Genomic DNA, 57,671 nt, shown 5'->3' with positions numbered 1-57,671 from the left:
CAAGCGATCACCGGGGTCATATTCCATCGACAGATCGAAAGGTGCACCATCGACGTGGATGTCGCCATCAACCATCTCGATGTCATGGACCGCCGCGCCGATAGTAACCTGCCAGCGCGCTGGCGGATCAAGCGTATCGCCCAATTGACCATCGACATGCCGCGCACGGTCAGCTTCTGCTGTCGCCACAAAACCAGCGATTGCGGCGAGTGACTTAACCAGTTCGGGTGTTGATGCCGCGCCTTGGAAACCATCAGGATATTCTTCGGCGATGAAGCCCGTCGTGAGTTCGCCTGATCGGAAACGTGGGTGCTGCATAATCGCGCTAACGAAATCGATATTATGGCCCAAGCCCTCAATTTCAAAGCGGTCAAGCGCAGCGATTTGCAGATCGGCGGCTTCATCCCTGGTTTTACCCCACGTGATGAGCTTGGCGATCATGGGATCGTAGAACATCGAAACTTCACCGCCATCATAGACGCCGTCGTCTACACGGACGCCCTCAACACCGCGACGGCCGTTGGCATCTTCGTCCTCGGTCCAACCCGCCACTGGCGGACGATAGCGCGTCAACCGTCCTGTGCTCGGCAAAAATCCGCGATAGGGATCTTCGGCATAAACGCGGTTTTCGATCGCCCAACCATCGATTTTGATGTCATCTTGCGTCATCGCAAGCTTCTCACCCGCAGCCACGCGGATCATCTGTTCGACAAGGTCAATGCCCGTGATGCATTCGGTCACCGGATGTTCGACCTGCAACCGCGTGTTCATTTCGAGGAAGTAGAAGCTCTCCCCGCTTGGGTCTGCGCCGGATACGATAAGTTCCACGGTTCCCGCAGAATAATAGCCGACCGCACGCGATAGCGCCACGCATTGTTCGCCCATCGCTTTGCGCATTTTGGGCGTGACAAAGGGTGACGGCGCTTCCTCGACAACCTTTTGATGCCGCCGCTGGATCGAACATTCGCGTTCGTTCAAATAAAGGATATTGCCGTGTTGATCGCCCAATATCTGGATTTCGATATGGCGCGGGTTGAGAATGAATTTCTCGATAAACACGCGGTCATCACCGAATGAGTTCAGGCCTTCGCGCTTTGTCGCTTCAAAGCCTTCGCGGACATCCTGCTCATTATACGCAAGCCGCATCCCCTTGCCGCCGCCGCCCGCGCTGGCTTTCATCATGACGGGATAACCGATTTCTTCCGAAATCCGCACCGCATGCTCTGTGTCGTCAATCTCACCCACAAAGCCTGGGACAACATTGACCCCTGCCGACATCGCCAGTTTTTTGGATTCAATCTTGTCGCCCATCGCGGCAATTGCGTTCACGGGCGGGCCAATAAAGGCGATGTTTTCCTTGGCCAATGCCTCGGCAAAGCTGGTGCGTTCGGACAGAAAACCATAGCCCGGATGTACGGCCTCTGCGCCCGTTTGCTTGCACGCGGCAATGATCTTGTCGACGATCAAATAAGACTGCGCAGCCGGTGAAGGCCCAATATGCACCGCCTCATCCGCCATCTGCACAAAGGGCGCACGCGCGTCGGCATCGGAATAGACCGCGACAGTGGCGATCCCCATACGACGCGCGGTTTTGATGATCCGGCAAGCAATCTCGCCACGGTTGGCGATCAGGATTTTTTTGAACATTAAGGAATGACCCCTTCAACAATCATAATGCGGGATACGGCATTTTTATGCCTAATATCGGCGATAGGGCGATATTCGTCGGATATCAAAAATGCTTGAGCTGCTGACATATTTGCAAATGCAATGATAACCAATCGGCCTTTGGGGGCTTCGCCTTCAAAAGATGCCGTTTGCCCGCCACGAACAATATATTCTCCGCCATATTGGGCGACAATTGGAACGACTGCCGACGTATAAATTTCGTACGCCGCGTGATCCGTTACCTCAACTTCGGCAATAAGATATGCCTTTGGCCGTGGCAACGGGTGCTCGCTTTCGGAATTCGTCTGTGAAACAGCGATGTCCTGACAAGTTGTTTTCAACATGATATCGTCAAACTCACTCTGCCGCCTCAAGCGCCTTGCATGCGCGCAGCGGCTCTTCCGCCTCCATAGCGCGCAAGCCTAATTTTGCCATTAGCGCAGCGTCCTTATCGTCGCCTGCATTGGCTGCGGTCAGCAATTTGTCGCCTGTAAAGATACTGTTCGCGCCAGCCATGAAGCACAAAGCTTGCGTCGCTTCCGACATGCTTTCACGCCCCGCGCTTAGGCGCACCATGCTCATTGGCATGGTGATACGCGCCACCGCAATCGTGCGGACAAATTCAATGTCGTCGATTTTCGCCAGCGGTGTATCGGCCAGCATGTCGCCCAGCACCGTGCCCTTCACAGGGACCAAGGCGTTTACCGGTACGCTTTCGGGATGCTGTGGCAAAGTCGCCAGCGTATGAATGAAGCCAACCCGGTCGGCGCGCGTTTCGCCCATGCCGAGTATGCCGCCGCTGCATACGTTGATGCCCGCACGGCGGACCTCGGCCAGCGTATCGAGCCGGTCCTCCATCGTGCGCGTGGTAATGATCTCATTATACCGCTCTGGCGAGGTATCGATGTTATGGTTATAATAATCCAAGCCAGCATCGGCCAGCATGTCTGCTTGGCTGGGTGTCAACATGCCCAAGGTCATGCAGGTTTCCATGCCCATGGCGCGCACGCCCTGAACAATTTGCACAATCGCTGGCATGTCGCGATCCTTGGGGTTGCGCCACGCAGCGCCCATGCAGAACCTGCGCGATCCCGCATCGGCAGCTTCAGCCGCCTTTTGCAACACGGCTTGGACGTCCATCAACTTCGTTGCCTCAACGCCGCTGTCGGCCTTCACGGATTGCGAACAATATCCGCAGTCTTCGGGGCAGCCGCCCGTTTTGATCGAAAGCAAAGTGCAAAGCTGAATCTGCCCCGCCGCGTGATGCGCGCGGTGCACGGTTTGCGCCTGATATACCAATTCGTCGAACGACAGGTCGAACAAAGTGCCGATTTCTGCGCGCGTCCAGTCGGTGCGGACTTCAGTCAATTTAACACTCCCATCAATATTCGTCATGCTGAACTTGGTTCAGCATCCATCGCGCAGCCAAAACAGTCCGTTTGTGAGGCAAAATGGACCCTGAAACAAGTTCAGGGTGACGGTGCTGTTTAGCATCATGTAGCATCGTGCAAAGGCGGCATATTATGGCCCAATAAAGTCAAAACATCTGCGGCACATTCCACGACATTGCTGCCTGGGCCGTAAATGCCCTGCACCCCTGCCTCCCGCAGAAAATCATAATCCTGTGGTGGAATAACACCTCCAGCAATCACCTTGATGTCGCCGCGTCCTGCCGCGCGCAAACCTTTTACCAATTCGGGTATGAGCGTCTTGTGTCCAGCGGCAAGGCTGGATGCGCCAACGGCATCAACGTCATGTTGCAATGCCAATACGACGGTTTCTTCAGGGGTTTGGAATAATGGCCCGCTGATAACGTCAAAGCCCATGTCGGAGAAAGCCGACGCGATGACATTTGCACCGCGATCATGCCCGTCCTGACCCATTTTCGCGACCAACAGCTTGGGCTTACGGCCCAAGCGGCGGCCAACCGAAGCAACGCCATCCAAGACTTGCGCCCAGCGCTTATCGAATTCATGCGCGCTACCGTAAATCCCTTGTACGGGCACTGGCGTCGTTGCGTAACGACCGAATACAGCCTCCATTGCGTCCGAAATTTCGCCCAAAGTTGCGCGGGCGCGGGCTGCCTCGACCGCGAGTGCCAAGAGGTTTGCGTTGCCTTTTGCACCTTCGGTTAGGGCCATCAACGCTGCCTGACACGCGGCCTCATCACGTGCCGCGCGCGTGGCCGCAAGGCGGGCAATTTGCCCCTGACGGACGAAGTCATTGTCGACCTCCAATGTGTCGAGCTGGTCTTCTGTGGCGAGCTTATATTTGTTCACGCCAACGATGACGTCTTCGCCTTTGTCCACACGCGCTTGTCGTGCGGCGGCCGCTTCCTCGATAAGGCGCTTTGGCATGCCGGACGCAACCGCCTTGGTCATGCCGCCAAGCGCGTCAACCTCACCGATGATTTTCCATGCTTGGTCGACCAATTCAGCCGTCAACGCCTCGACATAATAAGAGCCGCCCAAAGGATCGACGACTTTGGTAATGCCGCTTTCTTCGGCCAACACGATTTGCGTGTTGCGGGCAATGCGCGCTGAAAAATCGGTCGGTAGTGCTATCGCCTCATCGAGCGCATTGGTGTGCAGCGACTGCGTACCACCTAAGGTAGCGGCCATCGCCTCAATCGTCGTGCGGATGACATTGTTGTATGGATCCTGCTCCTGCAACGACACGCCCGATGTCTGACAATGGGTGCGTAGCATTTTGGAGCGTTCATCTTTTGCGCCGAGTTCGTCCATGACACGGTGCCACAAGGTCCGCGCGGCGCGCAGCTTTGACACTTCCATGAAGAAATTCATGCCAATGCCGAAGAAGAAGGACAACCGTCCCGCAAAGGCGTCGATATCCAAGCCTGACGCCATGGCGCGCTGCACATATTCCTTGCCATCGGCAATGGTGAAGGCCAGTTCCTGCACCGCGGTCGCGCCCGCCTCATGCATGTGATAGCCGGAAATCGAGATGCTGTTGAACTTGGGCATGTGCGCGCTGGTATAAGCGATAATGTCCGACACAATCCGCATCGATGGTTCGGGCGGATAGATATAGGTGTTGCGGACCATGAATTCTTTAAGAATATCGTTCTGGATTGTGCCATCGAGTTGCGCTTGGTCGACGCCTTGTTCCTCACCAGCCACAATGAAAAACGCTAAGATGGGGATGACCGCGCCGTTCATGGTCATCGACACGGACATTTGATCGAGCGGAATGCCGTCGAACAAGATTTTCATATCCTCGACGCTATCAATCGCAACGCCAGCCTTGCCAACATCGCCGACAACGCGTGGATGGTCGCTGTCATAGCCCCGATGGGTTGCAAGGTCGAAAGCGACGGAAAGCCCCTTTTGCCCAGCGGCCAAGTTACGACGGTAAAATGCGTTGGATTCCTCAGCGGTCGAGAAACCCGCATATTGGCGGATCGTCCATGGGCGACCCGCATACATCGACGCCCGCACACCGCGCGTAAAAGGCGCAAAGCCGGGAAGGCCAGGATCGCCCGCATCTTGCGCGGTATAGAGCGGCTTTACAGCGATGCCCTCTGGCGTATTCCAGGTCAGGTCCTTGCCCTTAACCTCTTTTTCCGCCGCTTTTTTCCACTGGTCGATATTCGTCATAAAAACTTCCATTTATTAACACGTCACCCTGAACTTGTTCAGGGTCCATTTTACCACTCACTTCTTCGGTCAAAGTGGCATGATGGATGCTGAAACAAGTTCAGCATGACGATTGGGGGTTAATGCGCGGTCAGTGCGCCGTAACACCCACCTCCATAATCTCGGTCAAAACACCTTGCATATCCTTGGGATGCACAAAGAATATCAACGTCCCGTGCGCGCCAATGCGTGGCTCGCCCAGCACGCGTTTGCCCATCGCTTCGAACGCGGCCTTTGCCGCATGGATATCGGGCACCTCGTAACAGACATGATGCTGCCCACCCGCCGGATTTTTCTCCAGAAACGCCGCGATGGATGCATTGCCGGGCAGCGGCTCAATCAACTCAATTTGCGTGCCATTCATCGCGCCATCTGCACCGGGCGTATCAACAAAGCAGACCTTCACCCCCTGATCCGGCAGATCGAACGGTTCATGGATTTTGGTCGCGCCCATCACGTCGCGGTAAAAGACGATGCTGTCCGCGATGGAGGGCGTCGCAACGCCGATATGATTCAGACGTCCGAGTTTCATATTAGATCCTCACAACGGAATATTATCATGCTTCTTCCAAGGGTTTTCCAACGCCTTGTTCCGCAATTTCCGTAAGCCCAAGGCAATCCGCCTCCGCGTGGAATGCGGGTAGATAACCTCATCGATAAAGCCCTTGCTTGCCGCCACGAAGGGGTTGGCGAAACGGTCTTCATATTCCGCGGTTTTCACCGCTTGCTCTTCGGCTGATAGCCCGCGGAAGATAATCTCGACCGCGCCCTTTGCCCCCATCACCGCAATTTCAGCGGTTGGCCATGCGTAATTGAGGTCGCCGCGCAGATGCTTGGACGCCATCACGTCATACGCGCCGCCATAAGCCTTGCGCGTGATGATGGTGATTTTAGGCACCGTCGCCTCGGCATAAGCGAAGAGTAATTTCGCGCCATGCTTGATGATCCCGCCATATTCCTGCGCGGTTCCAGGCAAAAAGCCCGGAACGTCAACGAAGCTGACGATCGGAATGTCGAAAGCATCGCAGAAGCGCACAAAGCGCGCGGCCTTTTTGGAACTGTTGATATCGAGCACGCCTGCCAACACCATCGGCTGATTGGCGACGATGCCTACCGTGCGGCCTTCAATCCGTCCAAAGCCGATGATGATGTTCGCCGCATGGCTGGGCTGGACCTCAAAGAAATCGGCTTCATCGACTGTTTTGCGGATCAGCTCATGCATGTCATAAGGCTGGTTCGCGCTGGGTGGGATCAAGGTGTCGAGACTGGATTCAATCCGGTCCCATGGGTCCTCAGTCGGTCGCTCAGGCACGCCCGTGCGGTTATTCTCAGGCAGATAGTCAAAGAAATCGCGGACCGACAACAAGGCATCTATATCATTTTCAAACGCATTGTCCGCCACGCCAGATTTGGTTGTATGCGACACCGCGCCCCCCAATTCCTCTTGCGTCACGACCTCATTGGTCACTGTTTTTACAACATCGGGACCCGTGACGAACATGTACGACGAATCCTTCACCATGAAGATGAAGTCGGTGATCGCGGGCGAATATACCGCGCCGCCCGCACATGGGCCCATGATCAGCGAAATTTGCGGGACAACGCCGCTGGCTAAGACATTGCGTTGGAACACTTCGGCATAGCCGCCAAGTGAAGCCACGCCCTCTTGTATGCGTGCGCCGCCGCTGTCGTTCAGGCCGATAACCGGCGCGCCGACTTTCATTGCATTGTCCATGACTTTGCAGATTTTCATGGCATGGGCTTCGGACAATGACCCACCGAATACAGTAAAATCCTGACTGTAGACATAGACCAGACGGCCATTGATTGTACCGCTACCCGTGACAACGCCATCGCCCGGTATTTTTTGCTCCGCCATGCCGAAATCGGTGCAATTATGTGTGACATAGGCGTCGAGTTCTTCGAAGCTGCCTTCATCCAGCAAGATATCCAAGCGTTCGCGGGCCGTCAGGCGGCCCTTGGCGTGCTGCGCATCAATACGCTTTTGCCCACCTCCCATTTTCGACGCCGCGCGGCGTGCTTCCAGTTCAGCGATATTGGCCGACATGGCATTCCCCATAAGCAATTTTGTTGACCAAAGCCTTGGCATCCTGTCTCAGCAATTGCAAATTAATCGTGCGATTAAATTCAGTTTACCCCGCCATAGATTGCAGGCTGCCAAAATCCAAAAAGCGCGTTATAGAGCCGCTTCATGGACGAACTTCACCCCATTAAAGTTGCCGCGCTCTACCGCTTTGTCGCATTTGACGCGCCAGAGGAACTGCAGCCACGGATTCAGGCACAATGCGCCGCGGGCGGCATCAAGGGCACGATATTGTTGGCGCATGAGGGCATCAATGGAACCGTGGCTGGAAACCCTTCCGACATCGACGCCTTAATCGCGTTTTTGCGCGACATCCCGGGGTGCGCCGAACTGGATGTAAAATATTCAGTTGCCAAGGACATGCCCTTTTACCGGATGAAGGTGCGCCTGAAAAAAGAGATTGTTACGCTTGGGGTTGAGGGCATCGACCCAAAACGTGAAGTGGGCACTTATGTGCAGCCAGAGGATTGGAATGCGCTGATTTCCGATCCAGACACGGTGTTAATCGATACGCGGAATGATTATGAGGTGGCGATTGGCACGTTTGAAGGTGCGGTTGACCCCAGAACCAAATCCTTCAGTGAATTTCCCGATTGGTTTCGCGCGCATCGTGCGGAGCTAGCAGCAGGCAAAACAAAATTTGCCATGTTCTGCACAGGCGGAATTCGGTGCGAAAAATCAACGGCATTTTTGAAGGCAGAAGGTATAGACGAGGTCTATCATCTGGAAGGCGGCATTTTGCGCTATCTGGAGAATATTCCGGAAGCTCAAAGCAAATGGCAGGGTGAATGTTTCGTATTCGATGAACGCGTGTCGGTGAAGCATGGCTTAGAGCTTGGTGAAATGGAGCTTTGCCACGCGTGCCGCCGCCCGATTTCACAAGAGGATAAGGCCTCCGTTCATTTTGTCGAAGGCGTGTCGTGCCCGGCTTGCTATGCCGAACGTAGCGAAGAGGATCGCGACCGTTTTGCGGAACGGCAAAAGCAGATCGCCTTGGCCAAAAAGCGCGGCAAGCAGCATATTGGCTTTAATCCGCGTGATGATCGCTAATTTGCAGCTTATGGGTGTCACCCGCAGTCGAAACACAAGGCGCAGCATAGGCAAATGACCACCCTGCCCATCCTCTATAGTTTCCGACGCTGCCCTTATGCCATGCGCGCTCGTATGGCCGTCGCGGTCAGCGGCGTGCACGTGGAACTACGCGAGGTCGTGTTGCGCGACAAGCCACCGGAAATGTTAGAGGCATCCCCCAAAGGGACCGTTCCCGTTTTGGTGCTACCCGATGGCGGGGTGTTAGAGCAAAGTCTCGATATCATGCGCTGGGCGCTCGCACAAAGCGATCCCAAGGACTGGCTGACCCATGATGACCAAAATCTAGTTTTGGCGACTGACGGGCCATTTAAACAAGCCCTGGACAGGTATAAATATCCGCATCGTTATGACCTGACCGATGGCAGCCCACATCGCGACGCCGCCTTGATGCATCTTGGTGACCTGAATGACCGATTGGCCGGCGCGCCCTATCTCGGCGGCACACAGCCAGCCTTCACCGATATCGCCATATTTCCTTTTGTTCGGCAATTTGCCGCAACCGATGCCGCATGGTTTTCGGCCTTGCCCCTGCCCGCGCTGCAAAGCTGGCTTGCCGCTTTTGTTGGCAGCGACCTGTTCGCAGCTATCATGACCCGCTACCCGCAATGGAAAGCGGGCGATGCGCTGGTGCACTTTCCCTGATTATTTCATCAACACCAATTCTTCGGACATGCTCGGGTGCAAGGCGACGGTATCGTCAAAATCCTGCTTGGTAAGCCCTGCCTTAACCGCAATGGCCGCCGCTTGCAGAATTTCGCCGCTGTCGGGGCCGATTAAGTGAAGGCCGACAACCCGTTCAGTGGGACCTGCCACAATCATTTTATACAAGGCCCGCTCATTGCGGTCGGCCAACACGTTTTTCATAGCGCGAAAATCGCTTTTGTAGACTTTGACGTCATCATGTTGCGTCCGTGCTTCCGCCTCGGTCATACCCACGCTGGCAATGGGTGGGTTGCTGAAAACCGCCGTTGGAATGCAGTCATAATTGACCGTACGCGGATTGTTGCCGAACACGCTGTCGGCAAAGGCATGACCTTCACGGATGGCAATCGGCGTCAATTGCACACGGTTGGTGACGTCACCAACTGCGTAAATGCTTGGAATATTTGTGCGGTTGTCGTCACCGACCTTCACCGACCCGTCTTTGCCAAGGTCAACGCCGACCTGCTCTAAGCCAAGCCCAATCGTATGCGGCGTGCGTCCGATGGCCCATAACAGCAAATCGGTCTCGATGACCTCGCCGTTGTCGCCGGTAATCAAAAGGGTGCCGTCATCCTGTTTCGTCACCGATTTGATGCCGAAGTGGAAATGGACATCGATACCTTTTTGACGACTTAGGTCGACCAAGCGATCGACAATCTCGTCATCATAGCTGCGCAATATGCGGTCGCCATGTGTGACAAGTTTAACTTCAACACCCAATTCGTTAAAAATACCGGCAAATTCATTTGCAATATAACCACCGCCCACAATCACGGCGCGCTTGGGCAATTCAGGAAGACTGAAAACTTCGTTCGATGTGATCCCATGGCCTGCGCCCGGAATTTCCGGGACCGAGGGCCACGCGCCCGTGGCAATCAAGATATGCGCCGCGGTAATGTCCCGCCCGCCGGAAAGTTGAACGCTGTTTGGCCCAGTCACTGTCGCGCGTTCGCGAAAAACCTCGACCTTGTTGTTGCCAAGCGTCTGGCCATATAGCCCTTCCAAACGGTTGACCTCGGCAGCGACATTGTCGCGCAGGACGCTCCAATCAAATGTCGCGCCTTCGGTGTTCCAGCCAAAACGTTGTGCGTCGTGCAAATCTTCGGCGAAATGCGATCCATAAACCAACAGCTTTTTGGGCACACAGCCGCGAATGACGCAGGTGCCGCCAACACGATGCTCCTCCGCCACGACAACACGCGCGCCATGCGATGCCGCAATGCGCGCAGCACGGACGCCGCCGGAGCCTGCGCCAATGACGAAGAGATCATAGTCAAAATCAGCCATATATTGTTCTTTCCTGTGTCCCCGCGATATGGGGACAGGTTCATCATTTTACCAACGGGAATTCTCGCCCATTGTTATCGCATAATTACCGATGGCTCAGATATCGCCCAGCGCCGCTGCGATCAGCGCAGTGGTAGACGGGTCAAAACCGCTTGCACCATTGTCGCTAATGCTTTTGGCAATTTGCTTGCCAAGCTCAACGCCGAATTGGTCGAAGGGGTTAATGCCCAATAGAACCGCATTCACAAATGTCCGGTGTTCGTAAAACGCTATCAATGCCCCCACCGTTGCGGGCGTGACGTCATCCAACAATATCGTCGTAGACGGACGGTTGCCGACATAATTGCGCGCCAAATCATCGGATTTCTGCCCCGCCATCAGTGCCGCGCCTTGGGCAAAGCAATTGACCAGCAAGGTTTCATGATGCGCGGTATCGAAATCATGCCCCGGCGTCTTGCTGGCAATGAATTCGACGGGGATCAGATGCGTGCCCTGATGCAGCAATTGGAACACGGCATGCTGTGCATCGGTGCCTACGCCGCCCCATGTCACAGGCGCGCTGTGGCGTCCAAGCGGCGCGCCTTCGGCAGTTACCGACTTGCCGTTTGATTCCATCTCTAGCTGCTGAAGATAATCAGGTAGTAGGCGCAAACGCTCATCATAGGCAAATACCGCACGTGTCTGACATGCCTTGGTTTGAGCATAATAAAGATCCGCAAATGCAGCCAAGGTTGGGGCGTTCTCCATGTTAGGGGCATTGCGGAAATGCGCGTCCATGGCGGCTGCACCATCCAGCAGTTCCTGATACACCGACCATCCAAGACCAAGCGCAACGGGAAAGCCGATGGAGCACCACAAGGAATAACGGCCACCCACGGTTTCGTTGAACGGCAATATCCGGCTTTCGTCGATGCCCCATTCGATCGCTTTATCGGGATAGGCTGTTAGTGCGACAAACTGTGCGTAAGGGTCTGCCACACCGCCGTCGCGCATCCATTCCATGGCGCTTGTGGCATTGAGCAACGTTTCCGTGGTGGTAAAGGTTTTGGAAGCAACGGCGACAATCGTCTTGTGCGGGTCCATGTCCTTCACCGCTTCCGTCAACGCAGCCCCATCAATATTGGACACCACTTTAACGTCATAACGTGCGCCATCGCGGCCCAGTGCGTCGATGAGCAATTTAGGGCCAAGTGCCGATCCGCCAATGCCGATATGCAATATATGACGGATGTCGCCCATCAGGCCGGCATCAATAGCCTCAACCAACCCGCGGATGCGTTGCTGCAGCGCGCGCGCATAAGCGACGGATTCGGGATCGCCCAACCCGCGTTCGGCAGGATGCTCTGCGGCGCGCCCTTCGGTCACATTGATAGCGGCACCCGAAAATAAAGAAGCCTTTGCAGCGTCAAGCTGCATATCTTCCCCAAGCTTGGCAAAATGACTTAACGCCGCATCATCGAGATGCGTTTTTGACAGGTCGAAACGAAGGCCCATGTCCTCTACAGTCATTTTGCCCACGCGATGAACGTCCGACGCGAACAGGTTAACAAGGGATTGCGACTGATGCTGTTCCAACGCAACCCATCGATTATCGGTCATTTTCGGTCTCATCATTATTGGCGTCGTAACGCAGCGTGAATCTCGGCGCTGGCAAATAACGCGCCTTCACGGTAAAAGGCCAGCCTATCCGTCATTGGACGACAATTTTTTGTGAGATTTTGTGACTTCAAATACTGAAAAGCCGCGTGATTCATCTGCAACTGCGCCTGCATCGTCAGAATGGCGCGAATATGGTGGCTTCTTGCTGAAGCTTGCCTTGTTCGTTTTCATATTACGTAGTTTTATCGTTTCGCCCTTCAACATCCCGTCGGAATCGATGCAGCCACGCTTGCTCATCGGCGATTATCTACTCGTGGCGAAATGGCCATATGGCTATTCCAAAAACAGCCTTCCTTTTGCCTTACCGATTATCCCCGGACGGATTTTTGCTAACCAACCAGAACGCGGTGATGTGGTGGTTTTCAAGGCCCCGATGTCTAACGGTACCGATTATATAAAGCGCGTCATTGGCCTGCCCGGTGATGTCATTCAGATGCGCGAGGGCATCCTCGAAATCAATGGCGTCGCCGTCAAGAAGGAGCGGATTGCCGATCTGGTCATTCCGGTTACACAAAATATGCGTGATGCTGCTGCGCTTGACCGCAACCCATTCCCTTGCTGGCGTCCTGATATGGAAGAACCCGCAGCGAAGGGCGGCACGCAATGCCGCTACCCCCGTTTTCGCGAGACATTGCCGGAGGGCAGAAGCTACGAAATTCTGGATCTTGCGAACGGTCTAGAGGGTGACAACACCGAAGCCTTTGTTGTTGGGCAAGGCGACCTGTTCCTGATGGGCGATAATCGGGACCGCAGCGCCGACAGCAGATGGTCACCCATCGAAAAGCCCGGCGCCATCGGTATGGTACCGCAGGAAAATCTGGTGGGCCGCGCTTTGGTCTCGGTGTTCTCCACGGATGGATCGTCGCATTGGCTGCTGCCATGGACCTGGTTTACGGCCACGCGCGCGGAACGTATTGGACAAGGGTTTTGACGAACGACGAACAAGAGGCTTGGCTATCCGAGTTACTTCCCGAACGGCCAAAAGACATTGCCCTATACCAGCGTGCACTCACGCATGGCAGTACGGGGCAACCGGACTATCAACGACTTGAATTTCTGGGCGATCGGATATTGGGTCTGATCATCGCCGACATGCTTTATCATAGCTATAAGGATGAGGCCGAGGGACGGCTGTCGCATCGGTTGAATGCGCTGGTGTCAGGCGTAACCTGCGCAGAGATTGCACGACAAATCGGCCTGCCGCCTTATGTCCGGCTTGGAAAGCAAGCCCGCGATGATGGTGCCCAACAAAGCGACAATGTGCTGGGTGATGTCATGGAGGCGATTATTGGCGCTGTGTATCTGGACCATGGCCTACTCGTCACCCGCGATCTTGTAGAACGGCTCTGGAGGCCACTTCTTGAATCCGCAAATGGTGCCCCCAAACATCCTAAATCCGAACTCCAAGAATGGTGCGCCGCCCACGGGCGTAAGGTGCCTGAATATGTCATCACCAAAAAAGAAGGCCCTCCCCACGCCATGAGATTTGAAATCACCGTCACCGTAAAGGGCTTTGCACCTGTTGCGGCCACGGCCAACAGCAAACAGGCCGCTGAAACCGCCGCTGCACTTGCATTTTTGGAAGCCAACGCATGACAAAAAAATGCGGACATGTCGCCATTATCGGCGCGCCAAATGCGGGCAAGTCGACCTTGGTCAATGCTCTGGTCGGACAGAAGGTCGCGATTGTTAGCCCCAAGGCACAAACCACGCGCACACGCATGTTGGGTGTAGCCTTGGCCGGCGAAACGCAGATAATCTTGGTCGACACACCGGGCATTTTCGCGGCGCAACGCAGGTTTGACCGCGCAATGGTCGCGGCAGCTTGGGATGGCGCGGGCGATGCCGACATGATCGCGTTGATTGTCGACGGCCGCGCGGGCGCAGGACCGAAAGTGGAAAAGATCCTTGAAGGATTAAAGGACCGCCCAGAACGCAAATGGCTCGTGCTCAACAAGGTCGACATTGCCGCCAAGGACAAATTGCTCGCTTTGACCACGAAACTGACGGATAAATGCGCGTTTGAACAAATTTATTATATCAGTGCTGCGACTGGTGATGGCCTAGAAGAGTTCAAAACCGCGCTTGCTGACAATATGCCTGAGGGCGAATGGCATTTCCCAGAAGACCAAGTGTCTGACGCAACCGAGCGCTTGATCGCGTCAGAAATAACACGCGAGCAACTCTATCTGCAACTGCACGAAGAGCTTCCTTATGCCAGCGCCGTCGAGACTGAAAAATATAGCGAACGCGAGGACGGGTCGCTAGAAATCCACCAGCAGATCTTAGTAGCGCGACCCACGCAGCGCGCCATCGTTCTGGGCAAAGGCGGCACACGGATTAAAGCCATTGGTGAGGCAGCGCGTCTTGAACTGGCCAAGCTCATGGGCGTGAAGGTCCATCTCTATTTGCATGTGAAGGTGCATGCCAAATGGGATGAGGACCTCAGCCTGTATCGCGACATTGGGCTTGAGTGGGTCGAATAACGCGGTTGGTTTTATACCCGAACCATGTCGCCCCAGCGAAGGCTGAGGCGACAGATTTAGTTTAAGTTTTTGCTTTTGCTCTGGCCTTTGCCGGCGCTTTCTTTGCCGCAGCCTTCTTCTTCGGCGCGGCCTTTTTCTTGACCTTCCCCTTAGGCGGCATCGCCGCGCGTGCGTCGATCAATTGCGCGGCTTCTTCCAATGTCAGCTCATTAGGTGAGATAGACTTGGGCAACGTCGCGTTCGTGGTCCCGTCGGTCACATAAGGGCCAAAGCGCCCCTCCATCAACTTAATCTCCGCATCCGTTCGCGGATGTTTGCCGAATTCTTTTAAGGGCGCGCGCGCCGCACCACGGCCGTGGCCGGGGTTGGCCAATGCCTCGGCCAGCTTCACAACTGCGCTGTTCATGCCAGTTTCAAATACTTCAGTCGTCGACTGCAACCGCGCATATTTCCCATTATGCGCTAAATATGGCCCATAACGACCAATGCTTGCCGTGACGGGTTCGCCGCTCTCGGGATGTACGCCGACGGTGCGTGGTAAAGACAGCAACTTAACCGCCCATTCTAGCCCGATGTCCTCCGCAGGAATATCCTTAGGGATAGAGGCGCGTTTAACGTCAGCGCCCTCGCCCATTTCGAAATAGGGACCAAAACGCCCAGATTTTCGGCTGACTTCTAATTGCGTTTCGGGATGCTGCCCAAGTACTTCTGGACCGGTATCCTCGCCGCTCTCGCCGCCGGGCTGCGCAAATTTTCGAGTATATTTGCACTCTGGGTAATTTGAGCAGGCCACAAAGGCGCCAAACTTTCCGCCGCGCAGAGCAAGTCTACCATCGCCACATTTCGGACATATACGTGGATCAGTGCCGTCCTCGCGCTCTGGAAACAGGTAAGGCGACAAGAATATGTCAAGCTCCGCAGTCACTTCAGACGGTTTCTGCTCCATGACTTCAACCGTTTTGGGTTTAAAGTCCCGCCAAAACGCTTCCAGAAAGGACTGCCAATCGGCACGGCCGCCGCTGATTTCATCCAGCTGGTCTTCAAGACCTGCAGTATAATCATAAGCGACATAACGTTCGAAAAATCGTTCTAGAAATGCTGTGAGTAGTCGCCCTGATTCCTCTGCAAAGAAACGATTTTTCTCCACACGAACATAAGCGCGATCTTTCAGAACCTGAATGGTCGACGCATAAGTTGATGGACGGCCAATACCCAATTCCTCCAGTCGTTTAACCAAGGTCGCTTCTGAAAAACGCGGTGGCGGTTGCGTAAAATGCTGCGTTTTCTCCGCAGCGTGCTTGGCGGGTGTGTCGCCAACAGCCAAAGCTGGCAAGATCGCGCCATCTTCGCCCTCGCTATCATCCAAGCCTTCTTCATATACGGCAAGAAATCCCGGGAACTTCATAACTTGCCCGGTCGCGCGTAAGCCGGTCTGTCCCGTGCCGTCGAGCAAATCGACGGTTGTCCGCTCAATGCGGGCCGATGCCATCTGGCTGGCCATCGCGCGTTTAAAAATCAGGTCGTACAAGCGGCCATGGTCCCCTGAACCCGCCTTGTCCCGACTAAAATCAGTTGGCCGGATTGCCTCATGCGCTTCCTGCGCGTTTTTCGCTTTGCTTTGATAAACGCGCGGCTTTTCGGGTAGATAACCGCTGTCAAAACGATCCGAGATGGATTTGCGCGCCGCCGAAATGGCGCTGTGGTCCATTTGCACGCCATCGGTGCGCATATATGTTATCGCGCCATCCTCATACAGACCCTGCGCAATGCGCATTGTGTGACTGGCGGAAAAGCCCAACTTACGTGCGGCTTCTTGTTGTAATGTCGATGTTGTAAAGGGCGGCTGCGGGTTGCGGGTCACAGGCTTTGTTTCGACGGTTTCGACCGTGAATTTGCTCGATTCCACAGCAAGACGTGCTTGCTCGGCGTCATTTTCGGTCTTCAGGTCCATCTTGTCGAGTTTCTTGCCCAGATATTGGATTAAACGGGCATCAAATTTTTGCCCCTTATGTTCCATCCCGGCCTTCACGGACCAATATTCCTGCGCATGGAATGCTTCGATCTCACGTTCACGCTCGACAATCAACCGCAGTGCAACGGACTGCACACGGCCAGCGGACTTTGCGCCAGGCAATTTACGCCACAACACGGGCGACAGCGTAAATCCAACCAGATAGTCTAAGGCACGGCGTGCGCGATAGGCGTCAATCAGGTCGACATCCAACGCGCGCGGATGCTGCATCGCATCGGTTACAGCCTGTTTCGTGATCGCGTTGAACGTCACACGGCCTACTTTGGCCGGCAGCGCCTTTTTCTTTGCGAGCACTTCTTGCACATGCCAGCTAATCGCTTCGCCTTCGCGATCAGGGTCGGTCGCAAGGATGAGGCCATCGGCTTTTTTCGCTTCGTCGGTGATAGCCTTGAGCTGCTTTGCCTTATCGGCGTAATTATCCCACAGCATTTCAAAGCCATTGTCTGGATTAACCGAACCGTCCTTGGGCGGCAAATCGCGGATGTGACCATATGACGCCAGCACCTTGAAACCAGGCCCCAGATATTTCTCGATTGTCTTGGCTTTTGCAGGTGATTCTACGATAACTAATTGCATGATATTTTGCACTTTTCTAAAATCTCTCGCGTACGCGTATAGGCTGATGGGGTGAGGCAGGGCTCGTCAAGACGAAAAATGCAGTTGTATTTTATGCCGCCAAACGGACCTTCCCACCTGCTCCGCGTTCTAGTTTTCCGGCCAACTCGAATTCAAGCAACACCATCTGGACTGTGGATGGACTGCTACCGGATTGCCGCACCAATTCGTCGACCGAGACATAGGTCATGCCCATCAGGTCGATGACGGCGCTGCGTTCGGTGTGGCTGCTGTCATCGGCAATTAAGGTAATCGAAGACACCCATTTAACCCGCGGCGCAAGCATGCGGTTGTCCAAGGGAGAAATAAGCTCGGCAATCTCCGATGCGTTCTGTACCAAATTTGCGCCCTCACGGATAAGCTGGTTACAACCCCGCGACCGTGGATCCAGCGGCGACCCGGGAATAGCCATGACCTCCCGCCCGGCCTCCGCCGCCAGACGCGCGGTAATGAGTGAGCCCGATTTGGGGGCTGCTTCGACCACCACCGTTCCGGCAGATGCGCCAGCAATGATGCGGTTGCGATAGGGGAAATGTCGCGCCCTTGGCTCAGTGTCTGGTGGCTGTTCCGCAATCTGAAGCCCGCGCTCAGCAATAGCATCCTGAAGCGCGCGATTTTCAGGTGGATAAACTACGTCGATACCGCCAGCGATGACTGCGACTGTTCCGCCCTCAATAGATCCTGCGTGCGCGGCGGTATCAATTCCGCGCGCAAGACCCGACACAACAGACAACCCCATTTGGCCTAGTTCGAACGCCAGTTGCCGCGCAAATTGACACGCACCTGCCGATGCATTGCGCGCTCCGACGAGCGCCACGGCAGGGCGCGCCAATAATTCAAGATTGCCCTTCACGCAGATGACGGGCGGCGCATTTTCCAAGTGCGACAGTAAAAAGGGATAGTCCGCATCGCCGATGAAAACATGACGAGCGCCAAAGGCTTGAACAAACTGAAACTCCCGCGCAATTACTGCCTCATTGGCGAGCGCGACCTGCTTTCCACCGCCGCGACGGATGAGATCCGGCAAAGCCTCAAGCGCGGCCCGCGCGCTTCCGAAACGCGCCATAAGTTGACGATAACTGACAGGACCGATGTTCGGGGAGCGGATCAGGCTAAGCTGATCAAAATGCATTTGGCTGTTCCCCATCGCCACGGTCAACTTTTACTTTTGCCTATTCGAGGTTCAGTGCCATTCATGAGATTTTCGATATTGGACCGATGCTTCCAAAACACGATCAATGTGCACGCGGAGAGCAACGCAACCAGTTCATAATGACCGTAAACCGCTGCAGCGACGGGGGCACAAATGGCGGCTATCAAGCCAGCCAGCGACGATATCCGCGATATGAGCAAGACGCCAATCCAAGCGGCCGCGTACACCAAGCCGCCCTGCCAAAACAAACCAAACAAGATGCCCGCATAAGTTGCCACACCCTTGCCGCCTTTGAATTGGAGCCAAACCGGAAAAAGATGGCCGAAAAATGCGCCAGCTGCTGCAAGAATTTCCTCGCCGGGAAGATATTTTGCCGCAAGTAAAACCGCGAATAATCCTTTCAACAGGTCAAGCAGCAATGTGAGCGCGGCAAGCCCTTTGCGACCAGTCCGCAAAACGTTCGTTGCGCCAATATTGCCTGACCCAATGGACCTTATGTCACCGCCGCCGGAAAAACGCGTGAGCAACAAACCGAATGGGATGGAGCCAAGCGCATAACCAAGCAACAAACCCGCAAATATGTTGAACCAAAGATCACTCATCACACGAATCCCTTAACTTTCTGTATTGTGTAGTTGTTTTGTTCCACACGCTCAAGGTCGTCGCCTCTCCTGCGTACGCGCCGGATTCGATGAGCCCCGCATTAACTGCTGTTAGTGCTAGGTTGATTAAATCACTGTAAGTGAAAATATCGCAATAACGGAACCAGAATGAAGCTTATTGCAAGTCGTTCGCGCTGGATTTTTGCATTGCCCGCGATTATTGGCCGTCAACATATTGCGATAGTGGTTTCAAACCGGGGTTAATGTCCGTGAATTATAACGCTGTTTTCGAAAAGGCGATTGACCGGCTTCATGCCGAGGGCCGTTATCGCGTGTTTATCGATATATTGCGGAAAAAGGGCAACTATCCCAACGCACGCTGCTTTGCAGGACATAATGGTCCCAAGGACATCACCGTGTGGTGCTCGAACGACTATTTGTGCATGGGGCAGCATCCCGACGTTATTAATGCGATGGAAAACGCTTTGCATGATGTGGGCGCTGGTTCTGGGGGAACGCGGAACATTGGTGGCAACACCCATTATCATGTCGAACTGGAACAGGAACTCGCTGACTTGCACGGCAAGGATGGCGCTTTGCTGTTCACATCTGGCTATGTTTCGAACGACGCGACCTTGTCTACGCTCGCTAAAGTGCTGCCGGGCTGCATAATTTATTCGGATGAATTGAACCACGCATCGATGATCGCAGGCATCCGCAACGCAGGTTGTGAGAAACGTGTTTGGCGGCACAATGACCTCGCACATCTTGAAGAATTGCTTGCAGCCGATGATCCGGAAGCACCGAAGCTGATTGCCTTTGAAAGCGTCTATTCGATGGATGGTGACGTTGCGCCTATTGGTGCGGTGTGCGATCTTGCCGAAAAATATAACGCGCTTACTTATTGCGACGAAGTCCATGCCGTTGGCATGTATGGTGCACGTGGCGGCGGTATCTCAGAACGGGATGCGGTGGCGGACCGTGTGACCATTATCGAAGGCACGCTTGGCAAAGCATTCGGCGTTATGGGCGGCTATATTGCTGCGGATAAAAATATCATTGATGTTATCCGTTCTTATGCCCCGGGATTCATCTTCACAACATCCTTGTCACCTGTTTTGGTCGCAGGCGTATTGGCTGCTGTGCGCCATTTGAAAGCCTCAAGCGTGGAGCGCGATGCGCAGCAAGCCAATGCGGCTATGTTGAAAAAGCTGTTTGCCGACGCAGGTCTGCCCGTGATGTTAAGCAACACGCATATCGTGCCGTTGATGGTCGGCGACCCCATAAAAGCCAAAAAAATTAGTGACATATTGCTTGCTGAATATGGCGTATATGTGCAGCCGATCAATTATCCGACAGTGCCACGTGGCACGGAACGGTTGCGCTTTACGCCGGGCCCCCAACATGATGAGGGCATGATGCGTAATTTAACGGCGGCGTTATTGGAAATCTGGGGCCGGATGGAAATGCCGATCGCTCAGGCCGCCTGAGCAAGCAACTTTACGAACAACTCCCGATCCACGTTTCCGCCTGACAGGGTCACGGCGGTAACAGCTTTTGGTTGTATCTTTCCGGCAATCAGAGCAGCCAGCGCGACGGCGCCACCTGGTTCTACAACAAGGTGCAGCTTTTCAAACACCACGCGCATCGCGGTAGCGACCTCGTCAGTCGTTACAGAAACACCCTGAGACACCCGGTTGCGCAGAATTTCAAAATTAACAGGATAGGTTTGCAGGGTTTGTAGAGCATCGCAATACGTTGGGTGCGTAAGGTCTTTGACAGGCAAAATTTCACACGCGTCAAGCGAGCGAATGATATCATCCCAGCCATCTGGCTCAACAATGGCTATTTCGGCGTCCGGACATGCCAGCGCAAGGCCGGATGCCAAGCCACCTCCGCCGCAGCAAGAAACAATCAAATCCGGCCCGGACAGGCCTAAACCATGAAGTTGTTCCGTGATTTCGATCCCAGCGGTCCCTTGCCCTTCAATCACCCAAGGATCGCCAAAGGCGTGCACCAACGTCGCGCCGCTTTGCACAATCAAACCTGCGGCGATTTCGTCGCGCGATTCGGTAGCGCGGTCGTAGAGAACCACCTCAGCGCCAAGCGCCTTCGTCGCCTCCAGCTTCATACGCGGCGCATTGGATGGCATCACAATAGTCGCCGATATTCCAAGCTTCTTGGCCGCCCAAGCTACGCCCTGTGCATGGTTTCCACTGGACACACCAACAACGCCCCGCGCGCGCTCTTCCTCATTTAGGTCAGAAAGGCGATGCCACGCGCCGCGTATCTTGAAAGCACCGATGGGCTGGAGCATTTCAGCCTTGCACCAGATGGTTACACCATCCACCTCAAGCGGTAACAATGGTGTCTTAGGCAGAATATCGCCAATCTTGGCCATCGCCCGCAGCACGCCCTCGTGCGTTGGCCTTTTGGCAGCCGCAGCCAATTCTTGTTCTGTCATAAAAGGCCCCTATATGCGAGCGCTGAACGAATCTCTGATAAGAGGAAACAGAAGATGAGCAAGATATTGGTTATTGGCGCAGGCGGCGTTGGGTCGGTTGCGGTTCATAAGATGGCCATGAACCAGGATATCTTTAGCCATATCAGCCTCGCAAGCCGCACCAAGTCGAAATGCGATGCGATTGCCACTTCGGTCAAGGAACGCACGGGCGTCGATATCGACACCTATGGCCTTGATGCGGATGATGTTGCTGCAACAACAGCATTGCTGAACCAGATCAAGCCAAGCCTCGTTGTAAACCTTGCTTTGCCTTACCAAGATCTTAACATCATGGATGCGTGTCTGGCCGCTGGCGTGCATTATATGGATACCGCGAATTATGAGCCGTTGGATGTCGCTAAGTTCGAATATCATTGGCAGTGGGCGTATCAGGACCGTTATAAGGACGCTGTCTTAACCGCATTACTTGGTTCGGGCTTTGACCCCGGCGTTACCAGCGTGTTCACGACATACCTGAAGAAGCATTATTTCGACCGCATCGACACGCTCGACATATTGGATTGCAATGGCGGTGACCATGGCCAAGCCTTTGCCACCAACTTCAACCCCGAAATCAACATTCGTGAAGTCACTGCCGTTGCACGGCATTGGGAAAATGGTGACTGGGTCGAAACGCCAGCGATGTCGGTGAAACAAAGCTTCGACTTTGAAGCGGTTGGTCTCAAGAATATGTACCTGATGTATCATGAGGAAATCGAAAGCCTCAAAACCCATTTGCCCGAAATCAAGCGTATCCGGTTCTGGATGACCTTTGGCGATGCGTATATCACGCATCTGAACGTGCTTCAGGCGGTCGGCATGACGCGGATTGACCCTGTCATCTATGAAGGCAAAGAAATCATCCCGCTTCAGTTCTTGAAGGCTGTATTGCCTGAACCCGCCTCGCTTGGCCCGACGACCAAGGGCAAGACCAATATTGGCTGCATCGCGACTGGCCTTGGCAAAGACGGCAAGGAAAAGACGCTCTACATCTACAATATCTGTGATCATGAGGATGCTTATGCAGAAACCGGCAACCAAGCGGTCAGCTATACCACCGGCGTCCCCGCGATGATTGGCGCGGCGATGTTGGTTACGGGCAAATGGTCCGGCGCGGGCGTGTGGAATATCGAACAGTTTGATCCCGATCCCTTCATGGACATGCTCAATGTGCATGGTCTGCCATGGCAGGTGAAGGAATTGGACGGGCCTTTGTCCTTCTAAAACGAGACGGAACAGTAAAATTTAAACCTCACCCTGAACTTGTTTCAGGGTCCATTTTTTCTCTCAATCCTTCGGTCCGCGTGGCACGATGGATGCTAGAACGTCAGTCACCGGAGGTGAAAGAGGTTCAGCATGATTTCGGTGGTTTGATACAGCGGTGAATGATAATATGGACACCAAAGCAGGCGACCCCGGGGCATTTGCCCATTTTAACCTTCATCGCGTTCCCTCGCCTGCCTTTGTGGTGGATGAGGCTGCGTTGCGGCGGAATCTTGACATTTTGGCGGATGTTAAAAATCGGTCGGGCGCAAAAATCCTTTGCGCCATGAAGGCTTTCTCCATGTGGAAGGTCGCACCGATCATCGGCGAATATCTGGATGGTGTATGCAGTTCGGGCCTTTGGGAATCGCGTCTCGCGCGGGATTATTATAAGGGCGAAATAGCGACTTATTGCGCTGGCTATAAAGAGGCTGACATGGCCGAAATCGTCGCCATTTCCGACCATGTCATTTTTAACAGCCCATCGCAGCACATACGTTTTGCATCGTTCCTGAATGACGGCGTCGATGTAGGGCTTCGTATCAACCCGGAACATGCCGAGGGCGAAGTCGCGAAATATGATCCCTGCTCGCCGGGATCGCGGCTTGGCTTTCCGATTAGCCAGTTGAAGGCAGAACATCTCAAAGGCGTTTCTGGCCTGCACTTCCATACGCTTTGTGAACAGGATTTCGAACCGCTGAAGCGCACTTGGGAAACGCTGAAACCGCATATTGCGCCCTATTTTGGCCAGCTAGGCTGGCTGAACTTTGGCGGCGGCCACCATATTACGCGCGCAGATTATCAGCGCGACGAGTTGATCGCCTTCATTCAAGACGTGCGCGCCGAAACGGGCTTGGATATCTATCTCGAACCCGGTGAAGCCATCGCGCTTGATGCCGGGATATTGATCGGCGAATTGCTCGACGTTTTTGAAAACGGGCTTCAGGTCGGCATAACGGATATCAGTGCCACCTGCCATATGCCGGACGTCATTGAGGCGCCCTATCGCCCTGCTATGCTTGGAGAGCGTTCAGAAGGCTCCCCTGTGCGCCTGGGAGGGCCATCTTGCCTCGCCGGTGATATTATTGGCGATTATGTTTTGCCTGTCCCAGCAGAGCCCGGAGCGCGTTTCGCATTTCTGGACCAAGCGCATTATTCGATGGTGAAAACGAATACCTTTAATGGCGTTCCTCTCCCGTCGCTCTGGCTTTGGAATAGTGATACGGATACGCTTGAGTGCGTGCGGTCGTTCGACTGGACCGCGTTCCGCGACCGTCTGAGCTAAAAACCAAACGAATCGCTTTACAACACCCCCAGCTTTTCATATGGCGCTCGTCCGCTGCCCCAGGGGGACTTCCAATAACCGCAAGGCAGCCTTGTTGTTTCCTGTTATCTTTTGGGGGTCCCTTGAATTGTACGAGAACACTGACGCACTTGCTGTAGTCCGCGCCCTCCGCCCGGACGAACCAATCACGCTACTCCGCCCACATGCTGCTGCGCGCGCGGCCCGTTTCTTCGTTGAGAAGTTTCAGGGTAAGTCGCTATATGCGGTAAAAGCGAACCCATCACCTGCATTGCTGGAAACCCTTTGGGAAGCTGGCATCACGCATTATGATGTAGCATCCTTGGGTGAAGTTCGGTTGGTCCACAAATTTCTGCCCGATGCTAAGCTGTGTTTCATGCATCCGGTCAAAAGTGAGCGCGCCATCGCGCAGGCCTATCACAACCATAATGTCCGTACATTCAGCCTCGACAGCCATGAAGAGCTGGAGAAGATCGTGCGTGCAACCGCACTGGACGGCGTCGCGGCAACCGACCTTGAACTTTGTGTACGTATTCGCGTGTCATCCGAACATGCAAAGTTGAGTCTGTCGTCAAAATTTGGTGCAGATCCGTCGGAAGTTGCTGACCTTTTGGTTGCAACGCGTCAGGTTGCGGACAGCCTTGGCATCTGCTTTCATGTTGGCAGTCAGGCCATGACGCCAACAGCCTATGCCGAAGCCATGGAGCATGTCCGCGCCGCGATTGTCGAGGCGTCGGTCACTGTGGACATCGTGGATGTTGGCGGTGGTTTTCCGTCGGTTTATCCCGGCATGGAGCCTCCAGCGCTGGATGGCTATTTCGATGTCATTCACGATTGCTTTGAAGATTTGCCAATCAGCTACTCCGCAGAACTTTGGTGCGAACCTGGCCGTGCCTTGTGCGCCGAATATGCATCCCTGTTGGTGAAGGTTGAAAAGCGTCGCGGGAATGAATTGTTCATCAATGACGGCGCTTACGGCTCGTTGTTCGATGCTGCTCATATCGGCTGGCGTTTCCCTGTGGCGCTTCAGCGGTCGGAGACGTCAATTGGTACCCAGATGGCTGAATTCAGCTTCTACGGGCCTACCTGCGACGATATGGACCATATGGCGGGGCCATTCATCTTGCCAGATGACGTGCAGGCTGGCGATTATATCGAAGTCGGCATGCTCGGCGCTTATGGCTGTGCCATGCGGACAGAGTTTAACGGCTTTGGTGAAACTGAGACGTTGGTCGTAGGAGATCAGCCGATGGCAACGCTTTATGGCTGGGCTCCAGCCAATGACACAGGCGTTCGAGCAACGCGGTCGCAAAGCTCAAAAGTCTAAGTTGCATTTGACAATTTGTATGAGGTGCATCACCCTCCCCATCTGATGATGGGGAGGGTTTTTTTATGAATATGCCTATTTTGGCGCCAGCAGCGGTATTGGTGCTGTGGTCAGTTTTCATGATGTATTGGCTCATGGCAGCGCGGCTTCCCGCTATGGCAAAAATCGGGTTGGATCTTAGCAAGGCTGCGCCCGGAGGACGGGGACAAGACATAGATCCAAATTTGCCACCGCCTGTGGCTTGGAAATCCCATAATTATGCACATCTCATGGAGCAACCCACGGTATTTTACGCCGCGGTCGTAATCTTGGCTATATCTGGCGGCGCAAGTGAAACTTCTGTCTATTTAGCATGGGGTTACACCGTTTTGCGGGTGCTCCACAGCGTCTGGCAATCGACGGTAAATGTCGTCAGCGTCCGGTTTGTGTTATTTCTGTTGTCATCCTTATGCCTGACGGTTTTGGCCGTGCAGGCAGTGGTTGCAACAATTTAAGGGGGATTGATATGCAAAGTAGTATCTTAGGGCCAGTCGTCGCACTTGCAGCGTGGACGATGATTATTTGGATTTGGATGTATGCCACGCGGCTGCCAGCGATGGGCCGTGCGGGTATTGATGGAACCAAGGTTGTCGGATCCACTGGCGGGGCGTTGCGCGATGCGCTTATTGCCAAGGGCGAAGAAAAAGCATCATGGGTTGCAGATAATTACAACCACCTACACGAAGCGCCTACGGTGTTTTATGCGGTGTGCTTGGCGTTGGCGATGGTAGGACAAGGCGACAATTTGAACGCGACTATTGCTTGGGCCTATGTCGGTCTTCGCGTCGCACACAGCTTGGTCCAGATTTTTTCTAACCGCGTAATCATCCGCTTTGCTTTGTTTGCACTGTCATCCGTCGCACTCATGATGCTCGTGGCGCATGCCGTGATGTCGGTGCTTCTCCACTAACGGCTAAAATGGCCTACTAGCTCGATATGGGTTGACCAGCGGAACTGCCCCACCGGCCAGATCCGCTGCAACCTGTATCCGGCAGCTACCAAAGTTTTTGCATCCCGCGCAAAGCTGGCAGGATTACAACTTACATAAGCGATGTTTGGCACATTCGACGCAGCAAGCTGCGCGACTTGCTCCTTTGCGCCGGCGCGGGGCGGATCAAGCACCACAGTCTGGAATTTGTTCAGCTCATCGGCCGAGAGTGGCCGCCGAAACAAGTCGCGATGCTCTGTAAATATCGTTCGGCCAGTGCGCCCAGCAGCGGCCTTTAGGGCAAGGCTCGCCTGCAGGTCGGCTTCGCCCGCGTAAATTTTGCGGCCTGCCCCCATAGATAAGGCGAAAGTGCCGGAACCTGCAAACAAATCGGCTATGATCGTGTCACTGCCAACAATCTCGTTAACTGCGTTGACCAACGCCGCCTCGCCATCGACTGTGGCTTGGAGGAAGCCATAAGGCTGATAACCTACCGCCACCCCGCCAAGCGTCACAGTGACCGGCTCAGGCTCATAAAAGGGTACAGGACCATAGCCTTCATCCAAAGACAGACGCGCAAGATTGTGCGTTTTGGCAAATTCGGACAACAGCTCATGCGTGTCGAGATCATTGGCGATCCAGTTCTCAATCAACACATCGACACCTTGGTCCACCATCGCCAGCTTTATCTGCACCTGCCGCGCACGGTTCAGCCGAGGCTCAAGCAAATCGCGCATCGGCGCAAGCAAAGCGAATAGCTCTGGCGCCATGACATCACACTGTCGCAAGTCAATGATACGATGGCTTTTTTCGGTACTGAAGCCAAGCTGGAACTGCTTGCCAGCCCATGCCGAACGCACTGCGATCCGGCGGCGCGTCTTTGGGGGCGATAGATGCACAGGCATCACTTCGCCGATGTCGACCTGTTGCGTCGCGAGGGCGTGCGTTACCCGTTCGGCGATAAACAGGCGCAGACTATCTTCGTCGAGATGCTGCAACTGACAACCACCGCACAAAGGGAAATGCTGGCATGGCGGCGCAACATGATGCGGGCCATAGATCAAGCCGCCAGAAGGATCAACAATATCGCCTGGTGCGGCAAGCGCCACATAACGGCCATTTGCAGTAACGCCATCGCCGCGCGCGGCCACCCTGATAATCTCTTCTGTCAATTCCATACCGCCCCATGCCTGTGACGAGGCAAGCAATCAACCGGCGATTAAATATCAGCGAAAACGTGCGTTTCCTTGGCGCCGCCAGGATGCGTTACCGCGCCCTTATAAGCTGGACCAACATTTTGTGCATAACGCCAGATTGCGCCAGATTGATAATCCGTCTCGCGCGATTTCCAATTTTTACGACGCTCTTCAAGCACTGCATCAGCAACATTTAGATCAATGACACCCGTTTCAGCATCAATCATGATCTCGTCACCATCCTCAACCAATGCGATAGGGCCGCCCAACGCTGCCTCCGGTCCAACATGGCCAATGCAAAAGCCGCGCGTTGCGCCAGAGAAGCGACCATCAGTAATGAGCGCAACCTTTTCGCCCATGCCCTGCCCATATAGCGCGGCTGTTGTTGATAGCATTTCGCGCATGCCAGGGCCACCGCGTGGTCCTTCATAACGAATGACAATGACCGAACCTTCGCGAATTTCGCGCGCCTCCACTGCGGCGAAGCAATCTTCTTCGCAATCGAATACCTGAGCTGGGCCAGTGAAGGTCAACCGCTCCATGCCCGCAACTTTCACGATTGCGCCCTCTGGAGCCAGCGTACCGCGAAGTCCGACAACACCGCCAGTGGGGGTTATGGGTGCTGTTGCTGGATAGATAACCTTTTGATCTGGGTTCCAAGTGATTTGGTCGATATTCTCACCAAGTGTTTTGCCCGTAACGGTCATGCAGTCGCCAAACAACAGCCCCTCGGCTAGCAACGACTTCATCAGCATGTAAACACCACCAGCATAATACATGTCGCGGGCGACAAACTGACCGCCAGGTTGAAGATCGGCCATATATGGCGTGGTCTTAAACGCATCCGCCACATCGAACAGATCAAAATCTATACCAGCCTCATGCGCCATGGCAGGCAAATGCAAAGCTCCGTTAGTTGAACCACCAGTTGCAGCAACAATTCGTGCAGCATTTACAAAGGCTTCACGCGTACATATGTCACGCGGCCTGATGTTGCGTGCGAGCAATTCCATGACTTGAACGCCCGCCGCATGCGCGATTTGGTCGCGGGTCGAATATGGCGCTGGCGCCATGTTGCTGTTCGGTAAAGACAGGCCAATCGCCTCGCCAACGCAGGCCATAGTGTTTGCGGTATATTGTCCACCACATGCCCCGTGGCCAGGGCAAGCAACGCGCTCAAGCTCTTCCAATTCTGATAAAGGGCAAGCGCCTGCTGCATATTTACCGACGATTTCGAAAACGTCCTTAACGGTGACGTCTTTGTTATTGTGCCGTCCAGGCAGGATAGATCCACCATATACAAAAATCGATGGCACGTTCAGCCGAAGCATGGCCATCATGATACCAGGCAGCGATTTGTCGCATCCTGCAAAGCCCACAAGCGCGTCATAGCAGTGGCCGCGCACCGAAAGCTCAACCGAATCCGCGATAACTTCGCGGCTGACAAGCGAAGCTTTCATTCCCTGATGCCCCATGGCGATGCCGTCCGTCACGGTGATGGTATTGAAACGACGCGGCATTCCGCCACCCTGCTCCACGCCCACGCGTGCGATATCGGCTTGGGCATCAAGTGTTGTATTGCACGGGGCACTATCATTTCCGGCGGAGACCACGCCGACAAAAGGTCGCGCAATTTCTTCGGCAGTCAGGCCCATTGCATAATAATAGCTGCGATGCGGGGCGCGTTCCGGCCCTACAGACACATGGCGGCTTGGCAATTTGGACTTGTCGAACTGGTTTGGCATAATGACCTCCGTTAAGTGGAGCGCTTTAAGCCATTTTATATGGATAAGCCAAGCTGTTCCGAAACAAAATGGCACATTTCTGCCAATGTGCGTGCGTATCTTGCTTGGCCATCGGGATGACAGGATATGTCCTGCCGCATCTCGATACCAATATAGGGAATGTTATTGGCTTCAGCATGGCGATTCATCGTCGCGTTCAACAGCTTGCCGGAGTATGGGAGTTGGTCACCAACGATATACCCTGCGCTTTCAAGAAATGGGATAGCGAGTTTGGAGGCAGCTTCGTGTTCATTATACAAAACACCGACATGCCAAGGGCGTGCTTCATCTGGTTTGCTCTCCAATGCCGGCGTAAAACTGTGGAGAGACAAGATAAGTTTTGGGCGATGTTGCGCCAGCAGCTCTCTTAAATGAAGATGATAGGGCTTATGAAACCGTCCTAGCCGTGCTTCTTTTTCGGTTGTGCTGATGGCGTTGCCGGGAATGGGCAATCCATCACTTGCGCTAGGAATGGCCGAGTCATCATGCGCGTCCCTATTCAAATCGACAACGAGACGCGAATAACCGCCGAGAAACGCGGAGAATGCCTCCTCGCGTGCGATTAAGCGCGCAACAGAGGCTACCCCGATATCCCATGCAATATGCGTGTTGAGGAAGGCTGGATCAATGCCAAGATCGATATCCGCAGGGACATGATTTGACGCATGGTCCCCGATGATAAGGAAACCGCCTTTGCGTGGCGTTCCCAATATGTCGAACGGAGCATCTGTCATCGCAGCATGCTGGCCATAGACCACCAATGCGGATCCAGCCTTGCTCTTGCGGCCTTTAGTGACATCATATCATGAAACAACGCAAAGCATGTTGCGCCAGACCCGGACATACGCGCCATCGCTGGTTCTGCCTGCGAAAGCCGTGTTAAAATGTCTGTAATGACGGGACATATCTCAGACGCTATCGGTTCAAGGTCGTTGCGCCCAGCAATTGACGAATCCCACACATCGCCGCGATCAATTGCGCCGCCGTCAACGCCGTCCCACGCCTTAAAAATTGCCGCCGTAGAAACGGATTGAAGCGGGTTCACCAGCAACATATGTCGCGCGGTGACATTGCTATCGTCCAAAAAAGTCAATGCCGTTCCAGTGCCACTGCCGAAACTTGTACGGCTGAAAACGCAAGCGGGAATGTCTGCACCTAATGGGGCAAGAATATCTGCAAGCTCTTGCTCGGAGGCACCCAAAACCCAAAGCTGGTTAAGAAGCCTTGCCGTTGCCGCCGCGTCGGCAGATCCCCCACCAATGCCGGAAGCAATAGGCAGTCTTTTGTCGAGCCGGATCGCGGCACCTTGCATGACTCCAAAGTGCGTCCTTAAGGACGATGCCGCTTTCAGCACCAAATTATTTTCATCGGCCTTCAGGTCGGCGCCAAAAGGGCCGACAATTTCCAAGCTCAGCGCATGTGCAAGGCGTGCGTTCAGAATATCACCGTCTTGCGCAAAGGCGAATAGCGTTTCGATATCGTGATAGCCATCCCCCCGCCGTTTCCGGACGCGCAAGGCGAGGTTTATCTTTGCAAAGGCTATTTCAGAATATTCCACGATTGCCCTTCACCCCGGGATGGCGACCAAAGCGCCACCCGCATTACATATTGGGGTAGTTAGGCCCACCGCCACCCTCTGGCGTCACCCAGTTGATATTCTGGTTCGGATCCTTGATGTCGCAAGTCTTGCAATGGACGCAGTTTTGCGAATTGATTTGATAGCGGGCATCCTTACCCTCCTCTTCAATCCACTCATACACACCCGCGGGGCAATAACGTGTTGATGGGCCAGCAAATTCCATAAACTCGCTGCTCTTCTGCAAATCGATATCCTTAACTTGCAAATGGATTGGCTGGTCTTCGGCATGGTTGGTGTTTGACAGGAAAACCGACGATAGACGGTCAAAGCTGAACACCCCATCGGGCTTCGGATACTCAATGCGCTCGGCGTTGTTCTTCTTTTTCAGTGCCTTGTGGTCTGGATGATGCTTCATCGTAAATGGCATGCGAATACCGAAATTCTCTAGCCACATGTTGACGCCTGCAAGCGCGCTACCCAGCAAGTTACCGTATTTTTCGACCAGCGGAAGGACGTTGCGGACCATTCGCAGTTCTTTGTAAATCCAGCTATTTTCATAGGCCGTCTGGTACGAAGTGAGTGCATCATGTTCGCGGCCCGCAGCCAGGGCTTCGACGGCAGCTTCAGCCGCCAACATGCCCGACTTCATCGCCGTATGCGTGCCCTTGATACGCGGCACGTTTACAAAGCCAGCCGAACACCCAATCAGTGCGCCACCAGCGAATGCAAGCTCAGGAACTGACTGCCAACCGCCATCACTAATCGCGCGCGCTCCGTAGGAAACACGGCGACCGCCAGCTAGTATCTTCTTAACCTCAGGATGGGTTTTCCAGCGCTGAAACTCTTCAAAGGGCGACAGATAAGGATTTGAATAATTGAGCCAAACAACAAAGCCCAAGGCGACCTGATTGTTTGCATGGTGGTACAAAAACGCGCCGCCATTGGCGTCCGTCAAAGGCCAGCCCTGACTATGGATCACACGACCTGCAGAATGCTGCTCAGGCGGAATATCCCACAATTCCTTAATACCAATGCCGTAAACCTGTGGTTCGCAATCCTTATCCAGGGCAAATTGCGGCTTGAGCAATTTGGTAAGATGGCCGCGCACACCTTCGGCAAAGAAGGTATATTTTGCGTGCAATTCCATGCCCCGCATATAATCATCTTTATGGCTGCCATCACGGGCAATCCCCATGTCACCTGTGGCAACGCCTCGCACAGAGCCATCAGCGTTGTAGAGAATTTCTGCTGCGGAAAATCCGGGAAAAATTTCTATACCCAGATTTTCAGCCTGCCCTGCCAACCAGCGGCAAACATTGCCGAGCGATCCCGTATATGTACCCTTATTATGCATGAAACCGGGGGTTAGGAAATGCGGCATATTGAACTTGCCGGTCTTGGTCATGATCCAATGCTGATTGTCATTCACGGGCGTATCGGCCAGCGGACAACCCATATTGCGCCAGTCAGGCAGCAACTCATCAAGCGCCTTGGGATCAATAACCGCACCGGACAATATGTGCGCGCCCACCTCGGAACCTTTTTCAAGGATGCAAACGCTGGTGTCAGGAGATAATTGTTTTATGCGGATTGCGGCCGAAAGTCCCGCTGGCCCAGCGCCAACAATTACAACATCATAGGGCATCGACTCACGTTCACTCATTGCCTTTATCCTTTACCCGGCGTATAATTCGAGCTGTCCCGTTATATGAACAGCCTGTGGGAATTGCCATGCCAAGCAATTGACCCTGCCGTCAACTGGTGACTGAAGGGATTTATGGAGGATCGCGCAGAAACTTCGACATTTGCTGTGGTTGAATCCCTAACAGGCTGGTGGGCACTGGCTGGGTTGGACTCGGCTGTCAGCGACAGCGCCGTGAACTGGCTGGCCGATGATGCTCTTGAAAAGTCTCCAACTGCGCCCTTGGTTGACACTCCCGCCAAAAAACCGGCTGAGCCGGTTAAAGCCCCGGCAATTGCATGGCCGATCGACATTGCAGAGCTTCGCCAGATGGTGGCCCGTGGCGCTCCCCTGCCCGGAAATACTTATGGCCCCCTTCGCTTCCCGTCTGTTGGCCCGATGAGCTGCGATGTGATGGTCATATCGGATTTACCAGACATAATAGCTACGCCAGAAACAACGATGCCATTGAATGCAGCCCTTCTGCATCGAATGCTGGGCGCCGTCGGGATAGATGTGACAGATTGTTATTGCACATGGTTGGCGACGAGTATGCCGTCAACAGCGGAAGTTCCTGAAAACGACCTGTCCGAACTCGCCGCGTTTATGCTGCATCAGATACAGCTGATTAGACCTACATCGCTCGTCATGCTCGGTTCCGCCGCATGCAAGGCTCTGTTGGGCCAAGAACTGATGCAGGCGCGGGCAGAGTTACGTAATGTCGAACATGATGGCCTTAACGTCCCAACGCTGGTGACATTTCATCCACGAACCCTTATTGCGCGGCCTGCCATGAAAAAGCAGGCTTGGAGGGATTTGCAGATGTTTGCGCAAAGGGTGCTCCAATGAGCCTGACAAAAACTAACGCGCTGCGGTTAGCTGTTGCCTTGGCTTGCACACCCTTTGCGACAGCTCAGGCGAACACCAGCGGTGGATTTCGTACTGTTGTTTCCTCCCAGCCAGCACCCAATGTTCTAAGCGCACAAGAAAAGGCCATTTTTACGGCGATCTACGACACTATTCGGGCAGAAAAATGGGATGAGGCTGCGCGCATGATTGATGCGGCGCCACAAGGTCCGATGTCCGCGATGGCGCGCGCGGAATTATTTATTGCACCCAATAGTCCAAAGGTAGAGGCAGAGCAGTTACAAGCCCTGCTTGAGGCTGCACCTTATTTGCCACAGGCTGAACAATTGGCGACTATGGCCCGCAAGCGCGGCTTGGAGATGCTTCCCGAACGGCCCGGCATTCGGCGTTTTTCATGGCTGGGTGGCGCACCAAAAAGAGATTTACCTGCAAATAAGGCAAGTGATAGTATAAGAGCCGAGTTGCAGGTGTTTATTAAAAATGACCAACCTTTTGCTGCCGAACTATTTTTGGAGAGCAAAGCATTTGAATTGTCGCCTGAGGCGCTCACAGAATTGCGCTATCGTGTGGCTTGGTCTTATTATATCGAAAATGACGATGCTTCCGCAAAGCGCCTTTCTGCTGTTGCACAAGTTGCTGGCGGTGAGTGGGGTACGCAGGCCAGTTGGGTACTTGGTCTCGCCTCTTGGAGGCTCGGCGATTATGCTGAAGCCTATAACGCCTTTGATCATGTTGGCCGCTTGGCCAATAACGATGACTTAAAGGCCGCGGGCCTATTCTGGGGCGCACGCGCGGCGATGGCCGCAAAACAGCCGCAATATATGCAGTCCAAGATGCAAAAGGCTGCACAGCTGTCGGAAACCTTTTATGGTTTACTAGCCAGCGAAGCGCTTGGAATGGAACCGATCGCGCGTAAGGTCGCCAAAGTCGTCAAGTTGGATTGGGCGAGTTTGAAAAACCAGCCGAACGCCGTCTTGGCCGTATCGCTGGCCGAAATTGGCCAGAATAAGCTGGCGGATTCGGCACTGCGTCATCAGGCAAGAATTGGGGATGTACGGCAACATGCAAACCTATCGCAGTTGGCGGGTTCGTTAAACTTGGCTTCAACGCAATTTTGGTTCGGCCATTATGGTCCATCACGTGACCAGAGCAACGCAACGGCACGTTATCCCCTACCAAATTGGGAACCAACCGGTGGTTGGCGTGTCACGCCATCCTTGATTTATGCCCACACGCTGCAAGAATCCAATTTTCGCACAGACGTGATCAGCCCTGCTGGCGCACGCGGCCTCATGCAGGTTCGTCCCGGAACGGCTCAGGACCTTGCGCGGGCGCGCGGTGCATTCTTCACGGCATCCGAATTGGACCGTCCGGCTATCAATTTGGAATATGGGCAATCCTATTTGGAAAAGCTGCGGGACTTGCCTACAACGGGCGGGCTACTGCCAAAGGTGATCGCTGCCTATAATGCAGGGCCGTCCCCTGTGGCACGCTGGAACAGCGAGATACGCGACAATGGCGATCCGCTGCTGTTCATTGAGTCTATCCCTTATTGGGAAACGCGCGGCTATGTGGCGATCATCTTAAGAAATTACTGGATGTACGAGATGCGCGAGAACCGAGCTTCAGGAAGCTTGAAGGGCCTAGCCCAATATATGTGGCCGAAATTTCCCGATGCCAATGGCGTTGTCACCGCGCGCAGGATGACAGGAGGCGTCATTGCCGCTCGATGAAAACAGGACGTTCAAGCCGGTAAATATCGCGCTCCTAACTGTATCAGACACTCGGGGCATTGAGAACGACACCAGCGGCGATATCTTGGCCGAACGGATCGTCGTCGCCGGGCACAAAATCGCTGATCGTGCCATTCTGCGCGACGACACTGCGTTAATCACTACGCAGTTGCATCAATGGATCGGTGACGACAGTATTGACGTGGTTATTTCAACCGGCGGTACTGGACTGACCGGACGCGATGTTACACCTGAGGCGCTTGACCGCGTAAAGACCAAGGATATTCCAGGCTTTGGTGAGCTGTTCCGCTGGTTAAGCTTTGCAAGCATCGGCACATCCACCGTGCAGTCGCGCGCCTGTGCGGTGCTGGCGGAGGGCACGTATATTTTTGCTCTTCCAGGCTCAAATGGAGCAGTCAAAGATGGTTGGGACCAGATTTTGGTTCATCAACTCGACAGCCGCCATCGTCCCTGCAATTTTGTGGAACTGATGCCTCGCTTGCGCGAAACATAATGTAGACGGCTTACGCAGACTATTTTACCACAGGAACGCAACAGCGGCCTTAATCCTCGAGCACAAAATCCTTAAACTGCGCGCGAAGTTCAACCTTTTGGATTTTGCCAGTACCTGTGTGCGGCAGTTCGTCCACAAACAGGACGCGGTCAGGCATCCACCATTTGACGATACGTTCGGCCAAATAAGCCTTTACGGTCGCTTCATTGATGTCCGCTCCGGGTTTCTTCACGGCAATCAGAACGGGCCGCTCATCCCATTTAGGATGTGGAATACCAATTGCACCTGCTTCGGCAATGCCGGGACAACCAACCGCGATATTCTCGAGCTCAACCGAACTGATCCACTCACCGCCCGATTTGATGACATCCTTCACACGGTCGGTGATCTGCATTGTACCGTCCGGATGCAGCACAGAAACATCGCCGGTATCAAACCACTGATCAGCGTCAACCGCGTCCGCCTCGGCCTTGAAATAGCGTTTAATGACCCATGGCCCGCGTATCTGCAGCGCGCCAGATGTCACCCCATCACGCGGTGCAACATTGCCGTTCTTATCGATCACGCGCAGCTCGACACCAAATGGCGTGCGGCCTTGCTTACACACGATATCGATTTGCTGCTCCAGCGTTAAATCGTCCCAATCGGGGGTCGGCGCACCCATTGTACCAATAGGTGATGTTTCGGTCATGCCCCATGCATGGGAAACGCGCACGCCCGACGTCATCAAGCGCTCGATCATAGCCCGCGGCGCAGCCGACCCGCCAATCGTTACCAAGCGCAGCTTGCCCAGCGTCGCGTCACGTCCCGCTGCCTCCTCTGCATCCAGATGCGCGAACATTGCGAGCCATACTGTAGGTACGCCTGCGCTATGGGTTATGCCCTCTTGCAGCATTAAGCCATGCAAGGTTGCGGCGTCATTAGTGGTAGAAAACACAAACTTGACGCCTGCCGCTGCGCCCGCAAAGGGCAAGCCCCAGCTCGCCGCATGGAACATCGGCACGATAGGCAACAATGCCGACTGCGGGCTAAGATCAAAAATGGCGGGCGCGATTTCCGCCATGGCATGCAACATGGTCGAGCGGTGTTGATATAAAACACCCTTTGGATTGCCCGTTGTCCCGCTGGTGTAACACAACATACATGCGTCACGTTCGTCGCCGGATGCCCATTCGTAATTGCCGTCTTGGTCCGCAATGAACGCGCCATAGCTGTCATCGCGATCAAATATAACATAATGCTCAACGGTCTTCAGATGCGGCTTCAATCGGTCGATAATGGGCTGGAACATTGCGTCATACATCAACACCTTATCCTCGGCATGGTTCATGATGTAGATTAGGTCTTCATCAAACAGCCGAACGTTCACGGTGTGGATGACCCCGCCAAAGCCAATCGCGCCATACCAAGCCGCCAAATGCCGGTGATGGTTCATTGCAAAGGTAGCAATGCGATCCCCTTTTTGCAGGCCAAGGCCGGCAAAGGCTTGCGCTAATTTGCGCGCTTCGGTGGAGACGCCAGACCAATTTGTGCGCTCAATAGTACCGTCGGTCCAACGCGTCACGATTTCGCGCTGGCCATGCTCACGCGCTGCGTAGTCGATCAAACGTGGAACGCGAAGGTCCCAATCTTGCATGGTGCCGTGCATCACAATCTCTCCCTCTTACACCGCTGCAGATTACTGCAGACGCCATTTCTGTCTACGATTTTCGCAGTTCAGTGCACCAATGCCAAAACAGGGCCCAATGGTGCAAGCTCTACATTTTCAATACCGTCAATTATCCGCACTTGGTCCAACAAAGATGCATCGATCTGAAAGCGGCGGCCCAGCACGATATACACCCAACGTCCGTCGGCGGTGCGGGTTTTAATGACCAATTCGCTTCGCCCCCCATCCAATGGCGCGACGATGTGCGCGAGCTGCGCCATGGCTGCTTCTTGCGTTACATCCAACTGCATTTTTAGACGCGACACACTGGTCAACCCAGAGAGGGCCTTGGCGCTTTTCACCGTAAAGCTTGGCGTTTCATCGCCGGCCCGCATGTCCATTTCGCAATGCAGCAAAAGGCACTCTGCGTCTTTTGCCCAATCGGCAAGTTGCATGCCGACCGCCTCGTCAAAACATCGCACCGAAAACTGGCCACTATTGTCCGAAAAATCCGCAATCATGAAGCGCTTGCCCTTGCGCGATTCGCGCCAACGGACGCCTTCAATCAATGCCGACATTGTGGCGGCGCGGCGGACACCTTCGGGTATTGGCCCGCTTTCGAGCCAAACCGCATAAGGCTTTGCGCCATGGCTAATGGCCAGCGCATCATATTGCGAACAAGGATGTGCCGAGAAATAAAAGCCAAACGCGTCTTTTTCCTGGTTCATGTGTTCGGCGGGTGCCCAGTGCACGCTGCTGTCGACCCGTAGCGCGGCCATGTCGGACCCGCCCGCACCAAACAGGCCGCCCTGCCCACTTTCGCGTGAATCGCGCGCGGATTGCGCAGCTGCCAAAAGTGTTTCCGCCGCCGCATGTACCGCGCCACGATTTGCTTCCAACGCATCAAAAGCCCCCGCAGCCGCGAGATTTTCAAGGCTTCGGCGGTTGATCTGGCTTGAATCAACGCGGTTGGCAAAGTCATCTAGGCTTTTGAACAACCCCGCCGTCGCGCGTTCCGCCACCAATATTTCCATTGCCCGTTCGCCGACATTTTTGATGCCGCCCAACGCATAGCGCACCGCATGTTCGCCATGCGCATTGGTCTCTACGGTAAATTCGGCTTCGCTGCGGTTAATGTCCGGCTGTAAACAGATGACATCAAGCCTGCGCATATCGTCCATGAAGGTTGCAAGCTTGTCGGTCTGGTGCATGTCGAAGCACATGGAGGCAGCAAAGAATTCTTCGGGATGGTGCGTCTTTAGCCAAGCCGTTTGATAGGCTAGCACTGCATAAGCGGCGGCATGGCTTTTGTTAAAACCATAGCCTGCAAATTTATCGATCAAGTCGAACAGCTCGTTCGCCCGGTTGGGAGGGATCGCATGCGTTGCGCAGCCCGTGACAAAGCGTTCGCGCTGGGCGTCCATTTCGGCTTGGATTTTTTTACCCATAGCGCGGCGCAGCAGATCTGCTTCGCCAAGGCTGTAGCCAGCCAAAATCTGTGCGGCTTGCATAACTTGTTCTTGGTAAACGAAAATTCCGTAAGTTTCGTTCAAAACAGGTTCCAGCAATGGGTGCGGATATTCAATGTTCTCCTCGCCATTCTTGCGGCGACCAAACATGGGAATATTGTCCATTGGCCCCGGGCGATAGAGCGACACGAGCGCGATAATGTCACCAAAGTTTGTTGGCTTCACCGCCGCGAGCGTGCGGCGCATGCCTTCGGATTCCAACTGGAACACACCGACAGTATCGCCCCGCTGCAGAAGTTCATACACAGCCAGATCATCATGCGGCAACAAGTCGAGATTAACCTCTACACCGCGCTTGGCGAGCATATGGCTGCCCTTTTGCAGAACGGACAGCGTCTTCAGTCCCAAAAAGTCGAATTTTACGAGGCCAGCGCTTTCCACATATTTCATGTCGAATTGCGTGACCGGCATGTCCGAACGCGGATCGCGGTATAAAGGCGCCAATTCAGACAATTCGCGATCGCCAATCACCACGCCGGCCGCATGTGTCGAACTGTGGCGCGGCAGGCCCTCCAACTTCATCGCAAGGTCGAACAGCCGCTTCACCTGCGCGTCACGTCGATATTCTTCCCGCAACTCTGCCACGCCAGACAAAGCGCGCTTCAAATCCCATGGATCAGCGGGCAGATTTGGCACTTGCTTGCACAGCCGATCAACTTGCCCGTAGCTCATTTGTAGCACGCGACCTGTGTCCCGCAAAACCGCGCGTGCCTTCAGCTTTCCAAAGGTAATGATCTGCGCAACCTGGCGCGATCCATATTTTTTCTGCACATAACGAATGACTTCGCCACGCCGCGTTTCGCAAAAATCGATATCGAAGTCAGGCATCGACACACGGTCGGGATTCAGAAAACGTTCGAACAGAAGGCCGAGCTTTATGGGATCAAGATCGGTAATTGTGAGCGCCCAAGCGACCAGTGAGCCTGCACCCGATCCACGACCCGGACCAACGGCAATATCCTGTTCCTTGGCCCATTTGATAAAATCGGCAACGATAAGGAAGTAGCCCGGAAAGCCCATGGCGCAGATGACATCGGACTCGAACTTTAACCGATCAAAATAGACTTGCCGTTCGGCGGGATCCGTTATGCCCGCAATCTCAAGTCGCTTTTCAAGCCCAAGCCGCCCGTCTTCGCGCAATTGTGCGTCTTCGGCGGCTCTGTCACCGGCAAGGCTGGGCAGAATCGGGCTTCGATAGGGCGCGAGTGCGGCGCAGCGTTGGGCGATGACTAGGGTATTGGCCAATGCTTCGGGCACATCGGCGAACAACTCCCCCATTTGCTTGCCCGTTTTAATCCACGTGTCCCGGCTGCTCCTGCGGCGGTCCGCGCTTTCGATATAGGTGCCGTCCGAGATACACAGCATGGCGTCATGCGCGTCGAAGAAATCGGGTTCCGCAAAAAAGGCGGGATTGGTGGCAACCAAGGGAATGTTGCGGGCGTACGCAAGGTCAATCAGCGCATCTTCTGCCGCTTCTTCAACCGCATCGTTGCGCCTGCTGAGTTCGATATACAGACGGTCGGAAAACAGCGCCTGAAGACGCGTCAGGTAGCTGGATGCGGCATCATGTTGCCCCGCACTTAACAATTGCGCCAACGCACCCTCTGCCCCCCCTGTGAGCGCGATCAGGCCATCTTTATGATCCGCCAGCTGTTCCAGCGTCACATGCGCGTCAAGATCCTCTGGGCGGTCCAAATGCGCCAAGGAAACCAATCGGCACAAATTGTTATAACCGCTTTCATCTTGGGCAAATAATGGCAACCAATCGCGGATGAACTTTCCGTCGGACGTCGGGCGCCGGATACCCAACAACGCGCCAATGATCGGCTGCACGCCATATGATTTCGCGCTGTCCTGAAACGGCATGACGCCATACAACCCATTACGGTCACAAATCGCTATCGCGGGAAAGCCGAGCTTCTTTGCAGTTTCGCCAATGGCCTTAGGCTCAATCGCGCCTTCCAATATGGTGTATGCGGAATACACGCGGAGAGGAACGAAGGGTACATAAGCCATGCCTCATCGTTAGAACACGCGCCTGATTCGACAAGGTCTGTTTTTGGCTAAGCTGTGGACAATCAAGCCGCTGCGGCGAGCAATTTTTCAATGTCCTTGGCCAGCGCCTCTGGCTTTACCTGTGGGCCATGGCGAGCCACGACATTCCCTTTGCGATCCACAAGAAATTTGGTGAAGTTCCATTTGATTCCGCGCGAACCCAACAGGCCAGCTTGCTGCTGCTTCAGATAATGCCACAGCGGATCTTCGTCCGTTCCGTTCACATCAATCTTCGCGGCCAATGGAAACGACACATCATATGTGAGCGAACAGAAATTCTGAATTTCTTGCGCGTCGCCAGGCTCCTGCGCACCGAACTGGTTGCACGGGAATGCCAATATTTCGAGACCTTGGTCCTTATACTTACGATACAGCGCCTCAAGCCCCTTATATTGCGGCGTGAAACCGCATTTGGAGGCCGTGTTTACCACCAGCAAAACTTTGCCCTGATGCGCGGCCATGGCCTCAGTAACCCCACCGGGCATTTTTACTGTGAAATCATAGACTGACATTTAGCGTCCCCTATTGTTATCCGAGCTTACCTTCGTGCAAGCGCACGACGCGGTCCATCTTTGCAGCCAATCGCTCATTATGCGTGGCAACAATGGCTGACGAGTCCTCTTCACGCACCAGCGCCATAAATTCACCAAGCACAATATCGGCCGTATGCTCGTCCAGATTGCCGGTTGGCTCATCGGCCAGCACCAGCTTTGGTCGGTTCGCCAATGCCCGAGCGACGGCCACGCGCTGCTGCTCCCCGCCCGACAGTTTTGAGGGCCGATGGTGGAGCCGTTCGGACAGGCCCAACTGAGCCAGCAAGTAAGTCGCGCGATCAAGCGCCACATCGGGCGCGACATCCGCAATCAACTGCGGCAAAATCACATTTTCCAACGCGTCAAAGTCCGGCAGCAAATGGTGAAATTGATATACAAAGCCCAGTTTTTGACGGCGGATCTCGGTTTGGCGATCCACGCCGGCTGCGCTGACTTCCTCACCATCGAATTTGATCGACCCTGAAAATCCACCTTCCAAAAGGCCGATTGCTTGCAGCATAGTCGATTTGCCGGAACCCGATGGGCCAAGCAAAGCCACCAGCTCACCTTTCCCAACAACAAGGTCCACACCGCGCAGGACTTCGATGGTTACATCGCCTTGGACAAATTTGCGGCGGACATCGATAAGTTCCAAGATATTATTCATAACGCAGCACCTGAACTGGGTCGGTACTTGCCGCCTTGAGCGCCGGGTACAAGGTTGCAAGGAAGCTGAACAGCAAAGCCAGTCCGCAAATCGCCAGCACTTCAATCGGGTCGGTGCGCGACGGCAACTCGGTTAGGAACCGGATCGATGGGTCCCATAAATTCTGGCCCGTCACAAATTGAATGAAGTTCACGACCGATTGCCGGAAATACAGGAATATCGCGCCCAATATCATGCCGAGCACAATCCCCGACGAACCAATCAATAAGCCGACAGTCATAAATATCTTCAGCAGCGATTTTCGCGACGCCCCCATGGTCCGCAATATAGCAATATCGCGGGTTTTGGCGCGCACGAGCATAATCAATGACGATAAGATGTTGAACACGGCAACAAGCACGATAATCGACAGCACGACAAACATCGCGACACGCTCAACCGCCAAAGCCTCGAACAAGGATGCATTCATGCTTTTCCAGTCGACAATCTGGCCCTTATACTCAAGCCTGGGCAATAAGGGCATGAGAATCTGATTCACCTTGTCCGGATTTTCCGTCTTGATTTCGATCATGCCGATTTCATCCCCCATTAGCATGAGGATTTGCGCGCGTTCGATAGGCATGATCACAAACGCTTTGTCATAATCATACACGCCCACTTCAAAGATAGCCGCGACCTCATAGGATATCTCACGCGGCACGGTACCAAAAGGCGTGGTGCGACCGGCAGGGTTGATGATCGTGACGCTCTGCCCGACCTGAACGCCCAAATTTTGGGCAAGCCGCGACCCAATCGCAACCTTGTCTTCATTGGGGTTTAACCTGCGCAAATCGCCGGCGACGGTTTTGCCCTCCAACGTGTCGTTTTTCAGAATATCATTTACCGACATGCCGCGCGCCAAAATGGCCTCAACCCGGCCATTGAAGGTCGTTAGCAATGGTTGCTCGATCAACGCCGTTGCTTCGGTGACACCATCGGTCTGCCTCACATCAGTGAGAATTTGACGCCAATCTTGCAAGCGACCGCCATAGCCTTGAACCACGGCATGCCCATTCAGGCCAACGATCTTGTCAAATAATTCGGCACGAAAACCGTTCATCACACTCATCACGATGATCAACGCCGCGACACCCAATGCAACCGCAACGAGGCTGATACTGGCGACTAAGAAAATAAAGCCCTCACCCTTACCTGGGAGCAGATACCGGCGTGCGACCATATATTCATATCGCGACAATATCATGTGCGGACACTCATCCATGTTTTAGGCATGGATTGTCCTTAGGTTCCGCCATGACAACTGGCAAGTATTGTTGCAGCGGCGCAACAGCATTTAAAAAAGCGTTGGGCAGAGTCTGGTTCCGTTTGCAAAGCCCATCGCAAAGGCAGATGCAGTGATCGAATTCGTCGAGAGCCCGAAATGGCCGATGGTTCAGGGAGAAAAATCAGACCCGCCGGTGGGGACCGGTAGAGAACTGAAACAATGCGCTAAAATAGCTGCAGAACGAGGCCGTTCGGAAATTCCGGGCGGCCTTGTTTTTTGTTGTGGTCAATTTTGCGGACTATTTTTTGTCATGATTTTTTAGCCTTGCATTTTTTCCGGCACATCCCATCTTGCCATTCGGAGGCCGAAAGGCTCCAAAACGAACATGCCAGCCGCTGCATATGCGGGGTTAGCGATGAACCAAATTGCTTGAAGGAGAATTTGTAATGACGCGTTTTGATTTTACACCTTATCGTCGGAACACTGTTGGCTTTGATCGCTTATTCGAGCTGCTCGAGACCACAGGCCGTGCCGCTCAAAATGAGAATTACCCGCCGTTCAATATCGAACGCACGGGTGAGAATGACTATAAGATCACTGTCGCCGTCGCCGGGTTCAAGGTCGATGAGGTCGACATAATTGCGCAGCAAAATTTGCTGATCGTAACCGGCAGCAAGCAGTCCGAAAGCAATGATAATCGCGATTTTCTGCATATGGGCATTGCGAACCGGAACTTCGAACGCCGGTTTCAACTTGCAGACCATATTCATGTAATCGATGCAGACATGGCAGACGGTCTTTTGATTATCACCCTCGTGCGTGAAGTGCCCGAAGCGTTAAAGCCGCGCAAAATTGCGATTGGCGCGAAAGCGGCATCCACGGTGATTGAACATGATGCAGCGCCCAAGAAAAAAGGGCCGCAAGCGGCTTAAGCATTAGGGTCAGGATAAAACCGCCGCCACTTTTCTGTTACACCAATCGGCTTTGCATAAGCGCGGCCTTCACAAAGCTTGCGAACAAGGGGTGCGGCGCAAATGGCCGTGATTTCAATTCTGGGTGGAACTGCACGCCGATAAACCAAGGATGATCCGGACGTTCGACAATTTCGGGCAGTTCACCATCGGGTGACATGCCGCTGAACACCAAACCGCCTTGTTCCAGCGCATCCTTATAATGGACATTCACCTCATAACGGTGGCGATGCCGCTCGGATATGTCCTTCGTGCCGTAAATAGACGCGACATGGCTGTTGCCATCCAGCACGGCATCATAAGCGCCCAAACGCATCGTGCCGCCCATGTCGCCGCCCGTTTCGCGCTTTTGAATGCCCTCTTGGCTCATCCATTCGGTGATGATGCCAACGATGGGTTCATTTGTGGGGCCAAATTCCGTACTGGATGCGCCCGACAGTCCTGCGGTGTTCCGCGCGCCTTCGATACATGCCATTTGCATACCCAAGCAAATCCCAAAAAAGGGCACCTGGCGCTCACGCGCGAATTTGACCGCCGCAATCTTACCTTCGGAGCCGCGCTCACCAAATCCGCCTGGGACCAAAATGGCGTTCATGGGCTCAAGCGCGGTGGCGATGTCATCTTCGGATTGCTCGAACAATTCGGCGTCAATCCATTTGATATTGACCTTCACCCGGTTCGACAGGCCGCCATGCGTTAAAGCTTCGTTCAGTGATTTGTAAGCATCCGCAAGGCCGACATATTTGCCGACAACACCGATGGTCACTTCACCTTCCAGGTTGGACTGCCGATCGATGATATCGTCCCAACGGCTAAGGTCAGGCTCGGCTTCCGATTCAAGGCCAAATGCACGCAATACTTCGTTATCAAGCCCTTCGACATGATATTGCAGAGGCACGGCATAAATGCTCTTTGCGTCCAAAGCAGGAATAACCGCCTCTTTGCGGACATTACAAAATGCCGCAATCTTGGTGCGCTCTGCCTCCGGAAGCGGATGTTCACAGCGGCACAGCAACACATCAGGTTGAATACCCAAGGATGTCAGCTCGCGCACGCTGTGCTGCGTGGGTTTCGTCTTCAACTCACCCGCAGCGGCAATATAGGGAACCAAGGTCACATGCACCGATAAGGTCCGTTCCCGACCCAACTCGTTACGCAATTGGCGAATAGCCTCAATAAACGGTAGCGATTCGATATCGCCAACAGTGCCGCCAATTTCGCACAGAACGAAATCCAGATCCTGTGTCTCGGCCTTCGCGAATTCTTTAATGGCGTCGGTAACGTGCGGGATGACCTGCACCGTTGCGCCCAAATAATCACCACGGCGCTCTTTTTGGATAATATTCTGATAGATCCGGCCCGACGTAATATTGTCCGACTGCCGCGCCGAAACGCCCGTAAAGCGTTCATAATGGCCAAGGTCGAGATCGGTCTCGGCCCCGTCATCGGTCACATAGACTTCGCCATGTTGATAAGGCGACATCGTGCCTGGATCGACATTCAAATAAGGGTCGAACTTCCGTATGCGGACGCGGTAGCCGCGCGCCTGCAACAGGGCGGCAAGCGATGCCGCCATAAGACCTTTGCCAAGCGAGGAGACCACGCCACCGGTGATAAAAATGAACCGTGTCATGGGAGAAAAGGCCTAAACCAAGTTTACACCAAAAAACAAGCGCACGAATCCGCCAGATGAAAATTAACCTGTGTAAAACGGTTTTTCCGACCGAAACGATTATTTGTCGAGCGGCACTTCAGTTGCAGGCGCTGGGACGGCAGGGGTCCCAGCCGCCGGCGCGGTTGTCACAGGCGCGGTCGGCGCCGCAGGCACTTCCGTCCGTTGCAAGCTATTGTCTATTTCGCCGCTATTACCCTTTTTCGCCGCAACAAAGGCCAATGATATCGACAGAATGATGAACGCTGTCGCTAATATCGTGGTGGTGCGCGTCAAAAAGTCTGCTGCGCCACGGGCCGACATCAGACCCGATGGGCTTCCCCCCATGCCCAAGCCGCCGCCTTCGGAGCGCTGCATCAAGATGACGCCAACGAGCGATGCCGCGATAATGGCCTGAACGACTATGAGAAAATGAAAAAGACCCATAAGAGAAATTCCGAATATTAATGGCGAAGTGCCAAAGTTTATGGCGCCCACATAGCGAGCGGATCCATATTCTTCAATGCTATTCGCCGCTGGCCTGAGCGGCGGCCAATATGGGCTGGAATTTAGTAGCAGTCAGGCTGGCCCCGCCAATTAATCCGCCATCTACATTTGGCACCGCCAAAAGCTGCGCGGCATTGTCGCCATTCATGGAGCCACCATATAGAATATGGATCCTTTCACCTTCCGCGCCAAAACGCGAAACCAGTGCAGCGCGAATGGCGGCATGCATATCTGCAACATCAGCCGGTTCGGCAACACGGCCCGTTCCAATCGCCCATACAGGCTCGTAAGCGACGCTAAGCCAAGTGCCTGCGGTGGCGTCAGGTAAGGAACCTGCCACTTGGCCGAGGACAACTTCCAACGCTTTTCCCGCCTCGCGTTCGTCCAGCGTTTCGCCGACGCACACAATGGCTTTCAAACCAGCAGCCTTGGCCGCTTCGGCTTTCGCACGGACATCTGTGTCCTTTTCCTTCTGCGCTGCGCGACGTTCGCTATGGCCTACAATCGTAAGCAGCGCACCCGCGTCCGATAACATGTCAGCGGAAATGCAACCTGTATGCGCCCCGGCCCTTTGCATGTGGCAATCCTGACCGCCTATTGGAAACGCACCAACGGCGGTGACGGCACGTGTGATAAGCGTGGCCGGAATACACACCGCCGAATCCACAGATGGATATAGCTGCGCCAAGTCAGAAATGGCGGTTACTTCGTCCAGATCACTGGACACACCATTCATTTTCCAATTTCCGACGATAAACTTGCGCATCTGGCACCTCAAAATTTCATGGGCTACGAATCTGTGTTGGCTATCCATGCTTTCCATCATTTGGGCAAGTCTATCCCTTGATTGCAAGCCGCTTGCCGCCTAAAGCGTCACGCATAGGCCGCTTAGCGCCGCATCCGCAGGAAATCGCAGTTCATGATTAGCTCCATCCGTTCTCTCATTAATTCAAAATTCGGCGCTATTTTCGCGCTCGCTTTCATTGGATTAATCGCCATTGCCTTTGCACTTGGTGATGTCAGCGGTTCTGGCAATTTCGGCGGGTTAAGCGGCGGCAACGTCGCCCGCGTCGGGGACAAGGACATAACCCTAGGTGAACTAAATGACTCATTGGAAAACCAGTTGAGGGCGGAACGTCAAAACGTTCCAACGCTGGATATGACCCAATTTGTCGATGGCGGCGGGCTCGATTCCACTTTGGAACAATTAATCAACCGTTATGCCATAACGGTTTTTGCTGAAGATTATGGCGTGGCCGTGAGCAAACGTCTCGTCGATTCCGAAATACGAAAGATCCCGGGGGCTATGGGACTGGATGGAAAGTTCAGCGCCGATGCGTTTCGCGCCTTTGCCCAACAAATTGGCGTCAGTGAAAAAGCAATACGCGACGATTTGACCCAAAATTTATTCGCACAGCAGATTTTGCCCGCAGCCGCCAGCGGACCAGCCGCACCTGACGGCATGACTTTGCCTTATGCGTCATTGATGCTGGAGCAACGTACCGGACAAATCGCGTCCATCCCGGCGACAGCATTTTTGCCGACACGCGCGCCAAGCGAGACCGTGCTGGCGAAGTTCTACAGCGACAATGCCACAAAGTTCACCATCCCTGAAAAGCGTGCGGTTAGCTATGCTATCTTCGGACGCGACATCATTGCGCAACGCGCCAAGCCGAACGAAGCGGACATCGCAACTTATTACAAAGCAAATGCCGCGCAGTTTGCGGCATCACAAACGCGGAACATCAGCCAAGTCATCGTGCCAACGGAGGCAGCTGCAAAATCCGTAGTCGCACAAGTTGCCGCCGGTAAATCGCTATCTGCCGTTGCTAATGAACTGGGGCTATCGGTGACGACAGCGGCAGATGTGACCAAAGACAGCCTAACAAACTCCACAACAGCAGCCGTGGCGAATGCGGTATTCGCAGCGGCACAGGGCAGCATTGCCAAACCTGCACGTGGTAAACTGGGATGGACTGTGATCCGTGTCGATACGATCAACAATGTCGCGGCAAAGTCACTAGCGGCAGCACGCGCCGACATTGAGAAGGAATTACTCAAAACGCGCAGCGAAGAGATGCTGACCGAAATGACGGCGGGGATTGAAGATGCGTTTGCAGACGGCGCTACTATTTCCGATGTGGCGAAGCAAAATGGTTTAACGGTCAATACCTCGCCTAAGTTACTTGCGACCGGGCAGGACATCAGCAATCCTGCCTATAAGCCAATCCCAGAAATGGAGGCCATGTTGCCCGCTGCATTCCAGATGGAAACCAGCGGCGAGGCGCAGTTGATTGAGTTGGTGCCCGGCGAGAAATTCGCCATGATTGCCGTTGCTGATTTCGAAGAAGCCGCACCGCCGCCCTTAAATGACGTACGCAGCATCGTTCAACAGCAATGGGCATTGTCAGAAGGCGCAAGGGCCGCACGTACTGCCGCGGATGGCTTGCGCAAGGCGGTAGACGCTGGGCAGCCACTTCAAGCGGCGCTTGCTGCCGCGGGTATCAAGGGCGCCCAAGTTGAACGGCTCAGCGGCACCCGCGCGGACATCTCACGCGAGGGACAGCCAGTTCCCCCACCATTGTCGATGATGTTCGCCATGAAAAAGGGGACGGCAAAGATTCTGGCAGCCGGCGGAGATCGTGGCTGGTATGTTGTGCACCTTAACGACGTTATAAAGGGCGACGCGCGCGGTAATGCGCCCATGCTGATGGCACGCAAGCAAGAGCTAACGGGCATTTTGCAACAAGAATATGCCGCGCAGATGATCGTATCGGCCGCTAAAGATGTCGGCGTTGAAAAAAATAAAGGCGGTATCGAGGAACTCCGCACCCGCCTGACAAATCGTGACGGAAACTAAGCCGCAGCTGATTTGGCGAAAGCGCATCGCTGACACCGAAACACCGGTGTCGGCGGCGCTGAAATTGTTTGAGGCAGAGCGCGGCGATTTCATTTTGGAGTCAGTCGAAGGCGGCGAAACACGGGGTCGCCATAGCCTTATTGGAATTGCCCCCGACCTTGTGTTCCGTGCCGCTGGCAACAAGGCCGAAATCAACACCCAATGGATGACCGACCGGGAGGCGTTTGTGCCCGCCCCGCTACCGTCACTCGATGCCTTGCGTGCCTTGGCAGCAGAATGTCGCATGGATGTCCCTGAAGAATTGCCACCTGCCCTTGCCTGTCTAGTGGGCTATTTCGGCTATGAGACCATCGGTCTTGTCGAGAAGCTTCCGCGCGCGCCGCAATCGGCGTTGGAATTGCCGGACATGCTATTTGTGCGGCCAACCGTCATTCTTTTGTTCGACCGCTTGAAGGACGAGATGTTCCTCGTGTCGCCGGTCTGGACAGGCATGGCGGACACCCAAGCCGTTGCGCGCGCGCATGAGCGTTTGGATGAGGCTGAACGGCTGCTCGATGCAGGGCATGTTGCCCAAGCGGAACCGGCGGCGCAGAGCGATGGACAAGAGCTGAAACTGCAGCCCGTCCTGCCTGCTGGCCGCTATGCCGAAATGGTTGCCTCCGCCAAAGATTACATACAAGCAGGCGACATTTTTCAGGTGGTACTGGCGCAGCGGTTCACCGCGCCCTTTGCTCTGCCGCCTGTTCATCTCTATCGTGCATTGCGGCGGATAAACCCTTCGCCGTTTTTGTATTTTATCGACCTTCCTGGTTTTGCGCTAATTGGGTCGAGCCCGGAAATCTTGGTGCGTGCGCGCGGCGGTGAAGTAACGATCCGTCCCATAGCGGGAACACGGCCGCGCGGTAAAACCAGCCTTGAAGATGCGGAAAACAAGGCGTCCTTGCTGGCCGACCCTAAAGAGCGTGCAGAGCATCTGATGTTACTCGACCTTGGTCGCAATGATGTGGGCCGCGTGACAAAGGGCGGCAGCGTGACTGTTACCGACAGTTATATGGTCGAATTTTACAGCCATGTGATGCACATCGTGTCCAATGTTGTAGGCGAATTGGCGGATGATAAAGACGCCATTGATGCCTTATTCGCGGGCTTTCCAGCAGGCACTGTGTCCGGCGCGCCCAAGGTCCGCGCGTGCGAAATCATTGCCGAGCTGGAGCCTGAAACGCGTGGTGCGTATGCGGGCGGGGTTGGCTATTTCTCCCCTAATGGCGACATGGACAGCTGCATCGTCTTGCGCACTGCGGTGGTAAAAGACGGCATCATGCATGTGCAGGCTGGCGCTGGCATTGTTGCCGACAGCAACCCCGAATATGAACAACGCGAGTGTGAGGCCAAGGCTGGCGCCCTGATCGCCGCGGCGCGCGAGGCCATTGGTGTGGCGGACGAAGCGAAATTTGGGCAATAGTGCCTCTTCCACCCACGCGGCAAAGCCGCTAGGGACGCCGCATGATCCTAGTCATCGACAATTATGACAGCTTTACTTGGAACCTCGTCCATTATCTGATGGAGCTTGGCGCCGAGGTTGAAGTTGTGCGCAATGACGACATTTCGGCAGGGCAAGCATTGTCATCGGGCGCGCAAGCATTCCTGATTTCGCCAGGACCAAAAACGCCGAATGAAGCGGGCGTGAGCCTTGATCTTGTTGCCGCTTGTGCCGATGCTGGTAAGCCGCTGCTCGGCGTATGCCTTGGCCACCAGACGATCGGGCAGCATTTTGGCGGGACCGTCGCGCGCGGTGGGTTAATGCATGGCAAAACCTCGCCTGTCACCCATGACAACAGTGGTCTATTCGCAGGATTACCCTCCCCGTTTCTGGCGACGCGTTACCATTCCTTGATCGTCGAAAATGTTCCCCCAAGCTTGGTGGTAAATGCCACCAGCGATGACGGCTATGTCATGGGCTTTCGCCACACCACATTGCCCATTCATAGCGTGCAATTTCATCCCGAGAGCATCGCTACCGAACATGGACACGCCATGTTGGCCAATTTCATGCGTATTGCGGGGATGGCGGTCTCAGATCGCGCATTAAGGGAACTCGCGTGACCCCCTTTCGCACATTGCCCGACCCGCAGCATCTGTTCGCCCATGATGAGGCTGCACAGGCCTTTGCCGACATATTGGATGCCCGCGCGTCAGAGGAAGAGATTGAAGCCTTTCTGATTGCGCTGACCGCGCGCGGTGAGACGATGGTGGAAATTGCGGCTGCGGCACAGGCGATGCGCGACCGGTTAATCCCCATAGACGCACCAGCGGGTGCGATAGACGTCTGCGGCACGGGGGGTGACGGGCATCATACATTGAATGTTTCCACCGCCGTATCTTTGGTCGTTGCTGCTTGCGACGTGCCAGTCGCCAAGCATGGCAACCGGGCGGCATCGTCTAAAGCTGGCGCAGCGGACACGCTGGAGGCGCTTGGGTTGAACATGGAACGCGCCGGACAGATGGCTGAGGAAACGCTCAAAGACTTGGGCATCTGTTTCCTGTTCGCCGCCAATCACCATCCCGCGATGAAGCGTATTCAGCCGATCCGCCAAAGCATTGGTCAACGCACGATTTTCAACCTGATGGGCCCCTTGGCCAATCCTGCGGGCGTGAAGCGGCAGCTTATCGGCATTGCACGCCCTGCCTATGTCCCTGTTTATGCAGAGGCGCTGCATCATTTGGGCACAGAGCATTCCCGTATCATTTCAGGCGACGAAGGCTTGGACGAATTGAGCTTGGCTGGCGGCAATGCAGTTGCGGTCGTCGAACCCGATGGTGTTCGCTACCAGCGTGCCACTGCGGCGGATGCGGGCCTGCCCGTTCACCCTGTCGAAGCCATCCGCGGCGGTGATGCCCAGCATAATGCGCTGGAATTGCGCAAATTGCTTCAGGGCGAACATGGCGCATATCGGGACGCCGTTTTGTTCAACGCGGCGGCGGCTTTGCTTGTCGCGGGCGTCGTAGACACTATGCCCGAGGGCGTGGAAGAAGCAGCGGAAGCCATCGACAAGGGCCTGGCCAACGCGCTTCTCAATTGCTGGGTGGCCTATTGATGGCGGACAAGCTTGCAGAAATTTGCGCGACCAAGCGTAACGAAGTGTCAGAGCGTAAGCCGAAAGGCCTTGCGCATTGGCCAACGCCTTCGGCTCCTCGTGGGTTTGAAGCGGCGTTGCGGGCGAAAAGCCAAACCAATATTGCACTGATCGCAGAGATCAAGAAAGCCAGTCCGTCCAAGGGCCTAATACGTGCAGATTTTGCTCCTGCAGCGCATGCTGCCGCCTATCAGGCTGGCGGCGCTGCATGCTTGTCCGTATTGACCGACGCGCCTTATTTTCAGGGGCATGAGGATTATCTGATCGCCGCACGTAGCGCATGTGACCTACCAGTTATCCGCAAGGATTTCATGGTTGACCCATGGCAATGCGCAGAAGCGCGCGCGATGGGCGGCGACGCGATATTGATCATCGTTGCGGCACTCGATAATGTTGTAATGGCGGAAATTGAGGATGCGGCGCGGCAGGAAAATCTCGATGTGCTGATAGAGGTCCATGACGAGGCCGAACTCGAACGCGCGCTCAAGCATCTGAAATCCAAGCTGGTTGGGGTGAACAACCGCAATTTGAAAACCTTCGAGGTTGATCTGGCCACAACGGAGCGTCTGGCGAAATTGGTGCCGGATGACATTTTGCTTGTTTGCGAAAGCGGCATTTCGACGCATGCCGATTGCCTGCGCATGGCAGAGGCCGAGATTAACACCTTCCTTGTCGGAGAAAGCCTTATGCGGCAGGATGATATCAAGGCCGCAACGCAAAGGTTATTGAGTGGGCATGGCTGATCTCACGCATTTAGACGCGGATGGCGGCGCGCATATGGTCGATGTGTCGGCCAAGGCGGACACCGCGCGCGAGGCTGTTGCCGAGGGGCGGATATCCATGTCTGCCGAAGCGCTTGCGGCGATACGCGCGGGCAATATGAAAAAAGGCGATGTGCTGGGCACGGCGCGCATCGCTGGCATACTGGCGGCGAAGAAAACCAGCGACCTCATTCCTTTGTGTCACCCTTTGATGTTGTCCAAAATCAACGTTGATTTTGCATATGAAGCCGCGGCCATTCGTGTCGAAGCGCGGGTACGCTTGAACGGGCCAACGGGCGTGGAGATGGAGGCCTTAACCGCTGTCAGCGTCACCTTGCTGACCCTCTATGACATGGCTAAGGCCATGGACAAATCGATGATCATTTCGGACGTGCGCTTGCTCTCCAAAACAGGCGGCAAATCTGGCGACTATCGCGCATGATCTCGGTTGCAGAAGCGCAGGCCAGATTGTTGGCGCTGGCCTCTCCTTTGCCCCCTGTTGAACGAGACCTTTTGCAGGCCGTGCGGCATTATATGCACGCGCCGCTGACGGCCGAACGCACGCAACCTGCGGCGGACCTGTCCGCGATGGATGGCTATGCTATCGCCATCGAAGACTTTCCCGGTCCTTGGCGCGTGATTGGCGAAAGCGCGGCGGGGCATCCCTTTGCAGGCGAATTGCAACGCGGCGAGGCCGTGCGCATTTTTACCGGGGCGCATGTGCCCCAAAATGCCGATAGCGTCCTCATACAAGAAAATGCCGCGCGCGATGGCGACATGCTACACGCGACCGTTGACCGCATCCCTATGCACGGGGCCAATATCCGCCGCCTTGGAAGTGATTTTCGTGCGGGTGATGCAGTGCTGCCAAAGGGTATCTTTTTAGACGCTGGGGCAATAGCCGTGGCCGCGATGGCTGGGCTTGGCAGGCTCATCGTGGGCGGCACACCGCGTATTGCAATTGCTGCCACGGGCGACGAATTGGTTTCCGCCGGGTCCGCTGTTGGCCCAGCCCAAATTCCCTGCTCCAACAGCCCTATGTTGCAAGCCATGCTCGCTGGCCTGCCCTGTGATGTCCGCGACGCAGGTATATTGCGTGACGATTTGGGCGCGCTTGAGACCAGCCTTTCGGCGCTTTCCAAACAGGTGGATGTCGTCGTCACCACTGGCGGTGCATCGGTTGGTGACCATGACTTGGTGCAACGCGCGTTAGTGAACATCGGCGCGCAGATGGATTTCTGGAAAGTTGCGATGCGGCCCGGAAAACCGCTTATGGCGGGCAAAGTTGGGAACGCGGTGGTCCTTGGCCTGCCCGGCAATCCGTCTTCTGCCTTCGTCACCGCCTTTTTGTTCCTCCTGCCACTCATCCGGCACATGGCGGGGTGCGGTGCCCCCCTGCCTGCATTGTTTGAAGCGCCAACCGCGACCGACTTGCCCGCAGGCGGGGACCGTGCTGAATATTTGCGCGCAACGGTCGAAGGCGGGCATGTCACTTCACTGATGGCACAGGACAGCGGCCTGACACGTGCTCTATCCCAAGCCAATGCGCTGCTGGTGCAACAACCGCATGTTCCACCGCGTCCTGAAGGAACAATGATTCAATATATGCGGCTGTCGTAAAATCTCGACAGTACACACCCGATTGTTCTTGACTTAACCACTTTTGTTCTCTAATCGTTCCATTCATGTTCAACATGATGGAACCTTGAATATGCTCACCGCTAAACAGCACGAACTGCTTTTATTCATTAACCAGCGATTGGATGAAAGTGGCATTTCCCCTTCATTTGAGGAAATGAAAGAGGCGCTTGATCTGAAGAGCAAATCCGGGGTGCACCGTTTGATCGGTGCGTTGGAGGAACGCGGCTTTATTCGGCGACTGGCCAACCGTGCACGCGCGCTTGAAGTGATGAAAATGCCCGAAGGCAGGAATGTGGGCGGCAACAATGTGGCGCGCTTTGCACCGGTTAAGGAAAGCAAACCGCAAATTCAAATACCTGTTGCGGCAAATGATGTTATGGAAATTCCGCTTCACGGCAAGATTGCTGCTGGCGTGCCGATTGAGGCACTTGAGGGGCAGAATTCATTATCTGTGCCTATGGCATTGTTGGGCGCAGGCGAGCATTATGCGCTTGAGGTGTCCGGTGACTCAATGATTGAGGCCGGGATATTGGATGGCGATTATGCCCTTATCCGTAAAGCAAATACGGCGCGCGATGGCGAAATTGTAGTGGCTTTGGTGCGCGGTGAGGAAGCAACATTGAAATATCTGCGCCGTGAAGGTCAGCAGATCCGTCTTGACCCCGCCAATGGAAGTTATGAGCCGCAATATTATGCGCCGCATGAGGTTGAGGTTCAGGGTAAGCTCGCCGGACTGCTCCGCCGATATCATTGATCTGATACAGCCCCAGCGCGTGCGTTTAGCGCGGCCTGCACCCATGGCATATGGCGGTTGTTTTCATTTGCTGTGACCACGCGTTGTGCATCCAGATAAAAGGCCAGACCGCCGCTTTGTTCCAACAATCGGCGATCCGCTTTCACCCATTTTGGGCGGCATGACGCTGGTAACCAGCGATCACTGACAACGATATCGACGCGTTTGCATGCGGCGGCCATTTCCATAGAAGGTATCAGATTGCGTGTTCTAGTCGCTAGTAATGTCCACGATCGCTCCGAACCCATCAAAGTAACCACGCAATTGTCCAACGTGCATTGGACGCCGGGCCAATCCTCAATCGGCGTTGCTTGCGCTTTACTTCCCGCCTTCTCAAAAATCATCCCGCGGACAAAATCACCCGCCTTCGCGCGCAGTAACGCCACTTCACCATCTGCTGTAACTAAGGCCAAATGCTTGCCATCCCCCGTCACGAGAATATCGGGGCGCGGCGCCGTGACCATCGCGATGATGCCAATCGCACACGGCAGAACGCCGAAATAGCGCACGCGGGTTGTCAGTAACCCAAATATCAGCGCGCCAATAATGAACAACCCAAAGGCCCATATCGGCATCGCAGGCATAATAGTGACCGCGCCCGGCAGGCTACTGACGTAATGCACGAGCGCCAATATTGTGGCGATGCCATGCCCTGCCAGCCACCAAAATGGCTGCCCTAAGCCAATCACATCAAAAACCAGCGCCAATGCTTCCAACGGCATGATGATGAAAGTTGTCATCGGGATCGCCACCACATTGGCCAAGGCACCGTAGAGCCCTGCTTTGTGGAAATGGAACAAGGCGATGTGGGTTAGGACAAGCTCAATGGCCACGCCGGTCAGGATGAGCGAGACGACCGCCCGCGCCGCCTTTCGCACCAAGCTTTCATCGCGCCGTTCGGTAAAGCGTTTAACAACTGGCAAATCATGCATGACCACGATCGTCGCAACCGCGGCAAAGCTAAGCTGGAAACTTGGGCCAGCCATGGCCTCGGGCCAGAATATCAGGACTATTAACGCACCAAAGGCCACCAATCGAAGCGTGAGCGCATCGCGCCCCAACGCCAACGCAATTAAGATGAGAACCGCGGCAATGAATGATCGGACCGTTGGCACTTCGGCCCCTGTGAGCAAGGTATAGGCCAGCGCACCTATCGCTGCCATTGCTGCGGCAACGACGGGGATGGGAATCCGCAATGCAAGCCATGCCGACAAAGACAAAAGACGGCTGACCGCGATGAAAATGAACCCAACCACCGCCGTCACATGCAGCCCGCTAATCGATAGAAGGTGCGCCAAACCGCTGTCCCGCATTGCCTGTGCATCGGCCTCGCTGATATGCCCCTGATCGCCAGTGACCAGTGCCGCGCCTATTGCGCCGCTCCCTTGCGGCATAGATGCCAGTATATGCTCTGTCAGCGCTGCGCGCTGCGTCGCGAACCATGCCCCGCTTTCTGCTTTCTGAAAAAGCCCAACATCGCCCAAAGCCGTTCCGGTCGCGCCAATCTGTTGAAACCACGCGCGCCGGGCAAAGTCATATCCGCCGGGCAAGGTTGGCCCAGCCGGCGGCAGCAGGCGGGCGCGCAGGCGAATGATTGCACCAGGTTGGAAGTCGTCTTGATATTGTTCCGGTGACAGGTTCACACGCACAAAAGGTGGCAAGTCTGAACTGCTGCCAGTTGCGAGCTGCAGCCGATAGACATTGCGCGCAGAGATATTTTCGACAGCTTCAATCCGGCCATAAAACTCCCCAATCCAAATTTTTCCTAAAACGGGCTGGGCAACGGTCGTTGAACGAAAGGCAATTAGAAGAAAACCAAGCAATATCGCAACAGCAGCCATCTGGGCCAACTGCCGTAACCGGCTATATCGCGGCGCCAGGATC

49 protein-coding genes (2 of these 49 cut by a window edge) are annotated in these 57,671 nt (G+C 54.6%); 23 read left to right on the top strand and 26 right to left on the bottom strand.

The annotated features are described in order from the left end of the window. The 6 genes from Q0O33_RS03255 to Q0O33_RS03230 form a co-directional block, all read right to left on the bottom strand. Positions 1 to 1,647, bottom strand: the 5' portion of a protein-coding gene (locus tag Q0O33_RS03255) for an acetyl/propionyl/methylcrotonyl-CoA carboxylase subunit alpha (protein ID WP_295495990.1). Its footprint begins 375 nt before the window's first position; 1,647 of the gene's 2,022 nt are visible here — the first part of the coding sequence; its start codon is at positions 1,645 to 1,647; its stop codon lies beyond the left edge, outside the window. Continuing rightward, positions 1,647 to 2,012 carry a DUF1330 domain-containing protein gene (locus tag Q0O33_RS03250; RefSeq protein ID WP_295495987.1) on the bottom strand — a complete coding sequence of 122 codons (366 nt, stop codon included), beginning with the start codon at positions 2,010 to 2,012 and terminating at the stop codon, positions 1,647 to 1,649. The genes Q0O33_RS03255 and Q0O33_RS03250 overlap by 1 nt, the downstream gene beginning before the upstream one ends. Positions 2,013 to 2,025: 13 nt before the next feature. Next, positions 2,026 to 3,063: a biotin synthase BioB gene (bioB, locus tag Q0O33_RS03245; protein WP_295495985.1), complete on the bottom strand. Its 1,038-nt coding sequence runs from the start codon at positions 3,061 to 3,063 to the stop codon at positions 2,026 to 2,028. A 98-nt stretch (positions 3,064 to 3,161) separates the two neighbouring features. Then, positions 3,162 to 5,285 (bottom strand): methylmalonyl-CoA mutase, encoded by a 2,124-nt coding sequence (scpA, locus tag Q0O33_RS03240; RefSeq protein ID WP_295495982.1) that lies wholly within the window; start codon positions 5,283 to 5,285, stop codon positions 3,162 to 3,164. A 130-nt stretch (positions 5,286 to 5,415) separates the two neighbouring features. Further along, positions 5,416 to 5,856, bottom strand: a complete 441-nt coding sequence (mce, locus tag Q0O33_RS03235) for a methylmalonyl-CoA epimerase (protein ID WP_295495980.1) — start codon at positions 5,854 to 5,856, stop codon at positions 5,416 to 5,418. Positions 5,857 to 5,865: 9 nt separating this feature from the next. Next, complete coding sequence (locus Q0O33_RS03230; protein ID WP_295495977.1) at positions 5,866 to 7,392, bottom strand: acyl-CoA carboxylase subunit beta; 1,527 nt, start codon at positions 7,390 to 7,392, stop codon at positions 5,866 to 5,868. A 144-nt stretch (positions 7,393 to 7,536) separates the two neighbouring features. Between Q0O33_RS03230 and Q0O33_RS03225 the strand changes: the two genes are divergently transcribed. Together Q0O33_RS03225 and Q0O33_RS03220 are read left to right on the top strand one after the other, a co-directional pair. Then, positions 7,537 to 8,478 carry a rhodanese-related sulfurtransferase gene (locus tag Q0O33_RS03225; RefSeq protein WP_295495974.1) on the top strand — a complete coding sequence of 314 codons (942 nt, stop codon included), beginning with the start codon at positions 7,537 to 7,539 and terminating at the stop codon, positions 8,476 to 8,478. A 54-nt stretch (positions 8,479 to 8,532) separates the two neighbouring features. Next, positions 8,533 to 9,162, top strand: a complete 630-nt coding sequence (locus Q0O33_RS03220) for a glutathione S-transferase (RefSeq protein ID WP_295495971.1) — start codon at positions 8,533 to 8,535, stop codon at positions 9,160 to 9,162. Here the strand turns inward: Q0O33_RS03220 and gorA are convergent, their stop codons facing one another. Both gorA and pgi read right to left on the bottom strand, forming a co-directional pair. Further along, the gene (gene gorA, locus Q0O33_RS03215; protein ID WP_295495968.1) at positions 9,163 to 10,509 is read right to left on the bottom strand and encodes a glutathione-disulfide reductase; all 1,347 of its coding nucleotides are present in this window, start codon (positions 10,507 to 10,509) and stop codon (positions 9,163 to 9,165) included. 96 nt (positions 10,510 to 10,605) lie between these two features. Continuing rightward, entirely contained in the window at positions 10,606 to 12,108 is a 1,503-nt protein-coding gene (gene pgi / locus Q0O33_RS03210) for a glucose-6-phosphate isomerase (protein ID WP_295495965.1), read from the bottom strand. 121 nt (positions 12,109 to 12,229) lie between these two features. Here pgi and lepB point away from each other — a divergent pair, with 121 nt between their 5' ends. Genes lepB through era form a run of 3 tightly spaced genes read left to right on the top strand, consistent with a single transcriptional unit; the run spans position 12,230 to position 14,654 of the window. Then, complete coding sequence (gene lepB, locus Q0O33_RS03205; RefSeq protein WP_295495962.1) at positions 12,230 to 13,099, top strand: signal peptidase I; 870 nt, start codon at positions 12,230 to 12,232, stop codon at positions 13,097 to 13,099. Further along, positions 13,096 to 13,764 (top strand): ribonuclease III, encoded by a 669-nt coding sequence (gene rnc, locus Q0O33_RS03200; protein WP_295495959.1) that lies wholly within the window; start codon positions 13,096 to 13,098, stop codon positions 13,762 to 13,764. The genes lepB and rnc overlap by 4 nt, the downstream gene beginning before the upstream one ends. Continuing rightward, positions 13,761 to 14,654, top strand: coding sequence for a GTPase Era (gene era, locus Q0O33_RS03195; protein WP_295495956.1), 894 nt, complete (start codon positions 13,761 to 13,763; stop codon positions 14,652 to 14,654). The genes rnc and era overlap by 4 nt, the downstream gene beginning before the upstream one ends. Before the next feature lie 61 nt (positions 14,655 to 14,715). Here era and topA read toward each other — a convergent pair whose 3' ends face one another. The 3 genes from topA to plsY form a co-directional block, all read right to left on the bottom strand. Then, positions 14,716 to 17,262 (bottom strand): type I DNA topoisomerase, encoded by a 2,547-nt coding sequence (gene topA, locus Q0O33_RS03190; protein WP_295495953.1) that lies wholly within the window; start codon positions 17,260 to 17,262, stop codon positions 14,716 to 14,718. 91 nt (positions 17,263 to 17,353) lie between these two features. Further along, positions 17,354 to 18,433, bottom strand: a complete 1,080-nt coding sequence (dprA, locus tag Q0O33_RS03185; protein WP_295495950.1) for a DNA-processing protein DprA — start codon at positions 18,431 to 18,433, stop codon at positions 17,354 to 17,356. Positions 18,434 to 18,456: 23 nt separating this feature from the next. After that, positions 18,457 to 19,056 carry a glycerol-3-phosphate 1-O-acyltransferase PlsY gene (gene plsY, locus Q0O33_RS03180; RefSeq protein WP_295495947.1) on the bottom strand — a complete coding sequence of 200 codons (600 nt, stop codon included), beginning with the start codon at positions 19,054 to 19,056 and terminating at the stop codon, positions 18,457 to 18,459. A gap of 269 nt (positions 19,057 to 19,325) precedes the next feature. On the opposite strand from plsY, the gene hemA reads away from it, so the two are divergent. Beyond that, positions 19,326 to 20,546 carry a 5-aminolevulinate synthase gene (gene hemA, locus Q0O33_RS03175; protein WP_295496061.1) on the top strand — a complete coding sequence of 407 codons (1,221 nt, stop codon included), beginning with the start codon at positions 19,326 to 19,328 and terminating at the stop codon, positions 20,544 to 20,546. Here hemA and Q0O33_RS03170 read toward each other — a convergent pair. Next, a complete protein-coding gene (locus Q0O33_RS03170) occupies positions 20,534 to 21,520 on the bottom strand; it encodes a threonine/serine dehydratase (protein WP_295495945.1) in 987 nt (328 codons plus the stop codon). The genes hemA and Q0O33_RS03170 overlap by 13 nt on opposite strands. Positions 21,521 to 21,574: 54 nt before the next feature. Between Q0O33_RS03170 and Q0O33_RS03165 the strand changes: the two genes are divergently transcribed. The 5 genes from Q0O33_RS03165 (at position 21,575) to Q0O33_RS03145 (ending at position 26,401) form a co-directional block, all read left to right on the top strand. Continuing rightward, complete coding sequence (locus tag Q0O33_RS03165) at positions 21,575 to 22,783, top strand: saccharopine dehydrogenase family protein (protein ID WP_295495944.1); 1,209 nt, start codon at positions 21,575 to 21,577, stop codon at positions 22,781 to 22,783. Positions 22,784 to 22,952: 169 nt separating this feature from the next. Continuing rightward, positions 22,953 to 24,107, top strand: coding sequence for a carboxynorspermidine decarboxylase (locus tag Q0O33_RS03160; protein WP_295495943.1), 1,155 nt, complete (start codon positions 22,953 to 22,955; stop codon positions 24,105 to 24,107). A gap of 127 nt (positions 24,108 to 24,234) precedes the next feature. Next, complete coding sequence (locus Q0O33_RS03155) at positions 24,235 to 25,452, top strand: type III PLP-dependent enzyme (RefSeq protein WP_295495941.1); 1,218 nt, start codon at positions 24,235 to 24,237, stop codon at positions 25,450 to 25,452. Positions 25,453 to 25,517: 65 nt separating this feature from the next. After that, positions 25,518 to 25,946, top strand: coding sequence for an MAPEG family protein (locus tag Q0O33_RS03150; protein ID WP_295495940.1), 429 nt, complete (start codon positions 25,518 to 25,520; stop codon positions 25,944 to 25,946). A gap of 11 nt (positions 25,947 to 25,957) precedes the next feature. Further along, positions 25,958 to 26,401 (top strand): MAPEG family protein, encoded by a 444-nt coding sequence (locus Q0O33_RS03145; RefSeq protein WP_295495938.1) that lies wholly within the window; start codon positions 25,958 to 25,960, stop codon positions 26,399 to 26,401. Here the strand turns inward: Q0O33_RS03145 and Q0O33_RS03140 are convergent. From Q0O33_RS03140 to Q0O33_RS03120, 5 genes are read right to left on the bottom strand one after another with little or no spacing between them, the layout of a single operon-like run. After that, positions 26,398 to 27,597: a class I SAM-dependent RNA methyltransferase gene (locus Q0O33_RS03140; RefSeq protein WP_295495937.1), complete on the bottom strand. Its 1,200-nt coding sequence runs from the start codon at positions 27,595 to 27,597 to the stop codon at positions 26,398 to 26,400. The genes Q0O33_RS03145 and Q0O33_RS03140 overlap by 4 nt on opposite strands. 41 nt (positions 27,598 to 27,638) lie before the next feature. Then, positions 27,639 to 29,360 (bottom strand): dihydroxy-acid dehydratase, encoded by a 1,722-nt coding sequence (ilvD, locus tag Q0O33_RS03135; RefSeq protein ID WP_295495935.1) that lies wholly within the window; start codon positions 29,358 to 29,360, stop codon positions 27,639 to 27,641. A 35-nt stretch (positions 29,361 to 29,395) separates the two neighbouring features. Next, complete coding sequence (locus Q0O33_RS03130) at positions 29,396 to 30,133, bottom strand: N-formylglutamate amidohydrolase (protein ID WP_295495933.1); 738 nt, start codon at positions 30,131 to 30,133, stop codon at positions 29,396 to 29,398. Further along, complete coding sequence (locus Q0O33_RS03125; RefSeq protein WP_295495931.1) at positions 30,130 to 30,957, bottom strand: 4-(cytidine 5'-diphospho)-2-C-methyl-D-erythritol kinase; 828 nt, start codon at positions 30,955 to 30,957, stop codon at positions 30,130 to 30,132. Before Q0O33_RS03125 ends, Q0O33_RS03130 begins: the two co-directional genes overlap by 4 nt. A gap of 43 nt (positions 30,958 to 31,000) precedes the next feature. Further along, entirely contained in the window at positions 31,001 to 32,641 is a 1,641-nt protein-coding gene (locus tag Q0O33_RS03120; RefSeq protein WP_295495929.1) for an electron transfer flavoprotein-ubiquinone oxidoreductase, read from the bottom strand. Between the two features lie 213 nt (positions 32,642 to 32,854). Here Q0O33_RS03120 and Q0O33_RS03115 point away from each other — a divergent pair, with 213 nt between their 5' ends. From Q0O33_RS03115 to moaB, 3 genes are read left to right on the top strand one after another with little or no spacing between them, the layout of a single operon-like run. After that, positions 32,855 to 33,508, top strand: coding sequence for a uracil-DNA glycosylase family protein (locus tag Q0O33_RS03115; RefSeq protein ID WP_295495927.1), 654 nt, complete (start codon positions 32,855 to 32,857; stop codon positions 33,506 to 33,508). Beyond that, positions 33,505 to 35,259 carry a lytic transglycosylase domain-containing protein gene (locus tag Q0O33_RS03110; RefSeq protein WP_295495925.1) on the top strand — a complete coding sequence of 585 codons (1,755 nt, stop codon included), beginning with the start codon at positions 33,505 to 33,507 and terminating at the stop codon, positions 35,257 to 35,259. Before Q0O33_RS03115 ends, Q0O33_RS03110 begins: the two co-directional genes overlap by 4 nt. Further along, positions 35,246 to 35,773 (top strand): molybdenum cofactor biosynthesis protein B, encoded by a 528-nt coding sequence (gene moaB / locus Q0O33_RS03105; RefSeq protein WP_295495923.1) that lies wholly within the window; start codon positions 35,246 to 35,248, stop codon positions 35,771 to 35,773. The genes Q0O33_RS03110 and moaB overlap by 14 nt, the downstream gene beginning before the upstream one ends. A 49-nt stretch (positions 35,774 to 35,822) precedes the next feature. Here the strand turns inward: moaB and Q0O33_RS03100 are convergent, their stop codons facing one another. The 5 genes from Q0O33_RS03100 to Q0O33_RS03080 all read right to left on the bottom strand — a co-directional run bounded on the left by Q0O33_RS03100 (position 35,823) and on the right by Q0O33_RS03080 (position 43,448). Beyond that, complete coding sequence (locus Q0O33_RS03100) at positions 35,823 to 37,421, bottom strand: long-chain fatty acid--CoA ligase (protein WP_295496059.1); 1,599 nt, start codon at positions 37,419 to 37,421, stop codon at positions 35,823 to 35,825. Between the two features lie 68 nt (positions 37,422 to 37,489). Further along, positions 37,490 to 40,966, bottom strand: a complete 3,477-nt coding sequence (dnaE, locus tag Q0O33_RS03095) for a DNA polymerase III subunit alpha (RefSeq protein WP_295495921.1) — start codon at positions 40,964 to 40,966, stop codon at positions 37,490 to 37,492. A gap of 62 nt (positions 40,967 to 41,028) precedes the next feature. After that, positions 41,029 to 41,517 carry a glutathione peroxidase gene (locus Q0O33_RS03090; protein ID WP_295495919.1) on the bottom strand — a complete coding sequence of 163 codons (489 nt, stop codon included), beginning with the start codon at positions 41,515 to 41,517 and terminating at the stop codon, positions 41,029 to 41,031. Between the two features lie 16 nt (positions 41,518 to 41,533). Continuing rightward, on the bottom strand, positions 41,534 to 42,205 hold the full coding sequence (locus Q0O33_RS03085) for an ABC transporter ATP-binding protein (RefSeq protein ID WP_295495917.1): 672 nt from the start codon (positions 42,203 to 42,205) through the stop codon (positions 41,534 to 41,536). Then, positions 42,198 to 43,448, bottom strand: a complete 1,251-nt coding sequence (locus Q0O33_RS03080) for a lipoprotein-releasing ABC transporter permease subunit (RefSeq protein WP_295495915.1) — start codon at positions 43,446 to 43,448, stop codon at positions 42,198 to 42,200. Before Q0O33_RS03080 ends, Q0O33_RS03085 begins: the two co-directional genes overlap by 8 nt. A gap of 467 nt (positions 43,449 to 43,915) precedes the next feature. Between Q0O33_RS03080 and Q0O33_RS03075 the strand changes: the two genes are divergently transcribed. After that, positions 43,916 to 44,401, top strand: coding sequence for an Hsp20 family protein (locus Q0O33_RS03075; RefSeq protein ID WP_295495913.1), 486 nt, complete (start codon positions 43,916 to 43,918; stop codon positions 44,399 to 44,401). Positions 44,402 to 44,438: 37 nt separating this feature from the next. Here the strand turns inward: Q0O33_RS03075 and Q0O33_RS03070 are convergent, their stop codons facing one another. From Q0O33_RS03070 to tpiA, 3 genes are all read right to left on the bottom strand, one after another. After that, the gene (locus Q0O33_RS03070; RefSeq protein ID WP_295495912.1) at positions 44,439 to 46,073 is read right to left on the bottom strand and encodes a CTP synthase; all 1,635 of its coding nucleotides are present in this window, start codon (positions 46,071 to 46,073) and stop codon (positions 44,439 to 44,441) included. 99 nt (positions 46,074 to 46,172) lie between these two features. Next, a complete protein-coding gene (gene secG, locus Q0O33_RS03065) occupies positions 46,173 to 46,538 on the bottom strand; it encodes a preprotein translocase subunit SecG (RefSeq protein ID WP_295495911.1) in 366 nt (121 codons plus the stop codon). A 79-nt stretch (positions 46,539 to 46,617) separates the two neighbouring features. Continuing rightward, positions 46,618 to 47,364 (bottom strand): triose-phosphate isomerase, encoded by a 747-nt coding sequence (tpiA, locus tag Q0O33_RS03060; protein ID WP_295495910.1) that lies wholly within the window; start codon positions 47,362 to 47,364, stop codon positions 46,618 to 46,620. A 153-nt stretch (positions 47,365 to 47,517) separates the two neighbouring features. Here tpiA and Q0O33_RS03055 point away from each other — a divergent pair, with 153 nt between their 5' ends. From Q0O33_RS03055 to lexA, 8 genes are all read left to right on the top strand, one after another. Then, complete coding sequence (locus Q0O33_RS03055; protein WP_295495908.1) at positions 47,518 to 49,458, top strand: peptidylprolyl isomerase; 1,941 nt, start codon at positions 47,518 to 47,520, stop codon at positions 49,456 to 49,458. Beyond that, positions 49,445 to 50,920, top strand: a complete 1,476-nt coding sequence (gene trpE / locus Q0O33_RS03050) for an anthranilate synthase component I (RefSeq protein WP_295495906.1) — start codon at positions 49,445 to 49,447, stop codon at positions 50,918 to 50,920. The genes Q0O33_RS03055 and trpE overlap by 14 nt, the downstream gene beginning before the upstream one ends. A 41-nt stretch (positions 50,921 to 50,961) precedes the next feature. Then, positions 50,962 to 51,561, top strand: coding sequence for an aminodeoxychorismate/anthranilate synthase component II (locus Q0O33_RS03045; protein ID WP_295495904.1), 600 nt, complete (start codon positions 50,962 to 50,964; stop codon positions 51,559 to 51,561). Continuing rightward, complete coding sequence (gene trpD, locus Q0O33_RS03040; protein ID WP_295495902.1) at positions 51,558 to 52,553, top strand: anthranilate phosphoribosyltransferase; 996 nt, start codon at positions 51,558 to 51,560, stop codon at positions 52,551 to 52,553. The genes Q0O33_RS03045 and trpD overlap by 4 nt, the downstream gene beginning before the upstream one ends. Then, positions 52,553 to 53,335, top strand: a complete 783-nt coding sequence (gene trpC, locus Q0O33_RS03035) for an indole-3-glycerol phosphate synthase TrpC (RefSeq protein ID WP_295495900.1) — start codon at positions 52,553 to 52,555, stop codon at positions 53,333 to 53,335. Before trpD ends, trpC begins: the two co-directional genes overlap by 1 nt. Continuing rightward, entirely contained in the window at positions 53,328 to 53,795 is a 468-nt protein-coding gene (gene moaC, locus Q0O33_RS03030) for a cyclic pyranopterin monophosphate synthase MoaC (protein WP_295495897.1), read from the top strand. The genes trpC and moaC overlap by 8 nt, the downstream gene beginning before the upstream one ends. After that, the gene (locus Q0O33_RS03025; RefSeq protein ID WP_295495895.1) at positions 53,792 to 54,973 is read left to right on the top strand and encodes a molybdopterin molybdotransferase MoeA; all 1,182 of its coding nucleotides are present in this window, start codon (positions 53,792 to 53,794) and stop codon (positions 54,971 to 54,973) included. The genes moaC and Q0O33_RS03025 overlap by 4 nt, the downstream gene beginning before the upstream one ends. A 91-nt stretch (positions 54,974 to 55,064) precedes the next feature. Next, the gene (gene lexA / locus Q0O33_RS03020; RefSeq protein WP_295495892.1) at positions 55,065 to 55,748 is read left to right on the top strand and encodes a transcriptional repressor LexA; all 684 of its coding nucleotides are present in this window, start codon (positions 55,065 to 55,067) and stop codon (positions 55,746 to 55,748) included. Here the strand turns inward: lexA and Q0O33_RS03015 are convergent. After that, positions 55,742 to 57,671, bottom strand: the 3' portion of a protein-coding gene (locus tag Q0O33_RS03015; RefSeq protein ID WP_366048162.1) for a ComEC/Rec2 family competence protein. The gene runs 35 nt beyond the window's last position; only the last 1,930 of its 1,965 coding nucleotides appear in the window; the start codon falls outside the window, past its right edge; it ends in the stop codon at positions 55,742 to 55,744. The two genes, lexA and Q0O33_RS03015, sit on opposite strands and share 7 nt — an antisense overlap.

This window comes from Sphingorhabdus sp. EL138 (genome assembly GCF_945862485.1).
GTDB lineage: Bacteria > Pseudomonadota > Alphaproteobacteria > Sphingomonadales > Sphingomonadaceae > Sphingorhabdus_B.
Note: the sequence above shows the minus strand (reverse complement) of the source record. Positions and strands in the feature narration are given on the sequence as shown.

Excerpts from the sequence above, each read along its gene's own strand:
- Q0O33_RS03250 (WP_295495987.1), bottom strand. The coding sequence starts at position 2,012 with ATGTTGAAAACAACTTGTCAGGACATCGCTGTTTCACAGACGAATTCC.
- bioB (WP_295495985.1), bottom strand. The coding sequence starts at position 3,063 with ATGACGAATATTGATGGGAGTGTTAAATTGACTGAAGTCCGCACCGAC.
- scpA (WP_295495982.1), bottom strand. The coding sequence starts at position 5,285 with ATGACGAATATCGACCAGTGGAAAAAAGCGGCGGAAAAAGAGGTTAAG.
- mce (WP_295495980.1), bottom strand. The coding sequence starts at position 5,856 with ATGAAACTCGGACGTCTGAATCATATCGGCGTTGCGACGCCCTCCATC.
- Q0O33_RS03230 (WP_295495977.1), bottom strand. The coding sequence starts at position 7,392 with ATGTCGGCCAATATCGCTGAACTGGAAGCACGCCGCGCGGCGTCGAAA.
- Q0O33_RS03225 (WP_295495974.1), top strand. The coding sequence starts at position 7,537 with ATGGACGAACTTCACCCCATTAAAGTTGCCGCGCTCTACCGCTTTGTC.
- Q0O33_RS03220 (WP_295495971.1), top strand. The coding sequence starts at position 8,533 with ATGACCACCCTGCCCATCCTCTATAGTTTCCGACGCTGCCCTTATGCC.
- gorA (WP_295495968.1), bottom strand. The coding sequence starts at position 10,509 with ATGGCTGATTTTGACTATGATCTCTTCGTCATTGGCGCAGGCTCCGGC.
- pgi (WP_295495965.1), bottom strand. The coding sequence starts at position 12,108 with ATGACCGATAATCGATGGGTTGCGTTGGAACAGCATCAGTCGCAATCC.
- era (WP_295495956.1), top strand. The coding sequence starts at position 13,761 with ATGACAAAAAAATGCGGACATGTCGCCATTATCGGCGCGCCAAATGCG.
- topA (WP_295495953.1), bottom strand. The coding sequence starts at position 17,262 with ATGCAATTAGTTATCGTAGAATCACCTGCAAAAGCCAAGACAATCGAG.
- dprA (WP_295495950.1), bottom strand. The coding sequence starts at position 18,433 with ATGCATTTTGATCAGCTTAGCCTGATCCGCTCCCCGAACATCGGTCCT.
- plsY (WP_295495947.1), bottom strand. The coding sequence starts at position 19,056 with ATGAGTGATCTTTGGTTCAACATATTTGCGGGTTTGTTGCTTGGTTAT.
- Q0O33_RS03170 (WP_295495945.1), bottom strand. The coding sequence starts at position 21,520 with ATGACAGAACAAGAATTGGCTGCGGCTGCCAAAAGGCCAACGCACGAG.
- Q0O33_RS03165 (WP_295495944.1), top strand. The coding sequence starts at position 21,575 with ATGAGCAAGATATTGGTTATTGGCGCAGGCGGCGTTGGGTCGGTTGCG.
- Q0O33_RS03160 (WP_295495943.1), top strand. The coding sequence starts at position 22,953 with ATGGACACCAAAGCAGGCGACCCCGGGGCATTTGCCCATTTTAACCTT.
- Q0O33_RS03150 (WP_295495940.1), top strand. The coding sequence starts at position 25,518 with ATGAATATGCCTATTTTGGCGCCAGCAGCGGTATTGGTGCTGTGGTCA.
- Q0O33_RS03145 (WP_295495938.1), top strand. The coding sequence starts at position 25,958 with ATGCAAAGTAGTATCTTAGGGCCAGTCGTCGCACTTGCAGCGTGGACG.
- Q0O33_RS03140 (WP_295495937.1), bottom strand. The coding sequence starts at position 27,597 with ATGGAATTGACAGAAGAGATTATCAGGGTGGCCGCGCGCGGCGATGGC.
- ilvD (WP_295495935.1), bottom strand. The coding sequence starts at position 29,360 with ATGCCAAACCAGTTCGACAAGTCCAAATTGCCAAGCCGCCATGTGTCT.
- Q0O33_RS03130 (WP_295495933.1), bottom strand. The coding sequence starts at position 30,133 with ATGACAGATGCTCCGTTCGACATATTGGGAACGCCACGCAAAGGCGGT.
- Q0O33_RS03120 (WP_295495929.1), bottom strand. The coding sequence starts at position 32,641 with ATGAGTGAACGTGAGTCGATGCCCTATGATGTTGTAATTGTTGGCGCT.
- Q0O33_RS03110 (WP_295495925.1), top strand. The coding sequence starts at position 33,505 with ATGAGCCTGACAAAAACTAACGCGCTGCGGTTAGCTGTTGCCTTGGCT.
- Q0O33_RS03100 (WP_295496059.1), bottom strand. The coding sequence starts at position 37,421 with ATGCACGGCACCATGCAAGATTGGGACCTTCGCGTTCCACGTTTGATC.
- dnaE (WP_295495921.1), bottom strand. The coding sequence starts at position 40,966 with ATGGCTTATGTACCCTTCGTTCCTCTCCGCGTGTATTCCGCATACACC.
- Q0O33_RS03090 (WP_295495919.1), bottom strand. The coding sequence starts at position 41,517 with ATGTCAGTCTATGATTTCACAGTAAAAATGCCCGGTGGGGTTACTGAG.
- Q0O33_RS03085 (WP_295495917.1), bottom strand. The coding sequence starts at position 42,205 with ATGAATAATATCTTGGAACTTATCGATGTCCGCCGCAAATTTGTCCAA.
- Q0O33_RS03080 (WP_295495915.1), bottom strand. The coding sequence starts at position 43,448 with ATGATATTGTCGCGATATGAATATATGGTCGCACGCCGGTATCTGCTC.
- Q0O33_RS03075 (WP_295495913.1), top strand. The coding sequence starts at position 43,916 with ATGACGCGTTTTGATTTTACACCTTATCGTCGGAACACTGTTGGCTTT.
- Q0O33_RS03070 (WP_295495912.1), bottom strand. The coding sequence starts at position 46,073 with ATGACACGGTTCATTTTTATCACCGGTGGCGTGGTCTCCTCGCTTGGC.
- secG (WP_295495911.1), bottom strand. The coding sequence starts at position 46,538 with ATGGGTCTTTTTCATTTTCTCATAGTCGTTCAGGCCATTATCGCGGCA.
- tpiA (WP_295495910.1), bottom strand. The coding sequence starts at position 47,364 with ATGCGCAAGTTTATCGTCGGAAATTGGAAAATGAATGGTGTGTCCAGT.
- Q0O33_RS03055 (WP_295495908.1), top strand. The coding sequence starts at position 47,518 with ATGATTAGCTCCATCCGTTCTCTCATTAATTCAAAATTCGGCGCTATT.
- Q0O33_RS03045 (WP_295495904.1), top strand. The coding sequence starts at position 50,962 with ATGATCCTAGTCATCGACAATTATGACAGCTTTACTTGGAACCTCGTC.
- trpC (WP_295495900.1), top strand. The coding sequence starts at position 52,553 with ATGGCGGACAAGCTTGCAGAAATTTGCGCGACCAAGCGTAACGAAGTG.
- moaC (WP_295495897.1), top strand. The coding sequence starts at position 53,328 with ATGGCTGATCTCACGCATTTAGACGCGGATGGCGGCGCGCATATGGTC.
- Q0O33_RS03025 (WP_295495895.1), top strand. The coding sequence starts at position 53,792 with ATGATCTCGGTTGCAGAAGCGCAGGCCAGATTGTTGGCGCTGGCCTCT.
- lexA (WP_295495892.1), top strand. The coding sequence starts at position 55,065 with ATGCTCACCGCTAAACAGCACGAACTGCTTTTATTCATTAACCAGCGA.